The organism is Megasphaera jansseni, from assembly GCF_047974155.1.
Taxonomy (GTDB): domain Bacteria; phylum Bacillota; class Negativicutes; order Veillonellales; family Megasphaeraceae; genus Megasphaera.
In genome coordinates this window covers 1-46,196 of the sequence record NZ_JBHYRR010000026.1, presented here as the reverse complement: position 1 = coordinate 46,196, position 46,196 = coordinate 1, and the positions used below count along the sequence as shown (strand labels likewise).

Sequence of the window (46,196 nt, the reverse complement as noted above, 5' to 3'; positions counted from 1 at the left end):
AGAAAAGGCTGAAAACCCTTGTATTTACTGGGTTTTCAGCCTTTTACTCTTTTTTAAGTGTCAAACTTGGGATTATATACTTGCTATGCGCCTATTGTCAAGGACTTATCCCAGGTTATTCGGCCGGTTCAATCGTGCCGTTGTATTTGTTGGCAATGAATTGCTTGACCGCATCGGAATGGAAGATTTCGGCAATCTTCTTATACGTCGGGTTATCCTTATCCTGCGACCTGACAGCCAGGACCATGACGGCCAGCGGTTCATCCTTCGGTTCCAGGAAAATCCCCTGTTCCTTGACATTGAGGCCCGCACTCATGACGTAGTTCATCGTAATGACAGCGGCATCAACGTCACCGAGACTGCGCGGCAGCTGGGCGGCTTCGATTTCTTTGAACTGGAAGTGTTTCGGATTATCTACGACATCAGCCGGCGTAGCTTTGAAGCCGACACCGTCTTTGAGCTTCAAGAGACCGGCACGTTGTAAAAGTGCCAGGCCGCGGCCGCCGTTGGTCGGGTCATTCGGGATTGCGATGACGGCGCCGTCCGGCAAGGCATCGACACTCTTATATTTGTCGCTGTAAATCCCCATGCGCATGAGAATCGTATTGCCAATCGGCACTAAATCGGTGCCATTCTGCTTGTTGAAATTGTCCAAAAAGGGCTTATGCTGATAGCTGACCAAATCGATGTCACCATCGGCCAGCGCTTTATCCGGCGTGATATAGTCGGAAAATTCGACGACTTTGATGTGAATCCCCTGTTTTTCGGCTTCCTTAGCGACCGCTTCGACGACTTCAGCATGCGGTCCGGCCGTAGCCCCGATTTTGATTTCTTTGTCGCTGCTGCCAGCTGCCTGGCCATTGTCCCCCTGGCCACCACAGCCGGCAAGGCCGACAGCCAATACAGCCAATAACGCGAACGGTAAGAATTTCTTTTTCCAATGAATCATAAATGATACCCCCTCTTAAGATTGTTGCCTAAATGATACGCTTTTAGTATAGTTTTGTCAATGTCATGGATGAACTCTTGACAAATTACACATCCATGATAAACTAAATTGTAAGACAATTTCAGAACGACATTTATCCAGAGTGGTGGAGGGACTGGCCCTATGAAACCCGGCAACCGATGACGACGGTGCCAATTCCTGCGGATGCATTCCGAGAGATAAAGAATCAGTAAGCAACCTCTTTCTCTTTCGGAAAGAGGTCTTTTTTATGGATAATGACGGAACAGTAATCGTCTATATTTATTGACAGGAGGAATCTTCATGAAAAATCTCAAGAAACTCTCGCTTCTCGCCGCTTCGGCCCTGCTGGCCGTCGCCTTCCTGGCTGCCGGCTGCGGCAGTGATTCCGCTTCCAGCGGTTCGTCTTCTAAAAACGTCACCGTCACGGTCGGCGCAACGCCGGTACCGCACGGGGAAATCCTCAATGAAATCAAGCCGCTCCTGGCGAAAGAAGGCGTCGACCTGAAAGTCGTCGAATTCACAGACTACGTCAAACCGAACCTGGCCCTCAACGATAAGGAACTGGATGCCAACTTCTTCCAGCATTCCCCGTACCTCGATAAATTCAACAGCGAACACGGCACGAACCTGAAAGCCATCGCCAAAATCCACGTCGAACCGATGGGCATTTATTCCCATAAGATCAAAGACCTGAAAGACCTGCCGGACGGCGCGAAAGTCGCCATCCCCAATGACCCGACTAACGGCGGCCGTGCCCTCCTCATCTTGCAGAGCGCCGGCCTCATCGGCTTGAAAGACGGCGGTAACATCACTTCGACCGTACAGGACGTCGAAAAGAATGATAAGCACCTCCAGTTCGTCGAACTCGAAGCCGCCCAGATTCCCCGTTCCATCGATGACGTAGACATCGCCTTAATCAACACCAACTTCGCAATGGAAGCCAGCCTCAATCCGTTGAAAGACGCCCTCTTCCTGGAACCGAAAGATTCGCCGTATGCTAACGTCCTCGTCGTCCGCGATGGTGATGAAAACCGTCCGGAAATCCAGAAACTCGTCAAAGCACTCCAGTCTCCGGAAGTCAAGAAATTCATCGAAGACAAATACCAGGGCGCTATCCTGCCGAGCTTCTAATCTAAAAAGTTTATATAGGAGTCGTCACAGCAAAGATTTTCTTTACATACACGACTCCTTTCTTATTTAAAGTAGTTAGCCTTTAAGAAAACTTTGACATGCAACAGCATAGGGGGAAGTCACATATATGCATACGAACGAGCTTTTTGCTAAAAAAACGGTCTTTTCTTTTGAAGTCTTTCCGCCGAAACGGGATATCCCCGTCGAAACGGTCTATCCGACCTTGGATGAACTGAGCAAACTCCATCCCGATTTCATCAGCGTCACCTGCGGCGCCGGCGGCACAGGCGGCAACCGTACCGTCGAAGTTGCTACGTACATCAAGCAATTAGGTTGTGAAACAGCGGCCCACATGCCCTGCATCTACCTCACCGAAGAAGCTGCCCTGCAAAACCTGAAAGAATTGAAAGAAGCTGGCATCGAAAACATCCTGGCCCTGCGCGGCGATGAAGTACCGGGACGCGAACGGGCTCATGTCTTTGAACACGCCAGCGACCTCATCGCCTTCATCCGTGAAAAGGCACCAGAATTCAACGTCATCGGCGCCTGCTATCCGGAAGGTCATACCGAAGCTAAAACTTTGGCTGCCGATGTCCGCAATTTAAAAATCAAAGTCGACGCCGGTGCAAATGAACTCATTTCCCAGCTTTTCTTCGATAATACGATGTTCTATCGCTTCCTCGAACGCTGCGAAATCGCCGGCATCCAGGTTCCCATCGAAGCCGGTATCATGCCCGTCACCAATAAAGCTCAAATCGAACGCATGGTATCCATGTGCGGGGCTACGCTCCCGATAAAATTCCAGCGGGCTATTGCCAAATATGGCGATAAACCGGAAGCGATGCGGGACATTGGCATCGCCTATGCCATCGACCAGATTGCAGATCTCCTCGCCAACGGCGTAGATGGTATCCACGTCTACACCATGAACAATCCGTACATCGCCAAAAAAATTGCCGAAGCCGTAAAGACATTGTTGTAGAAAAAAGAGACTGTCCCATTAAGACAGTCTCTTTTTACGTTGATCGTAGTTCGTTCATCGTTTATCGTATAGGATTAAAAATATCCCCCTATCGCGATGAACGATGAACTACGAACGAAAAACTTTTAAGTTTAAGGTACCTCGCATGATGGCAGAAACCCTAGCAGGCTCTCCTATTCCTTCAACACATAGCCATAAGCATGAATGCGGCCATCGTCTTCTTTTTCCAAATAGACGCCCTGGATTTCCGAAGCGAAGCCTGGCAGTTCATTCAGCCCTTCTTCCAAGGCCTTGAAATACTGGACAGCCGTATGGGACCAGCGTTCGCCCGGTACGACACAGAGGACGCCCGGCGGATACGGCAGGGCCCCTTCCAGGGCAATGCGTCCTTCAATTTCATCAAGGGGTACCAGTTCCCCCTGACCGCGGATGAAGGCATATTGCGCATCCTGAGCATTCATAGCATATTCTGGGAAGTATTCCCGGCGGAAGAGCTTCTTCTGCAGGTCTTTGACGTTCCGCGCCTGATAAAAATCGTGCATTTCCTGACAGAGCTGGCGGATGGTATAGCCGGCGTAGCGGTCCGGATGCGAGTTATAGACGCCGAGGAGAACTTCCTGCATCGGTACATCGTGGTCGACGAAACGTTCAAAGCGGACCAGCTGGGATACGAGAAGGCGCATTTTATTCTTATTTTCAGCCGGTGTCAGCAGGAATAAAATCGAATTCAAATCACATTTTTCCGGAATGACGCCGTTACCGCGCAGATACGTAGCCAGAATATTGGCATGAATCCCAAAGTCTTCGTACTGTCCCGATTCTGCATCGATGCCGGGCGTGGTCAATAACAATTTGCACGGGTCGACGAGATATTGTCCCGGTCCATACCCTTCAAAAGCATGCCATTTAGCTCCCGGTTCAAACGTAAAATAAGCCAGATCGTTGGCCATATCATCCGTATTGCCATCCTGCCAGGGTTTGCCGTGTACCGTCGGGGCTACGAAAGGCCGGATGTAATGGCAGCGGCGCAGGATGTCCTTGCGGGCGTCGATGCCCATTTTTACGCAATCCATCCACATCTTGCGTCCTGCTGCCCCGGCATGGATTTTCGCATTGACCGCAATGGTGGCGAACATGGGATAAAAAGGACTCGTCGAAGCATTGGCCATGAAGGCGTTATTGAACGTCTTGTGGTTGCAATAACGGGCCTGGCCATGGATATGATTATCCTTCTTGTGAATCTGCGAAGCCTGTGAAAAGCCAGCCTGCTGTTTATGAACCGATTGAACAACCATGATACCCGGATCGTCTTCATGCAAATCGAGAAGCAGCGGTGAGCAGTCCTTGAGCATGGGAATGAACTGTTCATAGCCGACCCAGGCCGAATCAAAGAGGATATAATCGCAGAGATGTCCGATGCGATCTATGACATAGCGGGCATTGTACAAAGTCCCGTCATAAGTGCCAAGCTGGATGACGGCCAGGCGGAAAGGGCGTTTAGCCTTCGCTTTTTCCGGATCCCGTTCCGCTGCCAGCTGGCGCAGATACGTTTCGTCAAAGCAGTGGGCGTCAATGCCGCCGATAAAACCATAGGGATTGCGGGCCGTTTCCAGATAGACCGGCGTCGCTCCCGCCTGAATGAGTGCCCCTAAAGCCACCGATTTATGGTTATTGCGGTCGTAGAGGACTAAATCTCCCGGCGTCAGCAAGGCATTGGTGACGACCTTATTCGACGACGAAGAGCCATTGAGAACGAAATACGTCTTATCGGCATGAAACACTTCAGCCGCAAAGTCCTGCGCTTCCAGTGCCGGCCCTTCATGGATGAGCAAATCACCGAGGGTCACATCGGCATTACAGATATCGGACTGAAAAATATGCGGTCCATAAAAATCATAAAGATAGCGTCCTGCCGGATGCTTCTTGAAAAACAGGCCGTCCTGATGGCCCGGGCAGTCAAAAGGCGTGTTCTTTTCACTGACGTAATCGACGAGGTCGGCAAAAAACGGCGGCAGTACAGAATGTTCATAACGGCTGGCCAGCCGTTCTGCCGTAGCAATACAGCGGCTCTTATTGACCATTTCTTCCGTAAAGACGACATCGACCTTATCAATATATTGATCCGGCATTTTTTCGCCGCCTGGCATGATAACCATGATGGGGATGCCAAACCCCGTTTCATCGATTTTATCAATATAGGCGAAATCCTGATCCGAAATAACAGCCACCGCAATATCCGTGAAATCCGTCTGTTCAATAGGCACGATTTCCCGCTCGCTGTCAACGAAATAATACTGTACGTCAAAGCTATACGCTATCTTCAAATGTTTCATATGTCTTCTCTCCCTATCCTCTTCCTTTGCAGTGATATTTTAATAATACAGCCCTATTGTACGCAATTCCCTCATGAATAGCAAGAAAAATATTTCGCAAATAGTATGTTGATACTTGACGGCCCCGCTGATTGCAGGCCGCCGGCATTTTTTCGTTCATCGTAGATTGTTCGTCGTTCGTCAAATTTTTGGAGTTGATGCCCCGCAGTTCGCCTCGAGTGACCCTCGGCTCGTGAAAAAATAGTGGCGCGTGGTTCGTGGCTCGTAAAATCCTGCTATTATTCTCGAATAAGTTACAGCCAAATTTCTCTAGCGGGCTTCCCACGTGGAAGCCCCTACAGTTCGGCCGCGGGCCGTTTTTTTGTGACCTGTGACCTCGTTCATCCCCATCGCCTGTATGCGATTTCGTAGGGGCGTGCACGTGGCGCGCCCGCGCGAATCCTGTGCATAGCCAGGATTCATGACAAACGTCACACAGAAAAAGAGCCTGCGCACGATGAACGTGCGACAGGCTCTTTCTGGTAAAGTCACAATAATTTATTTTGCTTTGTCAGCTTTGAGCTGTTCAATTTCTTTCTGCTGAGCAGCTAACTGATCCTGCAACTGGCCGACAACTTTGTAGAGTTCTTCAGCATCCGGCGAAGTGGTCTTGGTCTTAGCCGAGGACGGGCCAATCTTGAAGCTCAAACCAAAGGTATAAGCATTGTCAGAATCACCCATGGTGCTGGCAGCACTGAACATGATATTTTCGTTCGGGCGATAGAAAGCACCAACGGCAACGCTGTTTTCGCTTCGGAAGGAACCGGAAGCAACGGAGAAGCTCAGTTTGTTAGACGGATCATAATCTACAGCATGCAAACCTGCCAATGCAGCAGAACGAGCACCTACTTTATCGATATCTGTCTTCATGGAGCTGTAATCGCTGAACAACTGGTTAATGTTGTTACTATTCTGGCCTACCTGGGCATCCAAAGCATTCAGGTTAGCACCTACAGAATTGCTGGCTTTAACGTAGTTACCATTTTTCGTTGTGCCAATAGCCTGGGTATTGTTTGTAATCTGATTCTGTAATGTCTGGTCAGCAGCTGCACGAGTCTGAGCTTCCTGCTGGTCGACGGCACTCAGCGCATTAAAACCATCAGCCATGTTCTGATTAATCGTGTTAACAGAGCTTACCAGATTGTCATTGACCTGTTCGATTACTTTATCCTGTGCAGCATCAGCACCGATACGGGCTGCAATTTCGTCGTTGAGTCCTTTGTCAACTGCATTCAGGTTCTGGCCTACGGTCTGATTTTCCTTTATAAAGGCACCATCAGCAACACTGGTTTCCCGATTGTACATACCCTTGCTGACGTAGTTCTTTTCTGTTTCATCCTGCAGGTAATTTTTTACATTAGTGATACGGGTATCCAGTTTCTGATCGCCAGCTTCACGAGCTGCGGCTTCGTTGACATCAGCCTGATTTAATGCAGTGAAACCATCAGCCACGTTCTGATTTAACGTACTAAGATTTTCGGCTGTTTCATTGATGCGTTTATCCTGTGCAGCATCGGCACCGATACGGGCTGCAATTTCCTTATGCAATGCCGTGTCTACATTGGTAACGTTCTGACCAATGGTTTGATCTTTCTTAATCAAATCGCTTTCAGATGTGACAACCTGCGCATCTGCAAGTGCTTTATCGGTCTTACTCAATGCAGTGAACCCATCAGCAACATTTTGATTCAAGGTTGCCAGATTGTTAGCTGTCGTAGTGGCCGTTTCTGTGACAGCAGAAATCAATTTATCCTGTGCAGCATCGGCACCGATACGGGCTGCAATTTCCTTATGCAATGCCGCGTCTACATTGGAAAGATTCTGACCGATAGACTGATCTTTTTTAATCAAATCACTTTCAGAGGTAACGGTCTGGTTATTAGAAATCAATGTAATTCTATCATTCAAGCCTTTGGCAACTGTATTGGCATTGTTAGCAGCAGCTGTAGCATCACTGGCAGCTTTGTTAGCAGCTTTCGTAGCATCAGCCGAAGCAACTGCATTGGCATCTTTCAAGGTATTCTGAATATCGGCAATATCCTGTTTGTTCTGAGCAATATTGCCTGCGTTGGTATGGATTTCAGCATTTGCCTTATCTACCCGGCTATCGGTTTCAGTAAGATGTTTTTCCAAATTCTGTGAATTCGTAACGATAGCTTCAGAGTTAGCCTGTACGGCTTTAGTTAATGTATCATTGACTGCTCCCTGGTTGGTCAAAGCATCCGTAATGTTTTGCTGAAGGTTCTTAACATCTGTCTGACGGGCAGCTGCTTCGTTATCGATATTGCTCTGCAATGTCTTGTCTGCTGCGTCACGTGCATTGGCTTCTGCCTGATCGGCAGCCGCACGAGCCTGCTGTTCCGCAAGGTCGTTTTTATTCAGCTGGTCTGTAATCGCTCCGATATTCTGATTGATTGCATTGAAACCATCGGTTACATTCTTATTGAGATTGCTGATGACTTTATCCTGCGCAGCATCAGCACCTTTGCGTTCTGCCCGTTCCTGAGCAACGGCCTGATCACGAGCAGTTGCTTCATCAGAGATAGCTTTTGCATTAGCATCTACACCACTCTGTAATTTTGTATCTGCTGCCATACGAGCGGTTGCTTCATCAGCGATAGCTTTTGCGTTAGCATCTATGCTACTCTGTAATTTTGTATCTGCTGCCGTACGAGCGGTCGCTTCATCAGCGATAGCTTTTGCGTTAGCATCTACGCTACTCTGTAATTTTGTATCTGCTGCCGTACGAGCGGTCGCTTCATCAGCGATAGCTTTTGCGTTAGCATCTACGCTACTCTGTAATTTTGTATCTGCTGCCGTACGAGCGGTCGTTTCATCATTAATAGCTTTTGTGTTAGCATCAATGTCTTTAGAATAATCTTTTGCTTGCTGTTGTGCATTTTCCAGCTGGTTAATCTTCTGAGTATTTGCATTAACCCCCTGTTGTAATTCTAGAATCTGTTGATCCGTAACTTCTGCAAATACGCTGCCACCGAACATGGTAGCACCCATCAAGCCCGCCAAAATAGCTGTCGTTAATTTTTTACCTGATAATTTCATACTCGTTTCCTCCTTAGCTTCTTTTGAAATCTGCCATATATTTGTAACAGTTATGATTTATTAATGAGGACATTTACAAATATATGGCTCCGGGCAGCAAAGAATCCGCATGGCAAATCCTACGATTGCCATTCCCATATGCTCTTGGGCAGGAGGAGTTTTGAGTACACAAAAAAGACAGCATACGAGTACACTGTCTCCAAAAATCATGTATATGAAGGCTAATCGCCATTTTTACCAGATTTAAAGCATAGTTATACCCCCCCCCGTGTATTTTCATGAATCATAGCACACAGAATCCCTGTCTGTAAAGTTGCTGATACTCTACAAATACCACGTTCAGGAGCCATACGGTTTCACCCCCTTCTTGACACAAAATTAAACAAAAATAACCTTTTTGTTATCTGTGTACCATTATACTAAATTAAGTGTCATTTGTCACGTTTTTATCGTCATATATCTGTGATATTTGAACGATTATCATCATATATTATAATTTTATTAATTTAATATTGTATTATCGCTACTATATAACGACAAAATATTTACATATTTTTAAATAAAACATGAATGTAGCTTACTACAGGCAGTTCGTAAAAGCCTGCCATTATCCAAGAACAGTTATGGTTAAACATCGCAGCTGGCTGCCCCTAGCACAAGGCCAATGGCCGTGTAATTTTTATGGTCCACAGGACTGTAGCGAACTGCGTTCAATTCATGAGTCTATCCTGACTGCTAACAGCTAGCCGCTGACTGCAAAAAAAGGCGCTGTCTTCATGCGACAGCGCCTTTTCACTACAAACTATCTGCTCTATTTATCAATGACTTTCTTGACGATACTGATGGCTTCTTTCAATTCATCCCAGGGGATGTTGAGCGGCGGCAAAAGCCGCAGGAGGCCATTGGCCGTAAGAACGAGGACACCGTGGTCGACACAGCCTTCGACGACGTCCATGAGGGCTTTATTCTTAAGGGCGACGCCAATCATAAGGCCCATGCCGGATACGTGGTCGACATGTTCGCACTGTTCCAGTTCTTCTTTGATGTACTTCCCTTTTTCCCGGACTTCCGCCATGAGGGCGTCATCGAGGCGGTCGATGATGGAGATGCCGCCAGCGGTGCAAATCGGGTTGCCGCCAAAGGTCGAGCCATGGGTATGGTTGGTCAGGGTATGCTGCGTCGAATCGGCAAACATCGTGGCCCCCAGGGGAAGACCACCGCCGATGGCTTTGGCCGTCGAGACGATATCGGGATGGATGCCATAGCCCATGTAGGAATAGAGATAGCCCGTCCGGCCATTGCCGGTCTGGACTTCATCGACGATGATCAGAATATCATGGTCATGAGCATATTCTGCGACCTGCTGGACGTATTCTTTGTCGAGGGGATGGACACCGCCTTCGCCCTGGACCATTTCCATCATGATGGCGCAGACTTTATTTTCTTCGCAGAGACGTTTCATATCGACAAAATCATCCGGTTCAGCATAGACGAACCCATCGACGAAGGGACCAAAGTCCTGATGGAGCGAATCCTGGCCACAGGCTGTCAAGGTGGCAATGGTACGACCATGGAAGCTGTTCTTCAAGGTAACGATCGTATAGCGGCCATCGCCGTATTTATCATGCGAATATTTACGAGCCGTCTTAATAGCACATTCATTGGCTTCGGCACCGGAATTCGAGAAAAAGACTTTCTTCATGCCCGTTTTCTGGCAGAGTTTTTCGGCCAGGACCGTCTGCGGTTCTGTAAAGAAGACGTTGGAAATATGGCTTAATTTATGGAGCTGCGTTTCGACGGCCTTAATCCAGACGTCATCACAGACACCAAAGATATTGACGGCAATACCGGCACTGAGGTCGATGTATTTCTTGCCATCTACATCATATAAAATCGCACCTTTGCCATGATCTAATACCGCACCGACCCGGTTGTATACATTGACGATATATTCTTTATCAAGGGTTTTGTAATCTTCTGCCATTAGGGAATTCCTTCTTTCTTGTAATTATGCTGGAAGCCTGACGGCTCCGCAGACCGCTCAAAGAGATCGTTTTTCGTTCGTAGTTCATCGTGATGGCTTGATATTTTTAATCTCCATACGACGAACAATGAACGACCTACGACCAACGAAAAAAATTTATCTTCGCATGCTAGTTAGTTATTTGCCGATTGAATAGTGCCCTACGAACATCGTGCCCAGGCCTTCTTCGGTGAGCATTTCAATGAGTATAGCGTGGGGGACGGTGCCGTTGATGATGAATACCCGTTTGACACCGGCCTTGATGGCATCGGTGCAGCACTGGACTTTAGGAATCATACCACCGGCAATGATGCCGTCATCTTCCAGCTGCCGTGCCTGGTCAAGGGTAATTTCCGTCAACAGCGAATCCGGATCATCCTTATCTTTGAGGACGCCGTCGATATTGGTCATGGACAGCATACATTCCGCATTGAGGGCCCCGGCTATCTTAGCGGCTGCCGTATCGGCGTTGATATTGTAGGCCTGCCCATTGGTATCGGTCCCAATCGTCGAAATGACGGGAATATACCCTTTATCCAGATTATCTTTGATAATGGATACATCGACGTCGGTAATGCGGCCGACAAAGCCCAGTTCATCACTCTGTTTCTGGACTTTGATCATCTGGTCATCAATCCCGCAGAGCCCGATGGCTTTACCGCCGATCGTCCCGATGAGATTGACCAGATCCTTGTTGACCTGACCGGCCAGGACCATCTGGACGACTTTCATCGTTTCCGCATCGGTAACGCGCAGGCCATTGAGGAATTTCGATTCCATGCCTAATTTATTGAGCGTTTCTTTAATGTGCGGACCGCCGCCGTGAACGAGGACGACTTTGACGCCGATGAGATTCAGGAGGACGATATCGCCCATAACCGATTTTTTCAGGTCTTCATTAATCATCGCATTGCCGCCGTACTTAACGACAACAATTTTGCCACTATATTTCTTGATGTACGGCAAGGCGTTCATCAAGATTTGTGCCTTCTGGGCATTCGTTACGGATTTGACATCTTCCGAGACAAGTTCGATTCTTTTAAACATTACAATAGATTCCCCCATTAACTGCAAGCTTTCAATGAATTCTGAAAGCCTAATTTTTTCAATAATTGTTCCAGTCCGGCTGCCAGGTCTTCCTGACGGCAGGGACTGCTGCCAGCCATGCCATTGGCCATGACAATGAACGTGAAGTTTTCTGTGTCGATGGCGGCTTTGGCCTGAGCCAGAGCGCCTTCAATGACAGCGCTGCCAGCCTGGGCATCGGTCATGATGACACATAAACCATTGCTGTCGGCCGTGCCGTCTGCAGCGACACCACTCAAGGAACAGCCATGCAGGCCAGTGGACAGGGATACCTGATAAGCCGTGACATCGCCGGCATTATCCAGGACCGCTTCCAACGGCTGGCTGTCAGTCCCTAAACCAGCGGTCAGCGTCTTGAGGCTGTGGATGAGCAGGGACGGGCGGAAATACTGCCCTTTGGCCCCGCTGGCGACCAGGGCGATATCGTCCGGCGCTTCATCCATGCATTTCCCGGCAGCCTGGCAGACTTCCTGAGAAATCTCATGGCCCCGCGGCCCGTCGGGAAGGGCCGTACCGTTGTGCAGGAGCAGCACCTTACCGGACTGAGTCATCAGGCCCTGGCTCGTGGCGGTAACGATGGAGCAGTCGCGTCGGCTTACGATCATAGCGACATCCAATTTCACACGGCTGCTGCATAATCCACTGTACGTACCGGCAGCCTGAAATCCTTGCGGTACGCTGAGGCTATCATAACCCTGACTCATACTGACTCCACCTTTCATCTGATTCATCTAATACTTTAAATTCAGCCCCGTCGTGGGATCAATGCCCATCATGAGGTTCATATTCTGGATAGCCGCACCGGAAGCGCCTTTGCCCAGGTTGTCGAACAGGGACGTAACCATGATGCGCTGGTCGTTGCCGGTAACTAAAATTTCCATATCGTCGTAGCCGCTCATGTCATTGGCTGCGATGAAACCGCCCTTGTCTTCACCAAAGGGCAGGACGTGGACGAAGGGGCAGCCGTCGTAATGGCTGGCCAAAATCTGCCAGACGTCGCGGGCTGTCACCTTTTTTGCCAACAAGTGGCTGAAGAAAGGAATCATGACTTCCATGCCACTGTAATAGTCGTCGACGATAGGCGTAAAGACCGGTTCCTGCGTCAAATGGCAGATAGTGACGATTTCCGACAGGTGCTTGTGCTGCTGTACCAGGCCGTACTGGCGCGGTGCATATAAATCCTGCCCTTTGTCGCCTTCGTACTGGGCGATCATCTTTTTGCCGCCGCCGCTGTATCCGGTCAGGGAAAAGGCCGTCACCGGATAATCGGCCGGAACGATGCCGGCTTCTGTCAGGGGCTGTAAAATGGAAATGGCGCCGCTGGCGTGGCAGCCCGGATTGCCGACGCGGTCGCTCTTGGCAATGGCCGCAGCCTGTTGGGGCGATAATTCGGGGAACCCATAAGTCCAGCCCGGTGCCACCCGCCGTCCTGTCGACGTGTCGATGAGGCGGACATCACAGCCTTCGGCCAGGGTTACGGCTTCGGCTGCGGCACCGTCAGGGAGACAAAGGAAGGCGATGTCGGCCTGTTTCATGCAGGCCCGGATGGCGTCGGGATCCTTGCGGACATCGTCGGCAATGGGAACCAGTTCGATATCCTGGCGGGTACTGAGCCGTTCATGAATCCGAAGGCCCGTCGTCCCTTCATGACCATCAATGAATACTTTCGTTTTCACACTTCATCACTCCTATATCACATGGGCTGTGCCCTGACTATTACTTGAATTTTTATTCATTATAGATGCATTTTAATATTTTGTCAAGAATTATACACGATTTTTTACATGAATATTAGTAGGGGCTCGCACGTGGCGAGCCCGCCTGCAATTGAATACATCTCCTTTATATGAATAAAGGGACTACATGTAAACCCATCTGGCAAGTAGTGTTCATCCCCCATAGTTCAGAAGCGGGCGCCCCGCGTGGCGCCCCTACAAATCGCACTCAGGCGATGATTTATGTTCGACATGCATATATTGCAACGGCCCTGGACCGCAAACATCAACCATCAATAAAGGTAAGCGACGTGCCCTCTCTGCCGGCATCGAGGCGGACTTTGACGCCGTAAGGCACGAAGGCCTTGTCCTTCGTATGGCCGACGGGCAGTCCTTTGATAGCAGGTTTTCCGGCCAGATGGGCATAATAATCCAGGACCTGGTCCGTCGTGAAGTCGCCCGGGTCGTTGGGGCAGTCGGTGAAATCGCCATAGGCGATAGCGGCGACGCGGGACAAGAGGCCGCTCTGCCAGAGCTGGTTCAGCATGCGGTCGATACGGTAGGCATCTTCGCCGGTATCTTCCAGGACCAGGATGCAGCCCGTCCCATCGAGGGCATAGGGCGTGCCGACCAGGGACGTCAGGACCGTCAGATTCCCGCCGAGGATTGGCCCTTCTGCCTTCCCCGGCACGATAGTCGTCAGCTTCCGCCCAGCCGGCAGGGCTAAAGGCCCTTGCCAGCGGTCCGTCGTAAGACCCTGGAAGAACTGGCCTGCCGTATAGGCATCGGAGCCGCCGAGGGTGACCATGAGCGGTCCGTTGGCTGTGACTAAGCGGCATTTTTCCCAGAGGGCAAGCTGCAAAGCCGTCACATCGCTGAAACCGATGACCAGTTTGGGATGAGCTGCGATATATTCATAATCCAGCTTATCGAGGATACGCGCCGAGCCATAGCCGCCATTGAGGCAGAGGATGGCCTTGACGTCATCATCGTGAAACAAGGCGTTGATGTCACGGGCCCGTTCCGCATCGGTCCCGGAAAAGAAACCATAATTCCCGGTGACTGTCGGCGTCATCTTGACGCGATAGCCGGCCTGTTCCAGCCGAGCCACAGCAGCAGATATATCCTGCCCTTCATCGTGTGTCGCCGGCGCGGCAACGCCGATACAGTCACCGCGATGCAGTGCCGGTCCCCGAAGGGCCGTTCCTGTCCTTACTCCCCCTTGTAGTAATGCTCCATGCCCTTGGCATAACCGTAGTCGTCATTCAGATACTGGCCTGTCTTCTGCTTGTAGCAGAGATTGACGGCAACGAAATCGGCAATCTGATTGTGCTTGAGTTCTTTCTTGCGCATAGGGATTTCCTGCCAGCTGTGAGTCGAATCATTATACAACCAGGCCTGACCGTGGGCGACCTTATAAGTCAACGTATACTTCCCTTCGATATTCCCCGAATCCTCTGGCGACCGGAAGAGATCGACCTTGAAAATCCAGCCCTGGCCGTCATCCTTTACCGTCTCCATCGAGCTCAAGTCGACGTACATCTCATAGCCCATGCCAAAGTTAATCGGCCGGTAATGACTATTCGAAGCCAGGGGACTGTTAAAAAAGGCCTGGCCGCTAGTGAAGCCACCAAAGGCCACAACAGCCCCCAACGACAACATAACTAACCCGCGTTTCATATTCATACAAAAACCTCCCTTCAAAGTATGCCTTTATTATACGACAAAAAAGAGCTTGTCGCACGCGCGACAAGCCCTTTTAGTGGCTAGTTGTTAGTGGCTAGTGGCTAGCAGATGGCTTTAAATTTAAAGCTTCTCTCTGCAAACTATAAGAATCGCCTGTTTACGATTTGTAGGGGCGCCACGCGGGGCGCCCGCTTCTGAACTAGGGTAGATACCCCTTACTCGTTCGATGGGTTCATATATAATCTCCCTTCATTCATATAAAAGAAATATCCCCAATTGCAGACGGGCCCGCCCTCTACTGTGGTCCGTTTCAGCAACCGTCCTGCCATTCATTTCATTCACGTCCTGACGGGCTGAAAAGGCACGTGCGAGCCCCTACGATACAAACCGCCTCTTTATTCATGCAAATGAAATGTCCCAATTATCAGACAGGCCCGCCCTCTACTGTGGTCCGTTTCAGCAACCGTCCTGCCATTCATTTCATTCACGTCCTGACGGGCTGAAAAGGCACGTGCGAGCCCCTACACGTACGGAAAAACAGTTGACATTATTTCCAAATCGCCTGTCTGTGATTTGTAGGGGCGCCACGTGGGGCGCCCGCTTCTGAACTAGGGTGGATACCCCTTACCCGCCGATGGGTTCATATATAATTTCCCTTCATTCATATAAAAGAAATATCCCCAATTGCAGACGGGCTCGCCCTCTATTGCGGTCCGTTTCAGCAGCCGTCCTGCCATTCATTTCATTCACGTCCTGACGGGCTGAAAAGGCACGTGCGAGCCCCTACGATATAGACCCTCACGCATAAAAAAAGGGCTGCCGCACATGCGACAGTCCCTTTTACGTTCGTCGTAGGTCGTTCATCGTTCGTCGTATGGGCTTAAAAAATTAACCGATTGCGATGAACGATGAACTACGAACGAACAACGAAATTCTATTCCATGTCGTAATCCTGCAGGGCAGCAACGTGGTGGTAGCCTTCGTTTTTGCCTTTGTTGGCAAAGACGCGGAGGACTTCACGGGCTGTATCGAGGGAGGTCAGGCAGGGAACGGCCAGTTCTACGGCCATGCGGCGGAGGTTGAAACCGTCGCGTTCCGGATGTTTGCCATAGGTCAGGGTATTGAGGACCAAGTCGATTTTGCCGTTGCGGATCAGGGTAGCGATATTCTGACCGCCTTCATGGATCTTGCGGACGATGTCGACGGGCATACCGTGGTCGTTGAAATATTTGCCCGTCCCTTCGGTGGCGATGATGTGATAGCCTAATTCCTTGAAGCCTTCAGCCAGCTGCAGGGCTTCGGCTTTATCGCGGTCGGCGACGGTGACGAGGATCGTGCCGCCGGCGGGAATCTTCATCTTAGCGCCATTGACAGCTTTGTACAGGGCTTCGGAATAGGAATGGCCGATACCCATGACTTCGCCGGTCGATTTCATTTCCGGCCCAAGGGCGATTTCAGCCAGGCCGATCTTGCTGAACGAGAAGACCGGTGCTTTGGCAGCAACATGCTTCTTAGCCGGCATGAGGCCGCTGTGATAGCCCATATCCTTCAAAGTTTCACCGAGAGCAATGCGGGTTGCGATTTCGACAATCGGGAAATGCGTGACCTTGCTCAGGAACGGAACGGTGCGGCTCGAACGCGGGTTGACTTCGATGATATACAGCTTGCCGCGGGAAACGACGAACTGGATGTTGACCGAACCTTTGACCTGGAGTTCCAGGGAGATACGCGTCGTGTAGTCGACGATCTGATCGATCATTTCCTGGTCCAGATGCTGCGGCGGATAAACGGCGATGGAGTCCCCGGAATGGACGCCAGCCCGTTCGACCTGTTCCATGATGCCCGGAATGTAGACATCGGTACCATCGGCGACGGCATCGACTTCGACTTCACGGCCGACCATGTATTCGTCGATGAGGATTGGATGGTCCGGCGAAGCGATGACGGCTTCGCGGAGATAGCGTTCCAATTCTTTTTCATTGTAAACGATTTCCATAGCCCGGCCGCCGAGGACGTAAGACGGGCGGACGATGAGCGGGAATTCCAGTTCTTTAGAAACCTTCATGGCTTCCTTATCGCTGGTCGCAATGCGGCCATCCGGACGGGGGATGTTCAATTTGGCCAGGACTTCATCGAAGCGTTCGCGGTCTTCGGCGCGGTCCATGCCATCAACAGACGTACCGAGGACGGTAACGCCCCGTTTGGCCAGTGGAGCTGCCAGGTTGATAGCCGTCTGGCCGCCGAACTGGCAGATGACGCCGACCGGTTTTTCCTTATCGACGACAGCCATGACGTCTTCGACCGTGAGCGGTTCAAAATACAGGCTGTCCGACGTATCGAAGTCGGTGCTGACCGTTTCCGGGTTGTTGTTGACGATGATGCTGTTCATGCCGGCTTTGCGCAGAGCCCAGGCCGAATGGACCGAGCAGTAGTCGAATTCGATACCCTGACCGATGCGGATCGGGCCGGAACCGAGGACGATGACGCTCTTCTTGCCCAACGGCTTGACTTCGTCTTCATCGGCATAGCACGAATAGTAATACGGCGTAGCGGCTTCAAATTCGGCAGCGCACGTATCGACCATCTTGAAGGTCGGCGTAATGCCGTGGTCGACGCGGAACTGGCGGACTTCGTCTTCCGTCTTGTTGGTAAATCCGGCAATGACGGCATCGGGCATGCTGTAGCGTTTTGCCAGGCGGATATTATCGACGGTCAGGTTATTCCGTTTCAAATCGAATTCCAAGTCGATGATATTCTTGATCTTATGGAGGAACCAGAGGTCATAGCCGGTGATGTAATGGATCTTTTCTTCGCTGATGCCGAGGCGCAGGGCCTGAGCGACGACGAAAAGCCGTTCATCATCCTGTTTCTGAAGGAGTTCGACGATGTCGATGAGGGACTTGCTTTCGAGCTTCTTCATGGAAATATAGTTGACACCGATTTCCAGGGAGCGGACGGCTTTGAGCAGCGCCCCTTCAAAGCAGCGGTCGAGGGCCATGACTTCGCCGGTAGCCTTCATCTGCGTGCCCAGGGTCTTGTCGGCGAGGGCGAATTTTTCAAAAGGCCAGCGCGGGAATTTGACGACGCAATAGTCGAGGGTCGGTTCAAAGCAAGCCGTCGTCTTGCCCGTGACGGCGTTGGTGATCTGATCCAGGGTCAGGCCGGTAGCGACTTTAGCGGCAACTTTGGCGATCGGATAGCCCGTCGCTTTAGAAGCCAGGGCCGACGAACGGCTGACACGGGGATTGACTTCGATGACGTAATACTGGTTGCTGTTCGGGTCGAGGGCGTACTGGACGTTGCAGCCGCCTTCGATCTTCAATCGGCGGATGATGGCCAGGGAAGCTGTACGCAGCATCTGATACTGCAAGTCGTTCAGGGTCTGGCTCGGTGCGACGACGATGGAGTCGCCCGTATGGATGCCGACGGGGTCGATGTTTTCCATGTTGCAGACGATGATGCAGTTGTCGGCCTTGTCGCGCATGACTTCGTATTCGATTTCCTTCCAGCCGGCAACAGAGCGTTCGACGAGGATCTGGTTAATCGGGCTGAGTTTGATGCCGCGCGTGGCAATCATGAACAATTCGTCTTCGTCGTGGGCGATGCCGCCGCCCGTACCGCCGAGGGTGAAGGCCGGGCGGACGATAATCGGATAGCCGATTTTATCGGCAAATTCGATGGCCGACGGGACATCTTCAAAGATATCGCTTTCCGGAACCGGCTGATTGATGTCCTTCATGGCTTTCTTGAAGAGTTCCCGGTCTTCCGCTTCTTCGATTGCCGAGAGATGCGTACCCAAAAGCTGGACGTTATATTTTTCCAGGACACCGGCGTTGGCCAGTTCGACAGCCATGTTCAGGCCGACCTGACCGCCGAGAGTAGCCAGCAAGCCATCGGGCCGTTCTTTTTCAATGACTTCCGTCACGTAGTCGAGGGAAATCGGTTCGACATAGACGCGGTCGGCAATATCTTCGTCGGTCATGATCGTCGCCGGGTTACTGTTGATGAGGACGACTTCCAATCCTTCTTCTTTCAAGGCACGGCAGGCCTGGGTGCCGGCATAGTCGAATTCAGCGGCCTGACCGATGATAATAGGGCCCGAACCGATAACGAGTACTTTCTTCAATCCTTCTATCATGTTAGTTTTCCTCCATCATCTTGACGAATTGTGTAAACAGATACAAATTATCAGTCGGTCCCGGCGAAGCTTCCGGATGATACTGGACGCACATGATTTTCTTGGACGGGACTTCAAAACCTTCGAGGGTATTGTCGTGGAGGTTGCGATGCGTGATGACGACATCATCCGGCAGGGAGGCTTCGTCGATGACATAGCCGTGGTTCTGGGACGTAATGTAGACGCGGCCCGTGCGGATATCCTTGACCGGATGGTTGGCACCGCGGTGGCCGAAGGTCAGCTTGCGGCTCTTGCCGCCCAAAGCCAGGCCGAGCATCTGCAGGCCCAGGCAGATACCGAAAATCGGTTTCTTGCCGATCATCTTCTTGACTTCTTCGACGATGTACGGGACATCTTTCGGGTCGCCAGGGCCATTGCTCAGGAAGATGCCGTCCGGATTGACAGCCAGGACTTCTTCAGCCTTGGTTTCAGCCGGGAAAATGGTCAGGCGGCAGTCGCTGTTAACCAGTTCGCGCAGGATATTGGCTTTGGCGCCGTAATCCATGACGGCGACGTGGAAGCGGCCATCACCCATGTGCTTGATTTCACGCGTCGTAACGCGGCGGACGAGCTGCGTTTCCAACGGCGTATCGAAGAGTTCCTTAATAGCGCTTTCTTCCATCGTTTCCGGCACGATGACGCCTTTCATGACGCCCTGGCTGCGGATGGCACGCGTAATGGCACGCGTATCGACGCCGTAGAGGCAGGGGATGTGGTGTGTCATAATAAAGGTAGACAGCTTGCCTTCATTCTGCCAGTTGCTCGGTTCTTCACAGAGCTCGCTGACGATGAATCCGGCAGCATAGGGACGATCGGCCTGTTCGATTTCGTGGAACAAGCCATAGTTACCGATGAGCGGGTAGGTCATGGTAATGATCTGACCGGCATAGGACGGATCGGTAAATGTTTCCTGATAGCCTGTCATGCCCGTATTGAAGACAACTTCGCCGACAGCCGGTTCATCCATCAGCATGTTGCCATAAAACTTCTGTCCGTTCTCTAATATGAGGACACCTTTCATTATAAAACCTCCCCGTTTTTCATTACAATTTTACCATTGACGATGGTAGCTGCGGCCTTGCCCTTGAAAATCATTTCATCGAAAGGCGACGCTTTTCCCTTGGAATAGAATTTCGAGGAATCTACCGTCCATTCTTTATCGAGATCGAGTACAGTCAAATCGGCATCCTTGCCCGGTGCGATGACGCCGGCGTCGAGGCCGAGGATCTTGGCCTGTGCCGTCGACATGGCGTTGACCAGGGTCATGAGGTCGATATGGCCCGTATGATACATATAAGTCAGCATAGCGCCGACGCTCGTTTCCAGGCCGACGAAGCCGCTGGGAGCCAGGTTGAATTCCTGATCTTTTTCTTCCCATTCATGCGGTGCGTGGTCGGTGACGACAGCATCGATGGTGCCATCCTGCAAGCCGGCGACGCAGGCTGCGCGGTGTTCTTCCGAGCGGAGCGGCGGGTTGACTTTATACCGTGTTTCAAAGGTGCGCAGGGCTTCATCGGTCAGGATGAGGTGCTGCGGCGTGACTTCTGCTGTGACCTGGACGCCGCGTTTCTTGGCCTGGCGGACCAGTTCGACAGCGTTCTTGGTGCTGATGTGGGCGATGTGGACCGGCGTGTGTGTCGCTTCGGCCAGGAAAATATCGCGAGCGACGGCGATATCTTCGGCAACAGCCGGGCGCCCTTTGATGCCCAGTTCGTTGGAGACGACGCCTTCATGCATGTTGCCGCCTTCGACGAGGCTCTGTTCTTCGCAGTGGTCGATGATGACCTTATGGAACATGCTGGCATATTCCATAGCTTTGCGCATGAAATCACAGTTTTCTACGTAGCGGCCGTCATCGGAAAAAGCGGCGACGCCTTCTTTGGCCATGGCGCCCATAGCGGCCAATTCCTGACCCTGGAGGCCTTTGGAAATAGCACCGATGATTTCGACTTTGACTTTGGCTTCCCGTTCAATCTTATACTTCATGCCGTCAACGATGATGGCTGAATCGATGACCGGCTTGGTATTCGGCATGGTGGCTACGCGGGTAATACCGCCGGCAGCGGCAGCTTTCGTCCCCGTTTCAATCGTTTCCTTGCCGGACTGGCCAGGCTGGCGGAGATGGACGTGCATATCGATGAAGCCCGGTGCTACGACGAGGCCCGATGCGTCGAAGACTTCGGCGCCGTCAGCGCTGAGATTGGCTCCGACTTCCTTAATTTTACCATTTTCAATGAGAATGTCACAAATTTCATCCTGCTGCATGGCCGGATTTACGACTCTGCCGCCTTTAACGAGTAGTGTCAACGTCATCGCCTCCCATAATTGTCAGATATAATACGGCCATACGGACGGATACGCCGTTCTTGACCTGTTCCTGGATCGAAGAAAATTCGCTGTAGCAGGTATCCGGTTCGATTTCGATGCCCCGGTTCATGGGACCTGGATGAAGGACGAGGACGTCGTCTTTGGCCCATTTGAGGCGGTCGCGGTTGATACCGAAGAGCGAATTATATTCACCGGCACTGGGGAAGAAGCCGATGCCCTGGCGTTCCTTCTGGATACGCAGGACATTGATGACATCTGCGCCCTGGATGGCTTCCTTCAAATCGTAGTGGACTTTGACGCCCATGGCTTCCAGTTCCGGCTGGAGCAGTGTCCGCGGACCGACGAGATGGACGTCAGCCCCCATGGTCTTGAGGCCATAGATATTGGAGCGGGCTACGCGGCCGTGGTCGATATCGCCGACGATGACGACTTTCAAACCGTCGATATGGCCTTTGACTTCCTGAATGGTGAACATGTCGAGGAGGCCCTGCGTCGGATGTTCGTGCGCGCCGTCACCGGCGTTGATGATGATCGGGTCGACGCAGCGGTCGGCAAACCACGGCGAACCTTCCTGCTTTTGACGCATGACGATGGCATCGACGCCCATGGCCGTTACCGTCAGCAACGTGTCACGGAAACTTTCGCCTTTCTGGATGGAGCTTCCCCGCGGCGTGAAGTTGATGACATCAGCGCCGAGATACTTGGCCGCCATTTCAAAGGAGCCGCGCGTACGCGTACTCGGTTCCCAGAACATGTTGACCACCGATTTCCCTTTGAGCAGGGATAATTTCTTATTCCCGCTGTTGACGACGGCTTTCATCTTCTTAGCGACCCGCAGTATCAATTCAATTTCTTCTTTCGGTACTCCCTGGAGCCCCAACAGGCTTTTGCCCTGTATACTAACCATCGAATCCTCCTTGTAAAAAAAAGACCTCTGCCGCAGGGCAAAGGTCATATTATAAGCATGGCAAAATATGTCCCTTTTTAGCCTCTCCGGACTATATTAAAGGTACAATCTGAAAGTATGAGAATCGCACAGCCTCACGGGACTGCCACATATTCTTCTATATATTGTATCGGCCAGGGCCTATAAAGTCAAGCAGTTTTTTCACGACTTCAATCCGTCGCTGCCGGCGTAATCGTCACGGCCTGCGGCGTAATGGTGACGCTGTTATAAAAAGCCTCAAACAGCTGTGCCGGAACGTACATCGTGCCGTTGACATTAATCGGTCCGGCCCCGTATTGGAAGATATGGTTCAAATTGACCTTCTTAATCGTCCCGATCCGTTCGTACCAGTCCTCACCGGGTTTGACGATGATATAGGCGATATTCATTTCGACTCGGACGCTCTGGTCATCAGGATCCCAAGTCACCGTATAACCGAGCTGTTCCGCCACCTTCCGCAAGGGAATCATGACTACGTTGTTTTTCTGCAATACGGCTCCGTCCGCCGGGTCCATGACTTTGCCGGCAACCGTCAGCTGGCACTGCTGCACCGCCGTCAGCCCTGGTATCGACGTATACGGTCCCATAATCGGGCCTTCATCATACGCCCAGGCCGGCCCGCAGGCCAAAGCCGCCACGACCATCGCTAAGATAATACTCTTCTTCATAAGGGATCCCCCCTTTATCCAAAACAAAAAACGAGTCATAAATGAGGATATATATAATATATTCGACAAAGCCCGCCGTTTTCCTGCTAATATTAAAAAATCGTAGGGGCTTGTCGCACGACGACAAGCCCTTTAAAGTTGTTAGTGGCTAGCAGTTAGTTGTTAGCGAATGGCTTTAAATTTGAAGGTTTTCTCTGCAAACTACAAACTCTGTGCTACAAACTATAAAGTAAACAGGGCCTCGCATGCTGGCAGAAACATTCATGCAACAGTCCCGCCTGAATCCTGGGAATAACGCTGACTGAGAGGTTGCTCGCCGTTTTCCGAAAAAAAAACAACCTCTCAGACCGCCTCCGGCGGCCAGCTCCCCTATCAAGGGAGCCTTGCAAAAAAAGCGCTGCCATAAAAGACAGCGCTTTTTGCAAAACTAAAAATCAAAGAAACCCGTTTGGTCAGCCATGGGCACGACGGGGAATCCCGTCGGTACTGGCTGGATGATCATGAACACCAGGGCTGCCAGGACGGCAATGCCCAGAGTGAGGTACGAGAAGCTTCCTTTTTCTTTATGTTCATACAAGCCGAACAGGCGGATGCCGACGGCCGAGCCGATAGTGGCGAACAAGGCGCCCAGCGAGAAATACTGGTACATGGCATACGACGCCAGCAGGCCGATGATCATGGCCCCGTTGATGACGATGGGGTAGCATTTGGACAATACCGATTCCGGATTGCGGCGCATAGCCGTAAGCCAATCGGTCCCGTCGATACCGCTCAAGCCGGTAAGGAACGTCGATGCGTAGAGCATCTTATCCCACCAGGCCGTCCCCTTGCGGCGGTCTCCCGTCCGCCACATGACGAAGGCGTAAATCAAGATGGTCACGCCGCCGACGATGTAGTAGTAATTTTCCGGGATGAACTGGACGATAGCCGTGCCGATAGTCACCAGGATGCCGGCGATGACGACCATCTGGCCGATTTTCCCTTTTGTCGGACGCGTCTTGGCATCCATTTCCTTGTAAATCTTAGCGAAGATTTCCATGAGGAAGGTAAAGACGAAAAAGACGATGCCGATGAAAGGATTGAGCGCAGCCAGGGCGATAGTAATCAAAATCGGGATGGCCAGGCGCACGCCGGGGAAAAAGGTGAAACTCTTGATCTTCATGACATGGAGCTGAGAGTACACTGTAAAATACGTAAAGACATTAAACATCAACATAGCAGCAATACATTCGACGGGCTTGGCTCCCATGTACAAGAACATGAGGAGGACGCACATGCTCATATTGATGCCCGTAAAACGGGCGAACACCGTCCCCAGCAGGCCAGCCACGAAGAAAGGCGCTATGGCCGATAACATTTCCATGAACAAAACATCTCCTGACCCAGATTATTTCAGATGGTGGCTGCCCCGTTCGGTCATGGGGATACCCTGTTTGCAGAGCGGGCATTCTTCCGGTTTGTATGTCGGAACGGTCAAATGCAGGAGAGCCTGGACTTTGTCTTTCGGTACGCCGAATTCAGCTTTGCCGCCGCTGCGGTCGACGAGGAGGCCGACACCGACGATGACGCCGCCGGCTTTCTTGACGACATTGACGACTTCCTGGACGGAACCGCCAGTCGTGACGATATCTTCGACGATGAGGACGCGTTCACCCGGTTCGATGTGGAAACCGCGGCGCAAGGTCATGACGCCCTTTTCACGTTCCGTGAAGATAGCCCGCGTACCGAGTGCCTTGCCGACTTCATGAGCCAACAGGATGCCGCCGGTCATAGGACCCATGACGGTCTGGACGTTCTGGTCCTTGAAACGTTCTGCCAATTCCTTGCAGAGCTTTTCCGTATATTCCGGATGCTGGAGGACGTTGAATTTTTCAACGTACAGCGGGCTGTGCAGGCCCGACGTCAAGAGAAAATGGCCTTCGAGGACGGCCTTGGTGTCTACTAACAACTGTCTTACTTCTGCTTCTGTCATCATAATTGATTATACCCCCTGAATTTCTGCTAAAATCTTTTGGGCTGCTTCCTTGGGATCGGCGGCCTTGGTAATCGGACGGCCGATGACTAAATGAGATGCCCCGTCGCGCAAAGCCTGAGATGGCGTCGTGAACCGCTTCTGGTCATTGGCTACGGCAAAGGTCGGACGGATGCCCGGCGTGACGATGAGGAAATCGGGCCCATTCATTTCCCGGATTTCCCTGGCTTCATACGGCGAAGAAACAGTGCCGTCGATGCCGGCTTCCTTAGCCAATTTCGCCAGATTCTTAACCGATTCGGCAATGCTGTACTTGCCGCCGATTTCCTTCCAGGCATCTTCGTCGATGCTGGTCAGGACCGTTACGGCCAGCAGACGCGGCCGTTCAATATTCAATTTAGCCGCTTCATCACGGACGGCTTCGGCTGCCGCTTCCATCATGGCCCGGCCGCCCGTACCGTGGAGCGTCATCAAATCGGCACCGAGGCGGGTCAAAGCGCGGATGCTCTGGGCCACCGTATTGGGAATATCGTGGACCTTCAAATCGAGGAATACATGTTTTCCCTGGTCCTTCAAATACCGTACCGCATCGGGACCGGCACTGTAAAAGAGTTCCATCCCGACTTTATAAAAAGAAACACTATCGCCAAGGGTTTCAACGAGCTTCTTCATATCATCCAATGAATGGACGTCCAAAGCCGTAATGATGCGATCATCTGCCATAGGCTACCCCTCCTGTATATAAATGTATATAGGCATATCTAATTAATTGTGTCATGTTTTAGGAAGCCTGTCAAGGCAAAAAGCGTCTTACTTCGTCCATTGGCTGCGGTACCAGTCATAGGTCCGACGGATTCCTTCTTCCAGATCCATTTCCGGGACAAAATCCAGATTCGCCTTCAAGGCCTCATTGCTGAGGACCGACCGCAGGATATCGCCCGTCCTGGGCGCCGTATACTGGACGGGGACGGTATAGCCCACGGCTTTTTCAAAGCTGTGGATCAAATCGTTGATGCTCGTTTCCTGCCCCGTCGAGACGTTCATCGTGTGATAGCCCTTAAGCGGCAGCGCCCGGATGATAGCCTGGGCGATATCGCCGGCATAGACGAAATCGCGGGTCTGATTGCCGTCGCCGAAGACCGTAATCCCCTGATGCTGGGACAAGAGCTTGCAGAAAATGCTGACGACGCCGCCTTCGCCCTTTTCGCCCTGCCGTTCGCCATAGACGTTGGCAAAGCGGAAGACCGTCGCATCCATGCCATATAATTCATGATAGACCCGCAGGTAATGTTCCGTCGTCATCTTAGTGATACCATACGGTGACGTCGGCACGAGCCGTTCCGTTTCCTTCAGGGGGATATTCAGATTGTCGCCATAGACAGCCGCACTGGACGAAAAGAGGATGTGCCCTGTGCCATGGTTCCGGCAGGCTTCCAACACATGGAGGACGCCTTCCAAATTGACTTGGCAGTCTTCCGCTGGATGGTCGACGGAAAAAGGAACCATCGTCTGGGCCGCCAAATGAATGACGGCATCAAAGTGGTGGTCTGCAAAAAGGGCGTCTACCGCCGCTTCATCGCGGATGTCGCCTTCTACCAGTTCCATCCCGGCCGGTACATGTTCCTTGGAGCCGCTGGACAAGTTGTCGAACACGACGACATCGATATCGCGCCGTCCCTGGAGCTGTGCCAAAATATGCGACCCAATGAATCCGGCACCCCCAGTAATCAATATTTCCATAAATGTAAGCCCCCATATATCAATTTTTATTGAATTCTTTTATACATTGTATCAATAAATGATGGGCAGGGCAACTCTTCGTCCTTGCGGATTAAACGGCGGATTTCATCCAATTTCCCTTCACTGTCCGCGTTCTGTGAATGGAAATCAAGGAGCGTGTCGAGATAGCCCTGTTCCCGCGCCAGCTGCCGGCTCCGGGGATAGACCAAATCAAAATAGAGACAGAGGGCGCCGACATAAAAATCCATGAAGGTCTTCTTATCCTGGGTCCGCACCAATTTCCCCTGACGGGCCTGGGCCATGACGACATCCGAAATAGGCTGGTTTTCAAAATCAGACCAGTCGACGTTCCAGATATTCTTCTTTTGGCGCATATACATAACGTAGACCCGGAAAATATCGATCTTGTCGGCATCGCGGATGAGCTGGCAAAAGAGCTGCTGCCGCGGCGTCAAATCACGGCGAAGCTGATAGACATTATGCTGGTCAACAGCCATACAAATCACATCGTCTTGGCTCATATCATCCAGGAAATCGCGGATATGCCCGTCAGCAAATAAGTAATGCGCCCCGTATTTGGCATGGTCCATCGACCGGTAATCGACGAACGTATGATACTCCCGCAGCTGCTCAAAGCGGCCGATATCGTGAAGGACACCAATGAGCCAGGCCAAATCCACATCTTCCTGAGTCAAATCCAAGCTCAAAGCAATCTGTTCACACAGACTGCTCACCCGCAAAGAATGAGCATACTTCAGCCGAACCCCTTCTTCAGCCTGGTCAAAGCCCTGGACATACCGCGTAAATTGCGATACCACAAAATCCCGATCCATACGACTCACCGAACCACCTTCCTTATATATCCTTATATTATAGTTGCCTGTAGTATCAATTATACCATATGCACCAAACTTGATAAACAACGCAGGCCCCCTATTTTCGTATGGTGCAAATCCCCCGCTTCACTCCCCGGATGACCATGACCAAAACAATTCCCACCATGCACCCGACACTATCGAGTACCACGTCATGCCACGTTGACGTCCGTCCGCCGGCAAAAAGCTGAATATATTCATCAATCGAAGCCACGCCGATTCCAACCAGGAGCACCCAAACTTTATGAGAACGCCGCGAAATTAAAACAGAAAAACTGCTCAACACGACGCCTAACGTCGTATATTCCGTCAAATGCGCCAGCCGCCGGATATGCCCATCGCTTAAATACGGTGCCAGCCGCGTCCCCTGAAGATGAGACAAGGCAAAAGCCAGTATACGACGACTCTCCGCATGCGAAGCCACACCATTCTGCATAGAATGCCACCAAATCACACCGATGACAGCAAAAACAAGCAAAAAACAAAGAAAAATAAGCCACTTATGTTTCATAACGTTCCACCAAATTCATCCCTCATCTGCATTCATTGTTCGTTTTAAATCCGCATGAAAACGGTAAGCTTGAACATATCTTTGCATTACATCTTTCCAAGCACTTTGAGTTAATAAATCAGCTGCCGCTCGATAATTTTTGGTAACTTTTCTCATTTCATTACCATGTTTTCTAATCAAGCGACGCTCCTTCTCCCTCTTAGGCTGCCCCAAAAGAAATAAGTGATGATAAATGTCTTCATCTGGTGTATTTTCAGAAATATTGCCCCAGTCTGATGGATACAGCCAATTGCCTACCCAAGTTTCTGTACACATAAAAGGCAAGCAAAAAACGATGGGCAGGGAAATATTACCGACCCATTTTTCCACGACAGTACGGAACTTTTGTCCATTTTCCTGAATCGGATTCAATTCTGACGCACAGGGCAAACCTTCTTCCAACGGCTGTTCACCAATACTGTTATATTGTTTATAAGCCACATCACCATCGACATGTACAATAAAAAAATCGTACATGTCCGGTAGCATCGCTATTTTTTCTCTCAAATCCCGGCAAACCCGATATACTCCTCCCCAACCAAAACCCTCGGGACTTCGTTGATTTGACAACTCTTTCGGAGACGGGAATATTTGTCTGAAATTAAAAACATCATCAGGGAACGATACTTTTAAAACAGCTTTAATGATGGCCACATCGGTAGGGCCTTCGGCGATGATGCCCACCGTATATTCATACATTGGGAACGCCTCCTATGTATCCGTCCACCCACATTTGACTCAGAGAAATATGGTTTGCTTTCGATTGCTGAATCAATTTCGGTGTAATTTTAATTTGCTGAATACTAGTCAATCCATCTGAATTTCGATCAACTACAAACAATCGAACTATGTCATCAAACAGATCCAAACTATCTAACACCACTGGGTTGTGGGCCGTGCAAAAAATCTGTTTTTCAGGAACTAATTCATGAAACCATTCCTGTAACAAATGCATAATCGCCTTAACTAAACGAGGATTCAATGCTTGATCTATATTGTCTACAGAGAAAACCTTGGGTCCATGTTCGGACAAACATAAAACCATTAAAAAAAGCGCATATAAAATGCCTTCACTAGCATCAGCAGCCGTTAATCGATTGTATTTATCCTTCATATAAAAATCTGTAAAAGTAATTGTTCTCTTCGTTCTAGGAAGTGATGCTGATAAAATCTGCGAATTCTGCGTAGAAGTACCGACATCGCCTACCCAATCGAACAATCCTTCTACATCTTCAATCGCACCTGCTAAGTCATCATTTTTTTTGGCTAACTCCAACAACTCCTGCAGCCCTTCTGACAAGCCACCACCTGATAAACCGACAGGCATACGGCTCTGCATATCAGGAACAAGCCCCCGCAGTGCAGGAGTATTGGGATTATATAAGGCGTACTCTTTTAATTCAGAAAAGAAATGCTTGAGTTCTTCGGAAATTCCTGAAGCAAGAATCGCTGGAATTCCTCCATTTTCAGGATCAATATTCGTTTTCACACCGCGGCTGTAATATTCCTTACCATGTTCAAATACCTTTTCCGTTTTGAAATGCCATTTAGGCCGTGGATTTTCCAGCGGATTTAATAATGAAACAGTATATCTGCAGTTTTCATTTCCCACCTCAAAAGCAATATGGGGAGATGTTGTATATTTTTTATTAGATGTTTTATATAAGCGAGGTACTCCAGGGCGTATACCTCTGCGCAGTAACGATTCATCATCAACAACACCATAAGCAGCTGCTGAAACTACACCTATAGCTTCTAAAATATTTGTTTTCCCTGCACCATTGGCTCCAATAAAAATATTTATATTGCTAAAATCTAAGCTGGCTTTTCTTAATGATTTAAAAGAACTTACTTCTAAATGACGTATCATAATATCACCTCATAAACATTCAGTAGATGGTAATGCAGTTACTTTCATTATACCAAAAATAAGTACTGAATGCTTCTCGTGAAAAAAGAGATTTTTTAAGGTGACGAAAAAAAGCCCCAATCGGGGCCGTCGTAGGGGCCGTCCTGTTCAAGGCGGCCCGCCGCGAACAATTGGTCAAACCACAACAATGCGCCCGGGAGTCCGTTTCTCAACCAACAAACGATGAACGAACTATGATGAACGTCACTTATCGAAAAATCCGATTCCCCACAATCCGCATAAGATCCGCCGTTCCCTGTCGCATCAATCTGATTTCTGTGGTATGCAGATAGCGATTGACGACCTGGTTCCATGGAATGACTCGTCCGAAAACGGCAAAGGCCGAACCTGTTATCCCAGCCACAAACAATCCCGCCGAAAACAGGGAATTCCCCACGGTGATTTGAGGGAATTCTGAAGGTGAAATTAGGGAAAATTGCTTGACAAAAAACTTGCCCCAACTGGGGCTTTCGTAGGGACCGTCCCGGTCAGGGCGGCCCGCCGCGAACAATCGGCCATACCGAAAAAAAATTCAACAGACGTAGTTTAAACCTTGTATAAATTAGCTTCGGAAACTATTAAGGCAGCATAAAAGTTGTAAAATGTTGTAAGTAAATGTATTTTTAGGATATTCTAATTTTTGTATATAGAAATCATCACATTCATAATTTCTTAACGAATCATCAATACATATTCCATTTTGTAAATACGTTTTAAACAGTTGCATTTTTTATCCTCCTTAACTCATCTAATCGCATCACAGCAAGACAAATCCTTGCTAATTTCTAAACAAAATAGTATACTTCAATTAAGAAGATTTATTCGGAAAATATAAAAAACATTTGTCTTTCATTTTCTAAGAGGTGAGGTGCTGACATGGAAAAAGAGACTAACATCGATTCCGTTGAAATCAAATCATTTGAAAAATTTCTTCAATTTTTGTACGATGCTAAATTCACAGATGATTTCATCTTTCGAGGAGTGAATGATATAGACTATGAATTAATTCCTAAAATAGGTAGAGAAGTTTACGTAAAAAAACATTCGGGTGGCACTTATTCCAGTGAAGAACTTTCTAATTTAGAAAATAAACTTTGGGATGACTTTTGTAAAATGGCAGTTCCTTACGATGATTTACGAAATATATCACCATGGGAGTCATTAGCTACAGCTCAACACTTTGGTCTCCCCACTCGGTATCTAGACTGGACAAAAAATCCATTAATTGCTGCTTATTTTTCTGTTGAAAATGCCACTAATGATTCTGCCATATATATCATAGATTCTTTGCAATTTAATTCAAATCACATGGAGTATGATAATCCGTTTGAGATTGAAGATGAAATCATATTATACATTCCTCCCTATATCAATCAGAGAATCATTGCTCAAAAAGGATTATTTACAGTTCATAAAAATCCAATGCAGCCTTTAGATAAAACAAAAATAAATGATGCAGAATGCCAAATAACTAAATTGATAATAAAGAAACAATGTCACACAGAATTTCTTAATAGTCTTGATCATTTTGGAATTAATCGTTCCTTTATTTACCCAGGTCTCGACGGTCTGGCATCTTACCTAGATTTTAAAGCAAAAAGCAGGTGATAGCTATGCTATATATTCCAATATTAAAAAACCGTACTATTGAAATGAATATTTTTGAGGAATTTACCCAAAAGAAATTATGGGGTCCATACATTATCCCGCTAATAGAATTAGTCCAAGAAAAAACTAAAACAAATGCTAAGAATACCTCTTTAGATGAAATAAAAGAATTATTAAAAGAAAACCAACAACAACTATTCATAGATTTCTTTCGCTCAACAAAGCTAAATAATACCCAAAAAAGTATTCAAGAGTACTTGAATAAAGTAAATCGTCAATCGGGATTTTATATCACGGAATTAATGCAATTACAGGAAGTATCCGAACAGGTAGTTCCTGTAATATCCTATTTGCCAGAACTTTCTACTGTAGAAATTCATAATAAATTAAAAGATGACTTTTATCAGTTACATCAACATTTTATAAAAATAGCATTTCGTATACAAGCATCTACTTTTTTGGACTGCGTCCCTGTGTTAGAAAATCTCTTGGATAAAAACAGCTATTTGCTTATTGACATCGGGACAGCACCTTATAGTAATCCCGTATTTAAACCTGTCTGGAATGCAGCAGAAAATTTAAAAAAGGAAAAAAATTGCACTACAATTGTCTTAAATGATAACAGACCTAACAATCTTTATAATAAAGATTTAAAAGATAAAAGCCCTATTCCTGAAATCGACAATGGGTTAAGAGATTACTACGTGCAAATCCACTGCGATGGTTTCGGTGATTATGCCGGAATTACCTCGTCTTTACCTACTAATGGAGGACGTATCAGTCCAGCAGGGATATATTATTCAAAAGATAATAACTGCTTTATATCCTTTGTTGGCCGAGCTGCACAACTCTCAGAATTTTCCGAATACATTGCCCCTAGCATTGTAGAAAGTAAATATTGGAACGAATTTTCAGTTAATCATCATAAATTTTGTCCAGGTTGTCAAAAAATAGAAAAAATCACAACCCCAACTGATTCTTATACAGGAAAAAGTCAAGCTATCTGGAAAGGGATCACCATGAGTCACTACATTTATACAATGAACGAATACGCCAAAGAAAACTCACATTAACATTATTTATCCCCGCTATGAAACTCCTCATAACGGGGATAAATATTATTCATAAAATTCATCTACGGACATAGTTGACCGGAAAAATTCTTGTACATCGATAGGAAGTATATGCTCCATGTTAGCTACAAGAAAATTCCACTTTTTTGCATAACGCTTTTTTAAAATTTTCCTATATACGGCCCAAGCATTTCGTTTTCCCACCAGAGATATTGCTATTTTTTCCTTTTCAATGCGTTTAGTTGGGCATGTTAAATTTGATAATTCTTCTATAAACATTGTTAATTCAGATGAAGAAAAATTTTTTATGCAAAAATCGAGGTCACCTTTATTTTTTTTTGCTTTTTTCTGATGGGAAAATTTACATAATCCATTCTTTAAAGTATAGGCAATAATGCCACATCCTTCCGGGAGATATGGCTTTAAACTTTCCACTCGTTGCAGAGGAGTCACAACATAGACAAAATCAAAAGCTTTCTGATAATTCGGCAATTGTGTTGACAAGCGTTTAAAAGTATCATATTCTGTCTTAATTTCGTAGGCATAAGTATGTCCATTAATTCGACATAAATCAATACGGCTTGAACCTATGCTCATTTCAAACGCTACTATATTTTCAGTTAAATGGGTCATTTTTTTTATTAAGTAATATTTGATAACCCGTTCGCAAGGATAGTACTTCATCAATAAAGCATTAATAACTTTTCCAGGCAAGCATACTTCGGATAATTTTTGCAAACAGCTTATGCTCCGCGGAAAAGAATAAGCTAACTGCTGCCATTGCCTTTCGGGAAGATCAAAAATATTATAGGATTGATTCAAAACTTTACAGCCTGAAACAATCTCTTCCTGAGAATACTCCGCTTCTATTTTTTTAATCCAATCACAACATGTTAACACCACAAATAACAACCTACTTATATATTCCAATAAAAAACTAGAGCTGAACAACTTAGCCCTGCTTCCCTCTTTTTAGACAATATAGTGTAATAATTTCTATTATACTATGCTTATCTAAAAAAGAAAACAAAAAAAACAATCCGGCCCAGTGATTCACCGCAGCCGGATTGTTTTTATGATTGTATTCTTCACTTTTTCGGGAGTTTGACACTTAATTTATAGAAAAATGCCCATGAAGCCAGTAAATTAGCGCATCTTCACGTCAAGTATTTTGTTTTTTTGTGTGCTATATTCAACTATATCTTGCTATGCGTATTAACTTGTAGTATAATTTTACTTAAATATACTTTCAACACATACCTCATCGGTAGAACTACTTTTTTTATAGCCTCTACTCCTAAACAGATAGGTTTTGTGCGACTCTACCTTAAATTTGATAAATTTAATAATCCTCCAGATAATATAGCACATATCGAAACCAAATCATAAATACTCACAAGGAGCATAACCACGCTCTTTATGAGCATTTTTTATTTTCAAAAGTGTCAAACTCGGGATTATACCATAAAGTAGTTAAATAATGCTAAATTCCGGCTATGCGCCTTCTGTGTAAATGTCAATGAAAAAGTAATCCACTGTGCTCATGCCGGCGGATGAAGTCGCAGCTAGCCAGCTACTTCACATGTTCAAGTCGTCTCAAGTCTATTCCTTGGTGCCATCCCTTCCCATTTGATTGTTCTAACCAAATTATACAGGATGGAGTAGTGAGGTGGCTCACTTTTTCGTGATCACGAATGCCTTAAATGGCTCACTTATATATTATCATTCACACTGCTATGTTCTAAAAAACAGGGGATATTTGCGATTGCAAATATCCCCACATACGAAAAATTGGGGTCCTATAATCATAGAACCCCTCCAAAACGACTTAAATCGTTTTCAATGTGCATTCATTCTACATAAAATATGGAGTGTTGTCAATACTTTCTGAAGAAATATTGTATTAAGCGGATACAAAAAATATAGGAGTTTTGTATATATTCATTTTCCGAAAAATATTCTTTATGTGTTCGCATACGATGAAAAAACAGGGAATACAGCTCTCTTTTCCGTGAATTCAATAATCCTTCGCTAGTTACATATGATGAATACCAATACAAAAGGACAGCAAAATCATGAATGGGTAAAATTTTTAGATACTTTTCACGACTACTAACTGTTAAGGTAGGAATGTTAGAAATAATTTTTCCTATGTCTGAGGTAGTATTGCCTGTATGGGTTGATAATTTATAAATCAAGCAATTACTATGTGCGGCTGCATTTCTCAAATTACGAATAGGATATAATAAATTAAACTTAGGAAGTGTTTTTCGCTTTGGATGACGGCGAATATAAAATTTATATAATTTTATAAAATCCCCAAAGCTTATCAATTCACAGAAAGCCCAAATTGGGAAATCTAAAAGAATTTGATGCTTTTGAATCAAGTCCTGGGCATAACTACTTGAAGCTTGTCGTAAAAATTTGGATCTAATTGATTTATCGCGATCAAAATTCTCAACTAAAGAATACCCATCTTCGTCTAAGTTTGTTTCGACATCCTTAAGAAACATGACCTTCAGCTGATGCTCAATATCTAAACACATTTTTAGAATGACATATCGCAAGTACATATCTATCGTAGAAAGTTCTCGAAGATAGGCGAAGTCCAGATTTATATATTTCCCCTTTAAGTTTCCATGAGGATATTTAGCATAATTAGCACGATATGCTGCTAACTTAAAATAATAATTATGTTCTTGAAGAAAATGTTTGGCCTCGTATTCGTTGACAAGATTAAAGGTGATTCCTTTCATCTTCATATGTTGAATGAGTTCGTCAACAGTTAATTTCTTTTTTCGGCATGCAATTGCCTCTATAGCCGATTGGTCTTTTTCTGAAAGTGATTTAAATTTACACCATAGATTATAAGCAGTTAAATTCATCATAAATAACTCCTCGTATAATATATTTGTAAGCAAGATTTCCGCCTTGCTTCTGATTTTGTAAAGAACAGGATAAAACACTTTATTTCTGAGTTTAAGAATAACTAGAGCATGGCATTTTTATAACAGTTTCATTCCAAATAAGAAAATACGTTCGTTAGTTTATATTTAGTTTATGGCAAAACAAATATCGTGTCAAGGCATCTCTATACTGTCATAAAAAATCCGGCCCAGTGATTTCACCGCAGCCGGATTATTTTTTTATGATTTGGTTTTAAATATTTTGTTCCCCGCTATCCACATAAGATCCGCCGTTCCTTGTCTCATCAATCTGATTTCTGTGGTATGCAGATAGCGATTGACTACCTGGTTCCATGGAATGACTCGTCCGAAAACGGCAAAGGCCGGACCTGTTATCCCAGCCACAAACAATCCCGCCGAAAACAGGGAATTCCCCACGGTGATTCGAGGGAATTCTGAAGGTGAAATTAGGGAAAATTGCTTGACAAAAAACTTGCCCCAACTGGGGCTTTCGTAGGGGCCGTCCCGGTCAGGGCGGCCCGCCGCGAACAATCGGCCATACCGAAAAAAAATTCAAAAGACATAATTCAGGCCTTGTGTAAACTAGCTTTGGAAACTACCGAGGCAGCGTAAAAGTTGTAAAGTGCTGCTCCTTTACTATATATCACAAAAATACCCCAATCGGGGCCTTCGTAGGAGACATACCACCAAAAGTCTACCGGATCTAATTCAAGCCTTATGTAAACTAGCTTCGGAAACTACCAAGGCGGCATAAAAGTTGTAAAGTGCTGGAATTCTAAGAAATTTACACAAAATTCTTGACATACCCACATACCACATACCCCCGGTAAAGGGGAATTATATGATATGATATTGATAAAATCCTATCATATGTTATAATAGTGATAAGAAAATACATAAAAGCAATCACTCTAAAAAAGGAGGATTATATATTGGACATAACACCAAATGATATTGAAGTATACTTAACTGAGATAAAAGATGCTATTCAAAAAGACAGATATAGAATTGAACTAAATTCTCATCGGCAGGGTAATAGAGATTTATTTTTTAACTACATTTTCGATGAAACAATGGCAAAAAAAATATTACTAGAATTAACAGCTACTGATTTTTCTGAAATATTAAAAAATGAGCATAAAGGATATGAACATGAGAGGCTCTACGTATTTGGAAAAGATGTAGAACTGTTGGAAAGAATAGGTAACACGAGCAAAATCGTTTCTCTATATATCAAATTTAACAAGCTGGATACCTGTTATGTTATTGTAGTATCTTTACATGAACAGAAGTATCCAATACATTACTATTTTAAATAGCAATTTAATAAGGAGGGAGCAATATGAACTATAAAAAACGAATCGATTTTTGCACAGTATGTAGAAAAAAAACAGAATATACTCTGCAAAAAAGAGCTATTGTAAAGACAATCAAAGGCGTAGAATATACGTTTATCATTACAGTTGCTATTTGCAATGAGTGTGGAGAAGAAATGGGAATTCCGGGATTAATTGATAAAAATATCCAGGAAATTGATACACAATACAGAACGTATGAACATATTGTTTCAGTAGATGATATTCAAAAACTTATGAAAATTTATAAAATCGGAAAAGCACCATTATCTCTCGCACTTGGATTTGGTGAAGTGACAATTACCAGATATCTTTCTGGTCAAATACCATCTAAAGAATATTCAGATGTTATGAAAAAAGCATTATCTTCTCCTACTTTCATGAAAAAGAAATTAAATGAAAATAAAGAAAAATTAGCACCGTCAGCCTATAATAAAACAATGAAAGAAGCTACACAGTTAGAAACGCTCTTTTCTGTTTCCGATAAAATGATAAGCGTGATTTCATACGTATTCGATAAACTCGAAGAAGTAACCCCTTTAATGCTTCAAAAATTACTTTATTTTATCCAGGGGGTGTCTTATGCACTAAATGGAAAATCATTGTTCCCAGAAAATTGTCAGGCATGGGTCCACGGACCTGTATACCCAGAAGTATATGACATTTTTAAAGACTTTAAATATAACCCGATTGAAGACGCACGTTTTTCAATTTTTGAAGGAGCAGGAAATGCTCTTACTGATAACGAACGCAGAATTATAGACTTAGTGGTTACTACTTTTGGAGAGTATAGTGGAAAAACATTAGAAAAAATCACTCATGTAGAAACGCCGTGGAAACTTGCCAGAAAGGGATATGCAGATAGTATTCCATCTAATGAGCTTATTCCAAAAGAAACCATAAAAACATATTATATAAAAAAAAATAGAGAATATAATTTTTCTACTGAAGAAGGTCTCAAAAAATATATCCATAATATTCTTCAATAACAACAGAATCAAACAATCCGGCCCAGTGATTTCACCGCAGCCGGATTATTTTTATGATTTGATTTTAAATATTTTGTTCCCCACTATCCACATAAGATTCGCCGTCCCCTGCCGCAGCAATCTGATTTCTGTGGTATGCAGATAGCGATTGACTACCTGGTTCCATGGAATGACTCGTCCGAAAACGGCAAAGGCTGGACCTGTTACCCCAGCCACAAACAATCCCGCCGAAAACAGGGAATTCCCCACGGTGATTCGAGGGAATTCTGAAGGTGAAATTAGGGAAAATTGCTTGACAAAAAACAACCATTCCAGCGTCCTAAATATGAATGGAACTTCCTACCGTCTGCAAAGCCAGATAAAGAATTAAACTGGCTCACTTTTTCATGAGCACAGTGGCTCACTTTTTCATGATCATAGTGGCTCAAAAATTCGTAATCACGTGGCTCACTTTTTCATTGACATTTACACCCCTAGCAAGATAAACTTCATCATTATATTTTGCATAAAGCGGCAAATCAATATGTAAATATTCCACACCATTTCTATGATAAGAAGCCCTTACACAGGGCTCTTTAATCTCTACTGTCCGTTGCAAAATAGTTATGGCGTCTTTTAAATATTCCTTAATTTTTCTAGGGTCGCTATTTTCAACTGTATCTAAAGGAATCATTACTGCTACATCCCGGTCCACTACATCTGATTTAATTGTAGTGTTATATTTATAGCTTCCTTGATCAATCATCCGTATATCACTCTTATTAAGTCCAATATTATGATCTTCTAAAATTTCGGGTAACTTATTCTCAATGTCATTTTGTAATATTTGCCGTTTTTTAATTAAAGCAGGAGCCTCTGTATCAATCCTGATTTCGCTAAAAAAATTTTCAAATTGTTTTTGTAGCATTTCTGTTCCTCCCCATAATTGTCTTATAATCCGTTTTGCAAAAAATTTTATTTCCTTATTTATTCTAACTGAATTGTTTCTTCCCCCTTCAAATATACTTGAACTCGATTTTCTACACTGACATCATTTACAATCCATCCCCGAACTTGGCATAATTGCTTGAATAATTCAATTCGATTAACTCCCTTCATCTCTTTCAAGGTAATAACCAGACCAAATGGAATTTCCCGTCTGGCATGATTGTTTAATCGTTCTTTGCAATATAATTTGATACCCCAAAGTCCTTTTTCATACGCTTTACGAGGTTTCATGTTACTATAAATCTGATCAGCAACTATTTTTACGTTATCCCATTTCCGATAATCATTTCTGGCATCTTCTTCATAAATAGAGTGCTGGCCCGGTTCAGCCTGTAAATTTCCATTAATAGATTTTATCTGTAAACGTTGTGCTTTATCAATCATTAATCGCCCAAAATGCAAATCTAACTCCGTATCGGTATAATCCACACCTTGATTACGATCACACAACGGAAAATAAACCAAAGTAGCTTTGGCAAGATAAGGATGCTTATTCTCTACAACCGGGACAGGCAATTGATATGTATACGTACAATAATTCTTAGTCTTTCCAAAAATAATAAATTTAATTTCATCATCGGGAGATTGCAAAATATCTTGAATAGAAATGGGCACTATGCCATACCCCTTTTTTTCATCTGGCCGACAATACCATCCCGTTGCAGCATCAATCAGCAAGGCTTTAGCCACTTCTCGAGTAAATCCCATAATGTAAACCAAATATGCCATTTTTCGGGTAATCCAAGGCGCTGCAAAAGAAGTTCCAGCTGTCTGCTTTGCCCCCAATACATTGTCACATACCGTTATAAATTCATGTTTTTGCCTATCTCCACCATAATAGCTAACATCTGGTTTTACAAAGAAAGACAATACAGGGCCACTTCGAGAATAAGATGCACTTTGATTCTGAAAATTTACAGAATTCACAACAATAGAATTTAAAGAATCTGCCGGGGCACCGATTTTATAATTGTTTTCATGTTCATGTACAGCAGGTAAATTCGTTCCTGCTACTACAAACACTATATCATATTCATTCTGCAACCGATCCAGTTCAGCAGCTTCTGGCGAAATAAAATTATCATTAATCTCTAATATAGAACCTAAAGAAAGATTCCACACCTTAATATCACGATTTAACCGTACAATATCCCCAATCTGCTTTATAACCGAAAAAGAACTAAATTTACCAGCAACAGCTACTCCGAAATGCCGAACTCTAAAACGACCGCATCCATCATCTAAATCAGGATTCCCCTTAGGACCATCAACAATGATCGAACTGACAGCTGTTCCATGTGCAAAATCCATTGGCCCAACGGGAATATCTTCAGACAAACAATTAGTATAATCTACCCATTCATGAAAATAGACGTCTTCATTAAAGGGAGTATCAATAACGCCAATAACAGGTTCATTCTTAGGAGATGGAATAAGTTCAGGTACTTCCGATACTTCTGTCAATGGCTCAGGAATATACTGAGTCAAATCATTTACCCCCATAGCTACCAGATATGGAGCTTTTTCCAACAACATATGTATTTCTTCTGGATTCATTTGAATCGTGAGCTGATTGAGAATTCTGCTTTCTGGAATCGAAATACCAAATTTCCCTAACAACTCCCGTGTTTTTACTTTAGTTTTGTAAATTGTTATAATACATGCTTCATGAATATCCTTTTCCAATGTATCAATACGAAAACATTGAATATTCGAACTATCTACAATAGTTTGAAGAAACCTGGTTTTAGATAAACCATCACACACGAATGTTCCTTTTTTTAATTCTTCCACATCTTCATATGAAAGCTTACCCTGATAGTTTTCTTTCAAAACGTCATACACTTTTTTTAAAACAGCTATGGTCTGAACAAGTGCTGTTAACGGGATAAAATACGTAAAAACATGGTGAGCATGGGATTCCGGATCGATTATATCAACAGTAGTCTCAAATTTTGCCCCTACTATAAAATCATTGGGGGAATTATTAGTACATGAAAGCAAAAATTGCAATCGACTTGATTTAGGAACGATGCGAACATAATGCGCGCTAACTAAAGCACCTTCAATCTCTGGATGTACAGACCAATAATCAGCTATTTTTTGTAAATCATTAGCTAGCTCCAGTAAATGGTCGGCCTTAACTACTTGTCCTTTTTTTAGTGAGATGCTCCCCCCTCTAGCTTGATTTGACTTATGTTGGAATTCCCCCTTTAACTCCAATAAGTTATTCATTTATAACGCCTCCTTAAGCTCTCTATCAATAGTACTTTTAGATTTATTTGTGAGTATAGCCATCTCTCTTACTGTAAATTTTTGTTTTTTTAATTCACTTAAATTATCCGGATTTTTACCACAAATTGCGCTATATAATCGTCTAAAATAATCACATTCGTCATTAGGGTTGCTAAAAGCTACAGCCGTACGGACTATATTCTTCAAATCCCCAGGATAAGGTAATTGATCCATTAATTTCATAATTTTACGAAACAGCCGAACATCCCGATTTTTTAAATGCAATTGATCTAAATATCGGTTTAAAATTTTCTCAGCAATATCCAACAAATCGTCCTGTGTATATCGATTAAAACTAATAACCGAATCAAATCTCCTGATTAAAGCTCTGTCAAAATAGGAATATAGATTGGTTGTCGCAACTAAAATAATATCCTTATCCAGTAAATCAAGACATTTCAATAAAGTAGAAGTAGCTCTTCCCATTTCCCGTAAATCATTATTATTTGTTCTATCTAAAGCCAATGCATCAATTTCATCAAATAAGAAAATCATATTATATTTTTGATAAATCCCATTCATTTCTTTAAATAAAGCTACTATATTTTTTGCAGTCTGCCCTAATCTACTGTCAATAAGTTCAGAGAAGTTCACCATATAAACATCTCGATTTAAAATTCTGCCAAGTTGTTTTACTGCTTCTGTTTTTCCTGTACCAGGAGCCCCTTCAAATAAGAAACGATGAATCCCCATATGATGATTAATAGCATTTACAATCCCTAATATATCATTCATAATTACGTCTGGTAAAAGCAGCATTTCTTCACAAGCAGAAGCCTTATCAAGATATTGCAATCCGGTATATGTTTCTTTACTTTCCTGCACTTGTGGTACAAACGTATTGGCATCTGATAATAGTGACATAAGATAAAGTCCTAATTGGGTATCTCCACTTTGATCGAATTCTTTGGCAATTTGATAAGCTGTAGTCCTAAATCCAGCATCATTACCTTCTGCATAACATTTAATTAAATTTACAATATCTTTTTTTTTCATCACACTCCAGCTCCTTACACTTTACAGCATCTCTTATTTCTCCTGTCATTATAACTTATTGGGACATTTTTTTCAATATTGGGACAATATATTATTTTTTATTAACAAAACAATCCGGCTGCGGTGAAATCACCGCAACCGGATTGTTTATGATTGGATGTAAATATTTTTTCATAATCATGGTGGCTCAAAAATTCGTGATCACATATTTCACTTTTTCATTGACATTTACAATTAGATATTTCTAGATTATCAGTATATTCAATTTCTATAAGGACGTTTATCAACAATATTTCTGCTTTCAGAATATGGTGCAAAAATCAGTTTCTTTCTAGCTAGCAATTCTTTATACCCTTTCGCCTCTTTAAAAGTCCCATAACTATCCCGAAACCATTCATTTCCAAGATAGTCTCTAAAAAAAATACCAACAACCAAAAATTTACACATCCCTAAGCCTCTATTCTGTACTCGAATAGTTACATGTTCTAAAGGAGCTATAAGCCTAATATATTCTGCTTGACAACAATTTTCACCAGCATATATATTGGAAGTATTGATTCCCTCTAAAATCATCACATCATATATAGGATAATCGCTGTTATTGCAAACTTTAACTGAATTCAATCGATACTCTGAATCGAGAACATAAGGAAATATTTGGCTCACTTCATGTATTTTTTCCCTTTCTTCTCTATCTTTATTTGACTTTTCATTGATTTTATATATTTTCCAAGATATAACAGCACTTAGTATGGAAACAATAATAGGAATAATAGTAATTAATTTATCAAAAAATAAAATGTCCATTTATCTCCTTTTATAAAACACTAATAACATCCATCAAAGCCGAAATTGACCCATTGAGCCGGTTAAAAGAGCCCCAATTAAACGGTGGTTTCGCAATTTTTGCACTTTTAAACTTGATGATAGCCGTTTCGAAGGGAATCCGCTTCAATTTCGGTACCTTCAGCATGACATTGTTTGAGCTGATGCGCAGATTCCGCATGTAATGGCCGGAACAGTACCTCTCTCGCAGCTCTATGCGCTCATATTTAGAGGTATTGGCCAGCTCAGCAACTCTCTGGCCCAACAAATTATTCAACATCTTCTTAATACTCTGCCTGACCCAATCTTTTAACTCAGGTTTTGCGACTTAATTGCAACAAATGGCGAAGTCTATGTCTTTATTTTAAATCGACCAAAGTGACCTTTAAATCCACATTTTCTAATTTACTTTTCAAATTCTTGATTTCTTTGCTCATCATAATTATCCAAATACCACTGCATATTTTCATTTGTTTGTTTAATAACAGCAGTTTACAACTTTTTGAACAAATAAATATCGCGTAACCACACTTTGAAGTATAATGAATCTGCTCAAACACATCATCTCAAAGGAGTTACGCGATGAATTCATTATACTTCGAAAATTCGATTATTGGTAGTCTGTTTCGTTTCTTTTCTCAATATTTTTCTACGGCGACACGGCCCACGCAATTCTTGCTGACCTGGCTGGTCATAGCCCAGCTGGCCTTGCAGGCGTTTCCATCCCTTCGTTTTCTTCACCGGAATTTCTTGTCCCAGGTGACGCATCGCTGCTTGAACAGTTATTACCGGGCGCTTCGGAATGAAACGGTGACGAGTCGGTCTCTCCGCCTGCAAACGGCGGAATTGGCGTGCAACTTGATTTCCACAGCTTTACAGAATGAATCGGTCTTCCTCAGTGTCGATGATACGACAGTAGCGAAATTTGAAACGTCAGTCTGCAGGAGCCGTGAAGCCATATAGGCTGGCAAATACAGCGTGAAATATTTTTGGGCACTTTGCTCTCTAAGGCCCAAACCGCCAAAAATTCAACGGACTTAGTCCAGGCCTTGTGTAAACTAGCTTCGTCAACTTCCGAGGCCGCGTAAAAGTTGTAAAGTGCTGTAGTATGATTCAACATTATAATTTCTTCTGCATATTATACTCATATTGGCATCACTTATGATTAAAATTTAAAAGTATCTTTCAACCCCAGCCACTGCTGGTCTTTATCGCTCAGATTCAACGGTGTCCCATCTTCAAGATGATAACCGGTAGCACTGGGCGAGCCCTGATATTCGCCGACGAGCTGGGGCCACTGGATGCCGATTTCCGGATCATTCCAGGCCATACCGCCTTCGTCATTGGGATGCCAGAAGTCGTTGACCTTATAGCAAAATTCCGCCACGTCACTGAGAACCAGGAAACCATGGGCAAAGCCTTCAGGAATGAGGAACTGCTTCTTATTTTCTTCCATCAATTCGACGCCATACCACTTGCCATACGTCTTAGAATCACGGCGCAAATCGACAGCTACATCGAAAACACTGCCGCGGACAGCACGGACGAGTTTGCACTGAGGGAAGTGCTTTTGGAAATGAAGTCCCCGCAGTACGCTTTTTAAGGATAAATAATTTTGGGGACGTGTTCAATGGGATTATCTTATAAAAAATAAGGGACATGTCGTAACATGTCCCATCCAAAACCATTTCGGTTTTCAAGTTATTTATAGTATATATTAAAACTGTCAATTGTCAATAGGTGGAAAAAAATATTTTACTAATTTCAACGTGAAAATATAAGCATGTTTAATATAGTTATTTCTATAAAAATAATCACTATGTTCCTGCATACGCTGGTAAAACAACTTATATAATTCTTGATTCCGCTGTTGTTTTAAGGTTTCACTTTTCACAAAATTACGATACCAATACAATAAAACCGCAAAATCATGTATCGATCGAATTTTCAAATATTTTTTCCGAGATGAGCGAGATATGGTATGAATTCGCGACACAATATTATTAATATCATTTATCGTTTGTCCTTTTGTGGCTTTTAATTTATATATTAAGCAATTACTATGAGCAGCTGCATTACGTAAATTCCTTATTGGATTAAGTAAACTATACTTTGGTAATCCACATTGAGGATATATCTCTGTATACCTTCTATATAGTTTACACAATTCTCCAAAACTAATTAGTTCACATAAAGCCCATATTGGAAAATCCATATTATCCCGATATTTTTCTATTAATTCATGCGCATAACTATTTTCCGATTGCCTAAGTATTTTTTGACGGCAACGTCCTTCTCTATCAAATTCTCTAACAATTTTATATCCATTCTCTCCAAGATTCTTTTCGATATTATCCATTAACATAACTTTTATCTGATGTTCAATATCTAAACACATTTGCAATATTAAATAACGTAAATCCATGTCAATTTTAGACAATTCCTCTAAATATGCAAAATCCAAACACTCATATTTCCCAGTATTAGAACCACATTGATGTTTTACATAGTTACCACGATATGCAGCTAACTTGAAATAATAATTATGTTCTTGCAAAAAATGCCTTGCCTCAGTTTCACTCGCAATATTAAAGGTTACCCCTTTTGTTTTCATATGTTGAATAAGCTCATCAATTGATCGCTTCCTTTTCCGAAGCAAAATTGCATCGATTTGTTCCCGCTCATCTTGCGACAGTTTACAATAATTTATCCACAGACTTTCTGTCGTAAAATTCATTAACCCCTTCTCCCTTCCAATTACAGCAGTTTACAACTTTTTGAACAAATAAATATCGCGTAACCACACTTTGAAGTATAATGAATCTGCTGCAACACATCATCCCAAAGGAGTTATGCGATGAGTTTGAAAATTCGATAATGAATACGTTCGTTAATTTATCTTTAGTTTATGGCAAAACAAATATCGTGTCAAGGCATCTCTATACTGTCAT

36 protein-coding genes, 2 pseudogenes and 1 riboswitch are annotated in these 46,196 nt (G+C 45.2%); of the genes and pseudogenes, 7 read left to right on the top strand and 31 right to left on the bottom strand.

Annotated features, from left to right (window positions below; all coding sequences use genetic code 11):
- Positions 1-115: 115 nt before the first annotated feature.
- Positions 116-949, bottom strand: coding sequence for a MetQ/NlpA family ABC transporter substrate-binding protein (locus ACE418_RS10240; protein WP_416450514.1), 834 nt, complete (start codon positions 947-949; stop codon positions 116-118).
- A gap of 130 nt (positions 950-1,079) precedes the next feature.
- Positions 1,080-1,174, top strand: a riboswitch (SAM riboswitch).
- Between the two features lie 96 nt (positions 1,175-1,270).
- Here ACE418_RS10240 and ACE418_RS10235 point away from each other — a divergent pair.
- Both ACE418_RS10235 and metF read left to right on the top strand, forming a co-directional pair.
- The gene (locus ACE418_RS10235) at positions 1,271-2,101 is read left to right on the top strand and encodes a MetQ/NlpA family ABC transporter substrate-binding protein (RefSeq protein WP_416450513.1); all 831 of its coding nucleotides are present in this window, start codon (positions 1,271-1,273) and stop codon (positions 2,099-2,101) included.
- 127 nt (positions 2,102-2,228) lie between these two features.
- The gene (metF, locus tag ACE418_RS10230; RefSeq protein WP_416450512.1) at positions 2,229-3,083 is read left to right on the top strand and encodes a methylenetetrahydrofolate reductase [NAD(P)H]; all 855 of its coding nucleotides are present in this window, start codon (positions 2,229-2,231) and stop codon (positions 3,081-3,083) included.
- Between the two features lie 173 nt (positions 3,084-3,256).
- Here metF and speC read toward each other — a convergent pair whose 3' ends face one another.
- The 21 genes from speC to ACE418_RS10125 all read right to left on the bottom strand — a co-directional run bounded on the left by speC (position 3,257) and on the right by ACE418_RS10125 (position 30,151).
- Positions 3,257-5,416, bottom strand: coding sequence for an ornithine decarboxylase (gene speC / locus ACE418_RS10225; protein ID WP_416450511.1), 2,160 nt, complete (start codon positions 5,414-5,416; stop codon positions 3,257-3,259).
- 537 nt (positions 5,417-5,953) lie between these two features.
- Entirely contained in the window at positions 5,954-8,515 is a 2,562-nt protein-coding gene (locus ACE418_RS10220) for a YadA-like family protein (RefSeq protein WP_416450510.1), read from the bottom strand.
- An 811-nt stretch (positions 8,516-9,326) separates the two neighbouring features.
- Positions 9,327-10,499 carry an acetylornithine transaminase gene (locus ACE418_RS10215; RefSeq protein WP_416450509.1) on the bottom strand — a complete coding sequence of 391 codons (1,173 nt, stop codon included), beginning with the start codon at positions 10,497-10,499 and terminating at the stop codon, positions 9,327-9,329.
- A 177-nt stretch (positions 10,500-10,676) separates the two neighbouring features.
- Positions 10,677-11,585 carry an acetylglutamate kinase gene (argB, locus tag ACE418_RS10210; RefSeq protein ID WP_416450507.1) on the bottom strand — a complete coding sequence of 303 codons (909 nt, stop codon included), beginning with the start codon at positions 11,583-11,585 and terminating at the stop codon, positions 10,677-10,679.
- Positions 11,586-11,602: 17 nt separating this feature from the next.
- Positions 11,603-12,328: an arginine biosynthesis protein ArgJ gene (locus ACE418_RS10205; protein ID WP_416450506.1), complete on the bottom strand. Its 726-nt coding sequence runs from the start codon at positions 12,326-12,328 to the stop codon at positions 11,603-11,605.
- A gap of 27 nt (positions 12,329-12,355) precedes the next feature.
- The gene (argC, locus tag ACE418_RS10200) at positions 12,356-13,300 is read right to left on the bottom strand and encodes an N-acetyl-gamma-glutamyl-phosphate reductase (RefSeq protein ID WP_416450505.1); all 945 of its coding nucleotides are present in this window, start codon (positions 13,298-13,300) and stop codon (positions 12,356-12,358) included.
- A gap of 325 nt (positions 13,301-13,625) precedes the next feature.
- Positions 13,626-14,504, bottom strand: a complete 879-nt coding sequence (locus ACE418_RS10195) for a S66 peptidase family protein (protein ID WP_416450516.1) — start codon at positions 14,502-14,504, stop codon at positions 13,626-13,628.
- A 47-nt stretch (positions 14,505-14,551) separates the two neighbouring features.
- Positions 14,552-15,025, bottom strand: a complete 474-nt coding sequence (locus ACE418_RS10190; protein WP_416450504.1) for a hypothetical protein — start codon at positions 15,023-15,025, stop codon at positions 14,552-14,554.
- A 934-nt stretch (positions 15,026-15,959) separates the two neighbouring features.
- The gene (gene carB / locus ACE418_RS10185) at positions 15,960-19,163 is read right to left on the bottom strand and encodes a carbamoyl-phosphate synthase large subunit (protein ID WP_416450503.1); all 3,204 of its coding nucleotides are present in this window, start codon (positions 19,161-19,163) and stop codon (positions 15,960-15,962) included.
- A 1-nt stretch (position 19,164) separates the two neighbouring features.
- Positions 19,165-20,223 carry a glutamine-hydrolyzing carbamoyl-phosphate synthase small subunit gene (gene carA, locus ACE418_RS10180; protein WP_014015806.1) on the bottom strand — a complete coding sequence of 353 codons (1,059 nt, stop codon included), beginning with the start codon at positions 20,221-20,223 and terminating at the stop codon, positions 19,165-19,167.
- Entirely contained in the window at positions 20,223-21,509 is a 1,287-nt protein-coding gene (locus tag ACE418_RS10175) for a dihydroorotase (protein ID WP_416450502.1), read from the bottom strand. Before ACE418_RS10175 ends, carA begins: the two co-directional genes overlap by 1 nt.
- Positions 21,493-22,437: an aspartate carbamoyltransferase catalytic subunit gene (locus ACE418_RS10170; RefSeq protein ID WP_416450501.1), complete on the bottom strand. Its 945-nt coding sequence runs from the start codon at positions 22,435-22,437 to the stop codon at positions 21,493-21,495. Before ACE418_RS10170 ends, ACE418_RS10175 begins: the two co-directional genes overlap by 17 nt.
- 209 nt (positions 22,438-22,646) lie before the next feature.
- A complete protein-coding gene (locus ACE418_RS10165; protein WP_416450500.1) occupies positions 22,647-23,144 on the bottom strand; it encodes a stalk domain-containing protein in 498 nt (165 codons plus the stop codon).
- Positions 23,145-23,571: 427 nt separating this feature from the next.
- Positions 23,572-24,507 carry a hypothetical protein gene (locus tag ACE418_RS10160; protein ID WP_416450499.1) on the bottom strand — a complete coding sequence of 312 codons (936 nt, stop codon included), beginning with the start codon at positions 24,505-24,507 and terminating at the stop codon, positions 23,572-23,574.
- A 24-nt stretch (positions 24,508-24,531) separates the two neighbouring features.
- Positions 24,532-25,119 (bottom strand): orotate phosphoribosyltransferase, encoded by a 588-nt coding sequence (gene pyrE, locus ACE418_RS10155; protein WP_020310986.1) that lies wholly within the window; start codon positions 25,117-25,119, stop codon positions 24,532-24,534.
- A 6-nt stretch (positions 25,120-25,125) separates the two neighbouring features.
- Entirely contained in the window at positions 25,126-25,839 is a 714-nt protein-coding gene (gene pyrF / locus ACE418_RS10150) for an orotidine-5'-phosphate decarboxylase (RefSeq protein ID WP_298675575.1), read from the bottom strand.
- A gap of 87 nt (positions 25,840-25,926) precedes the next feature.
- Positions 25,927-26,856: an NAD-dependent epimerase/dehydratase family protein gene (locus ACE418_RS10145; protein WP_416450498.1), complete on the bottom strand. Its 930-nt coding sequence runs from the start codon at positions 26,854-26,856 to the stop codon at positions 25,927-25,929.
- 26 nt (positions 26,857-26,882) lie between these two features.
- Positions 26,883-27,689: an HD domain-containing protein gene (locus tag ACE418_RS10140; RefSeq protein ID WP_416450515.1), complete on the bottom strand. Its 807-nt coding sequence runs from the start codon at positions 27,687-27,689 to the stop codon at positions 26,883-26,885.
- A 100-nt stretch (positions 27,690-27,789) separates the two neighbouring features.
- On the bottom strand, positions 27,790-28,242 hold the full coding sequence (locus ACE418_RS10135) for a VanZ family protein (protein WP_416450497.1): 453 nt from the start codon (positions 28,240-28,242) through the stop codon (positions 27,790-27,792).
- Between the two features lie 15 nt (positions 28,243-28,257).
- Positions 28,258-28,980 (bottom strand): hypothetical protein, encoded by a 723-nt coding sequence (locus ACE418_RS10130; RefSeq protein ID WP_416450496.1) that lies wholly within the window; start codon positions 28,978-28,980, stop codon positions 28,258-28,260.
- The gene (locus ACE418_RS10125) at positions 28,973-30,151 is read right to left on the bottom strand and encodes an AAA family ATPase (RefSeq protein ID WP_416450495.1); all 1,179 of its coding nucleotides are present in this window, start codon (positions 30,149-30,151) and stop codon (positions 28,973-28,975) included. Before ACE418_RS10125 ends, ACE418_RS10130 begins: the two co-directional genes overlap by 8 nt.
- A gap of 915 nt (positions 30,152-31,066) precedes the next feature.
- On the opposite strand from ACE418_RS10125, the gene ACE418_RS10120 reads away from it, so the two are divergent.
- On the top strand, positions 31,067-31,798 hold the full coding sequence (locus ACE418_RS10120) for an FRG domain-containing protein (RefSeq protein ID WP_416450494.1): 732 nt from the start codon (positions 31,067-31,069) through the stop codon (positions 31,796-31,798).
- Between the two features lie 5 nt (positions 31,799-31,803).
- On the top strand, positions 31,804-32,871 hold the full coding sequence (locus tag ACE418_RS10115) for a beta family protein (RefSeq protein WP_416450493.1): 1,068 nt from the start codon (positions 31,804-31,806) through the stop codon (positions 32,869-32,871).
- 45 nt (positions 32,872-32,916) lie between these two features.
- Here the strand turns inward: ACE418_RS10115 and ACE418_RS10110 are convergent, their stop codons facing one another.
- Entirely contained in the window at positions 32,917-33,801 is an 885-nt protein-coding gene (locus ACE418_RS10110; protein ID WP_416450492.1) for a sce7726 family protein, read from the bottom strand.
- A gap of 947 nt (positions 33,802-34,748) precedes the next feature.
- Positions 34,749-35,759 (bottom strand): Abi family protein, encoded by a 1,011-nt coding sequence (locus ACE418_RS10105; protein ID WP_416450491.1) that lies wholly within the window; start codon positions 35,757-35,759, stop codon positions 34,749-34,751.
- A gap of 971 nt (positions 35,760-36,730) precedes the next feature.
- On the opposite strand from ACE418_RS10105, the gene ACE418_RS10100 reads away from it, so the two are divergent.
- Both ACE418_RS10100 and ACE418_RS10095 read left to right on the top strand, forming a co-directional pair.
- Positions 36,731-37,117: a hypothetical protein gene (locus ACE418_RS10100; protein WP_416450490.1), complete on the top strand. Its 387-nt coding sequence runs from the start codon at positions 36,731-36,733 to the stop codon at positions 37,115-37,117.
- A gap of 23 nt (positions 37,118-37,140) precedes the next feature.
- On the top strand, positions 37,141-38,142 hold the full coding sequence (locus ACE418_RS10095) for a type II toxin-antitoxin system antitoxin SocA domain-containing protein (RefSeq protein WP_416450489.1): 1,002 nt from the start codon (positions 37,141-37,143) through the stop codon (positions 38,140-38,142).
- A 424-nt stretch (positions 38,143-38,566) separates the two neighbouring features.
- On the opposite strand, the gene ACE418_RS10090 is transcribed toward ACE418_RS10095, so the two are convergent.
- The 5 genes and pseudogenes from ACE418_RS10090 to ACE418_RS10070 all read right to left on the bottom strand — a co-directional run.
- Positions 38,567-39,049, bottom strand: coding sequence for a cyclic GMP-AMP synthase DncV-like nucleotidyltransferase (locus ACE418_RS10090; protein WP_416450488.1), 483 nt, complete (start codon positions 39,047-39,049; stop codon positions 38,567-38,569).
- Between the two features lie 59 nt (positions 39,050-39,108).
- The gene (locus tag ACE418_RS10085; RefSeq protein ID WP_072982330.1) at positions 39,109-41,364 is read right to left on the bottom strand and encodes a S8 family peptidase; all 2,256 of its coding nucleotides are present in this window, start codon (positions 41,362-41,364) and stop codon (positions 39,109-39,111) included.
- Complete coding sequence (locus ACE418_RS10080; RefSeq protein WP_014015794.1) at positions 41,365-42,420, bottom strand: ATP-binding protein; 1,056 nt, start codon at positions 42,418-42,420, stop codon at positions 41,365-41,367.
- A gap of 261 nt (positions 42,421-42,681) precedes the next feature.
- A complete protein-coding gene (locus ACE418_RS10075; RefSeq protein WP_278970641.1) occupies positions 42,682-43,227 on the bottom strand; it encodes a hypothetical protein in 546 nt (181 codons plus the stop codon).
- A 10-nt stretch (positions 43,228-43,237) separates the two neighbouring features.
- Positions 43,238-43,543: pseudogene (locus tag ACE418_RS10070) on the bottom strand (transposase); the annotation flags it as partial.
- Between the two features lie 284 nt (positions 43,544-43,827).
- On the opposite strand from ACE418_RS10070, the gene ACE418_RS10065 reads away from it, so the two are divergent.
- A complete protein-coding gene (locus ACE418_RS10065) occupies positions 43,828-44,208 on the top strand; it encodes a hypothetical protein (RefSeq protein WP_416450487.1) in 381 nt (126 codons plus the stop codon).
- A 202-nt stretch (positions 44,209-44,410) separates the two neighbouring features.
- Here ACE418_RS10065 and rfbC read toward each other — a convergent pair.
- Positions 44,411-44,842: pseudogene (gene rfbC, locus ACE418_RS10060) on the bottom strand (dTDP-4-dehydrorhamnose 3,5-epimerase); the annotation flags it as partial.
- 129 nt (positions 44,843-44,971) lie between these two features.
- Entirely contained in the window at positions 44,972-45,982 is a 1,011-nt protein-coding gene (locus ACE418_RS10055; protein WP_416450486.1) for an Abi family protein, read from the bottom strand.
- Positions 45,983-46,196 lie beyond the last annotated feature (214 nt).

Coding starts and splice junctions, on each gene's coding strand:
- ACE418_RS10105 (WP_416450491.1), bottom strand. CDS start 35,759: ATGATGAATTTAACTGCTTATAATCTATGGTGTAAATTTAAATCACTT.
- ACE418_RS10215 (WP_416450509.1), bottom strand. CDS start 10,499: ATGGCAGAAGATTACAAAACCCTTGATAAAGAATATATCGTCAATGTA.
- ACE418_RS10135 (WP_416450497.1), bottom strand. CDS start 28,242: ATGAAACATAAGTGGCTTATTTTTCTTTGTTTTTTGCTTGTTTTTGCT.
- ACE418_RS10080 (WP_014015794.1), bottom strand. CDS start 42,420: ATGAAAAAAAAAGATATTGTAAATTTAATTAAATGTTATGCAGAAGGT.
- ACE418_RS10170 (WP_416450501.1), bottom strand. CDS start 22,437: ATGGTTAGTATACAGGGCAAAAGCCTGTTGGGGCTCCAGGGAGTACCG.
- ACE418_RS10055 (WP_416450486.1), bottom strand. CDS start 45,982: ATGAATTTTACGACAGAAAGTCTGTGGATAAATTATTGTAAACTGTCG.
- ACE418_RS10205 (WP_416450506.1), bottom strand. CDS start 12,328: ATGAGTCAGGGTTATGATAGCCTCAGCGTACCGCAAGGATTTCAGGCT.
- ACE418_RS10125 (WP_416450495.1), bottom strand. CDS start 30,151: ATGATACGTCATTTAGAAGTAAGTTCTTTTAAATCATTAAGAAAAGCC.
- argB (WP_416450507.1), bottom strand. CDS start 11,585: ATGTTTAAAAGAATCGAACTTGTCTCGGAAGATGTCAAATCCGTAACG.
- metF (WP_416450512.1), top strand. CDS start 2,229: ATGCATACGAACGAGCTTTTTGCTAAAAAAACGGTCTTTTCTTTTGAA.
- ACE418_RS10140 (WP_416450515.1), bottom strand. CDS start 27,689: ATGGATCGGGATTTTGTGGTATCGCAATTTACGCGGTATGTCCAGGGC.
- pyrF (WP_298675575.1), bottom strand. CDS start 25,839: ATGGCAGATGATCGCATCATTACGGCTTTGGACGTCCATTCATTGGAT.
- ACE418_RS10115 (WP_416450493.1), top strand. CDS start 31,804: ATGCTATATATTCCAATATTAAAAAACCGTACTATTGAAATGAATATT.
- ACE418_RS10090 (WP_416450488.1), bottom strand. CDS start 39,049: ATGCTACAAAAACAATTTGAAAATTTTTTTAGCGAAATCAGGATTGAT.
- carB (WP_416450503.1), bottom strand. CDS start 19,163: ATGATAGAAGGATTGAAGAAAGTACTCGTTATCGGTTCGGGCCCTATT.
- ACE418_RS10065 (WP_416450487.1), top strand. CDS start 43,828: ATGAATTCATTATACTTCGAAAATTCGATTATTGGTAGTCTGTTTCGT.
- ACE418_RS10165 (WP_416450500.1), bottom strand. CDS start 23,144: ATGAAGAAGAGTATTATCTTAGCGATGGTCGTGGCGGCTTTGGCCTGC.
- ACE418_RS10145 (WP_416450498.1), bottom strand. CDS start 26,856: ATGGAAATATTGATTACTGGGGGTGCCGGATTCATTGGGTCGCATATT.
- ACE418_RS10240 (WP_416450514.1), bottom strand. CDS start 949: ATGATTCATTGGAAAAAGAAATTCTTACCGTTCGCGTTATTGGCTGTA.
- ACE418_RS10190 (WP_416450504.1), bottom strand. CDS start 15,025: ATGAATATGAAACGCGGGTTAGTTATGTTGTCGTTGGGGGCTGTTGTG.
- ACE418_RS10075 (WP_278970641.1), bottom strand. CDS start 43,227: ATGGACATTTTATTTTTTGATAAATTAATTACTATTATTCCTATTATT.
- ACE418_RS10130 (WP_416450496.1), bottom strand. CDS start 28,980: ATGTATGAATATACGGTGGGCATCATCGCCGAAGGCCCTACCGATGTG.
- ACE418_RS10095 (WP_416450489.1), top strand. CDS start 37,141: ATGAACTATAAAAAACGAATCGATTTTTGCACAGTATGTAGAAAAAAA.
- pyrE (WP_020310986.1), bottom strand. CDS start 25,119: ATGATGACAGAAGCAGAAGTAAGACAGTTGTTAGTAGACACCAAGGCC.
- ACE418_RS10085 (WP_072982330.1), bottom strand. CDS start 41,364: ATGAATAACTTATTGGAGTTAAAGGGGGAATTCCAACATAAGTCAAAT.
- carA (WP_014015806.1), bottom strand. CDS start 20,223: ATGAAAGGTGTCCTCATATTAGAGAACGGACAGAAGTTTTATGGCAAC.
- ACE418_RS10220 (WP_416450510.1), bottom strand. CDS start 8,515: ATGAAATTATCAGGTAAAAAATTAACGACAGCTATTTTGGCGGGCTTG.
- speC (WP_416450511.1), bottom strand. CDS start 5,416: ATGAAACATTTGAAGATAGCGTATAGCTTTGACGTACAGTATTATTTC.
- ACE418_RS10160 (WP_416450499.1), bottom strand. CDS start 24,507: ATGGAAATGTTATCGGCCATAGCGCCTTTCTTCGTGGCTGGCCTGCTG.
- ACE418_RS10235 (WP_416450513.1), top strand. CDS start 1,271: ATGAAAAATCTCAAGAAACTCTCGCTTCTCGCCGCTTCGGCCCTGCTG.
- ACE418_RS10120 (WP_416450494.1), top strand. CDS start 31,067: ATGGAAAAAGAGACTAACATCGATTCCGTTGAAATCAAATCATTTGAA.